This window comes from Tuberibacillus sp. Marseille-P3662 (assembly GCF_900178005.1).
In the GTDB taxonomy this organism is placed as follows: domain Bacteria; phylum Bacillota; class Bacilli; order Bacillales; family Sporolactobacillaceae; genus Marseille-P3662.
Genome location: NZ_FXBS01000004.1, coordinates 403,700 through 461,370, shown reverse-complemented (window position 1 = coordinate 461,370; position 57,671 = coordinate 403,700). Strand labels below are relative to the sequence as shown.

At 41.9% G+C, this 57,671-nt stretch carries 57 protein-coding genes (1 of these 57 cut by a window edge); 42 read left to right on the top strand and 15 right to left on the bottom strand.

All coding sequences use genetic code 11. The annotated features are described in order from the left end of the window. Positions 1 to 102 precede the first annotated feature (102 nt). The 4 genes from B9Y89_RS19315 to B9Y89_RS05805 all read left to right on the top strand — a co-directional run bounded on the left by B9Y89_RS19315 (position 103) and on the right by B9Y89_RS05805 (position 2,799). Positions 103 to 234 (top strand): hypothetical protein, encoded by a 132-nt coding sequence (locus B9Y89_RS19315; protein ID WP_254901189.1) that lies wholly within the window; start codon positions 103 to 105, stop codon positions 232 to 234. 300 nt (positions 235 to 534) lie between these two features. After that, complete coding sequence (locus tag B9Y89_RS05815) at positions 535 to 1,320, top strand: carbon-nitrogen family hydrolase (protein WP_085522284.1); 786 nt, start codon at positions 535 to 537, stop codon at positions 1,318 to 1,320. 20 nt (positions 1,321 to 1,340) lie between these two features. Next, positions 1,341 to 2,009 (top strand): hypothetical protein, encoded by a 669-nt coding sequence (locus B9Y89_RS05810; RefSeq protein WP_085522283.1) that lies wholly within the window; start codon positions 1,341 to 1,343, stop codon positions 2,007 to 2,009. Positions 2,010 to 2,265: 256 nt separating this feature from the next. After that, positions 2,266 to 2,799, top strand: a complete 534-nt coding sequence (locus tag B9Y89_RS05805; protein ID WP_176222123.1) for a GNAT family N-acetyltransferase — start codon at positions 2,266 to 2,268, stop codon at positions 2,797 to 2,799. Positions 2,800 to 2,809: 10 nt separating this feature from the next. On the opposite strand, the gene B9Y89_RS05800 is transcribed toward B9Y89_RS05805, so the two are convergent. Beyond that, positions 2,810 to 3,439, bottom strand: a complete 630-nt coding sequence (locus tag B9Y89_RS05800) for a hypothetical protein (protein ID WP_085522281.1) — start codon at positions 3,437 to 3,439, stop codon at positions 2,810 to 2,812. A 143-nt stretch (positions 3,440 to 3,582) separates the two neighbouring features. Then, positions 3,583 to 4,830, bottom strand: a complete 1,248-nt coding sequence (locus tag B9Y89_RS05795) for an MFS transporter (RefSeq protein ID WP_176222122.1) — start codon at positions 4,828 to 4,830, stop codon at positions 3,583 to 3,585. A gap of 141 nt (positions 4,831 to 4,971) precedes the next feature. Here B9Y89_RS05795 and B9Y89_RS05790 point away from each other — a divergent pair, with 141 nt between their 5' ends. From B9Y89_RS05790 to B9Y89_RS05765, 6 genes are all read left to right on the top strand, one after another. After that, a complete protein-coding gene (locus B9Y89_RS05790) occupies positions 4,972 to 5,982 on the top strand; it encodes a sugar-binding protein (RefSeq protein WP_176222121.1) in 1,011 nt (336 codons plus the stop codon). After that, the gene (locus tag B9Y89_RS05785) at positions 5,979 to 7,427 is read left to right on the top strand and encodes a sensor histidine kinase (RefSeq protein ID WP_085522278.1); all 1,449 of its coding nucleotides are present in this window, start codon (positions 5,979 to 5,981) and stop codon (positions 7,425 to 7,427) included. The genes B9Y89_RS05790 and B9Y89_RS05785 overlap by 4 nt, the downstream gene beginning before the upstream one ends. Next, the gene (locus tag B9Y89_RS05780; RefSeq protein ID WP_085522277.1) at positions 7,420 to 9,024 is read left to right on the top strand and encodes a response regulator transcription factor; all 1,605 of its coding nucleotides are present in this window, start codon (positions 7,420 to 7,422) and stop codon (positions 9,022 to 9,024) included. Before B9Y89_RS05785 ends, B9Y89_RS05780 begins: the two co-directional genes overlap by 8 nt. Before the next feature lie 104 nt (positions 9,025 to 9,128). Then, entirely contained in the window at positions 9,129 to 10,427 is a 1,299-nt protein-coding gene (locus B9Y89_RS05775) for an ABC transporter substrate-binding protein (protein ID WP_085522276.1), read from the top strand. 148 nt (positions 10,428 to 10,575) lie between these two features. Further along, on the top strand, positions 10,576 to 11,517 hold the full coding sequence (locus B9Y89_RS05770) for a carbohydrate ABC transporter permease (protein WP_254901198.1): 942 nt from the start codon (positions 10,576 to 10,578) through the stop codon (positions 11,515 to 11,517). Position 11,518: 1 nt separating this feature from the next. Then, positions 11,519 to 12,337, top strand: a complete 819-nt coding sequence (locus tag B9Y89_RS05765; RefSeq protein WP_085522274.1) for a carbohydrate ABC transporter permease — start codon at positions 11,519 to 11,521, stop codon at positions 12,335 to 12,337. A gap of 913 nt (positions 12,338 to 13,250) precedes the next feature. Here B9Y89_RS05765 and B9Y89_RS05755 read toward each other — a convergent pair. Both B9Y89_RS05755 and B9Y89_RS05750 read right to left on the bottom strand, forming a co-directional pair. Then, positions 13,251 to 14,222: an LCP family glycopolymer transferase gene (locus tag B9Y89_RS05755; RefSeq protein ID WP_139822730.1), complete on the bottom strand. Its 972-nt coding sequence runs from the start codon at positions 14,220 to 14,222 to the stop codon at positions 13,251 to 13,253. 215 nt (positions 14,223 to 14,437) lie between these two features. After that, entirely contained in the window at positions 14,438 to 15,298 is an 861-nt protein-coding gene (locus B9Y89_RS05750) for a DUF421 domain-containing protein (protein ID WP_085522272.1), read from the bottom strand. An 80-nt stretch (positions 15,299 to 15,378) separates the two neighbouring features. Between B9Y89_RS05750 and B9Y89_RS05745 the strand changes: the two genes are divergently transcribed. Further along, positions 15,379 to 15,720, top strand: a complete 342-nt coding sequence (locus B9Y89_RS05745) for a DUF4363 family protein (protein ID WP_176222120.1) — start codon at positions 15,379 to 15,381, stop codon at positions 15,718 to 15,720. A gap of 53 nt (positions 15,721 to 15,773) precedes the next feature. Here B9Y89_RS05745 and B9Y89_RS05740 read toward each other — a convergent pair whose 3' ends face one another. After that, complete coding sequence (locus B9Y89_RS05740) at positions 15,774 to 15,983, bottom strand: DUF1657 domain-containing protein (RefSeq protein WP_085522270.1); 210 nt, start codon at positions 15,981 to 15,983, stop codon at positions 15,774 to 15,776. Positions 15,984 to 16,076: 93 nt separating this feature from the next. Further along, positions 16,077 to 16,382 carry a YrhK family protein gene (locus B9Y89_RS05735; protein ID WP_139822729.1) on the bottom strand — a complete coding sequence of 102 codons (306 nt, stop codon included), beginning with the start codon at positions 16,380 to 16,382 and terminating at the stop codon, positions 16,077 to 16,079. Positions 16,383 to 16,577: 195 nt separating this feature from the next. Between B9Y89_RS05735 and B9Y89_RS05730 the strand changes: the two genes are divergently transcribed. The 5 genes from B9Y89_RS05730 (at position 16,578) to thpD (ending at position 20,994) form a co-directional block, all read left to right on the top strand. Next, positions 16,578 to 17,369 (top strand): SDR family oxidoreductase, encoded by a 792-nt coding sequence (locus B9Y89_RS05730; protein WP_085522268.1) that lies wholly within the window; start codon positions 16,578 to 16,580, stop codon positions 17,367 to 17,369. A 475-nt stretch (positions 17,370 to 17,844) separates the two neighbouring features. Continuing rightward, positions 17,845 to 18,372, top strand: coding sequence for a diaminobutyrate acetyltransferase (gene ectA, locus B9Y89_RS05725; protein WP_254901188.1), 528 nt, complete (start codon positions 17,845 to 17,847; stop codon positions 18,370 to 18,372). Between the two features lie 33 nt (positions 18,373 to 18,405). Then, positions 18,406 to 19,671: a diaminobutyrate--2-oxoglutarate transaminase gene (gene ectB, locus B9Y89_RS05720; protein WP_441351466.1), complete on the top strand. Its 1,266-nt coding sequence runs from the start codon at positions 18,406 to 18,408 to the stop codon at positions 19,669 to 19,671. A 14-nt stretch (positions 19,672 to 19,685) separates the two neighbouring features. After that, on the top strand, positions 19,686 to 20,072 hold the full coding sequence (locus B9Y89_RS05715) for an ectoine synthase (RefSeq protein ID WP_085522266.1): 387 nt from the start codon (positions 19,686 to 19,688) through the stop codon (positions 20,070 to 20,072). 37 nt (positions 20,073 to 20,109) lie between these two features. Then, positions 20,110 to 20,994: an ectoine hydroxylase gene (gene thpD, locus B9Y89_RS05710; RefSeq protein ID WP_085522342.1), complete on the top strand. Its 885-nt coding sequence runs from the start codon at positions 20,110 to 20,112 to the stop codon at positions 20,992 to 20,994. A gap of 455 nt (positions 20,995 to 21,449) precedes the next feature. On the opposite strand, the gene phnE (B9Y89_RS05705) is transcribed toward thpD, so the two are convergent. From phnE (B9Y89_RS05705) to B9Y89_RS05670, 8 genes are all read right to left on the bottom strand, one after another. Then, positions 21,450 to 22,256, bottom strand: coding sequence for a phosphonate ABC transporter, permease protein PhnE (phnE, locus tag B9Y89_RS05705; RefSeq protein WP_085522265.1), 807 nt, complete (start codon positions 22,254 to 22,256; stop codon positions 21,450 to 21,452). Next, complete coding sequence (gene phnE, locus B9Y89_RS05700; protein WP_254901187.1) at positions 22,256 to 23,086, bottom strand: phosphonate ABC transporter, permease protein PhnE; 831 nt, start codon at positions 23,084 to 23,086, stop codon at positions 22,256 to 22,258. The genes phnE (B9Y89_RS05705) and phnE (B9Y89_RS05700) overlap by 1 nt, the downstream gene beginning before the upstream one ends. Further along, positions 23,055 to 23,855 (bottom strand): phosphonate ABC transporter ATP-binding protein, encoded by an 801-nt coding sequence (gene phnC, locus B9Y89_RS05695; RefSeq protein ID WP_085522264.1) that lies wholly within the window; start codon positions 23,853 to 23,855, stop codon positions 23,055 to 23,057. Before phnC ends, phnE (B9Y89_RS05700) begins: the two co-directional genes overlap by 32 nt. Before the next feature lie 182 nt (positions 23,856 to 24,037). Continuing rightward, the gene (locus B9Y89_RS05690) at positions 24,038 to 24,982 is read right to left on the bottom strand and encodes a phosphate/phosphite/phosphonate ABC transporter substrate-binding protein (protein ID WP_085522263.1); all 945 of its coding nucleotides are present in this window, start codon (positions 24,980 to 24,982) and stop codon (positions 24,038 to 24,040) included. A 342-nt stretch (positions 24,983 to 25,324) separates the two neighbouring features. Continuing rightward, a complete protein-coding gene (pdxA, locus tag B9Y89_RS05685; RefSeq protein WP_085522262.1) occupies positions 25,325 to 26,326 on the bottom strand; it encodes a 4-hydroxythreonine-4-phosphate dehydrogenase PdxA in 1,002 nt (333 codons plus the stop codon). Beyond that, on the bottom strand, positions 26,313 to 27,635 hold the full coding sequence (locus B9Y89_RS05680; RefSeq protein ID WP_085522261.1) for a four-carbon acid sugar kinase family protein: 1,323 nt from the start codon (positions 27,633 to 27,635) through the stop codon (positions 26,313 to 26,315). Before B9Y89_RS05680 ends, pdxA begins: the two co-directional genes overlap by 14 nt. A gap of 27 nt (positions 27,636 to 27,662) precedes the next feature. After that, positions 27,663 to 28,634 carry a 2-keto-3-deoxygluconate permease gene (locus B9Y89_RS05675; protein WP_085522260.1) on the bottom strand — a complete coding sequence of 324 codons (972 nt, stop codon included), beginning with the start codon at positions 28,632 to 28,634 and terminating at the stop codon, positions 27,663 to 27,665. Positions 28,635 to 28,747: 113 nt separating this feature from the next. Beyond that, positions 28,748 to 30,523 (bottom strand): sigma-54-dependent Fis family transcriptional regulator, encoded by a 1,776-nt coding sequence (locus B9Y89_RS05670; RefSeq protein ID WP_085522259.1) that lies wholly within the window; start codon positions 30,521 to 30,523, stop codon positions 28,748 to 28,750. Positions 30,524 to 30,821: 298 nt separating this feature from the next. Between B9Y89_RS05670 and B9Y89_RS05665 the strand changes: the two genes are divergently transcribed. The 14 genes from B9Y89_RS05665 to B9Y89_RS05595 all read left to right on the top strand — a co-directional run bounded on the left by B9Y89_RS05665 (position 30,822) and on the right by B9Y89_RS05595 (position 45,117). Then, complete coding sequence (locus tag B9Y89_RS05665) at positions 30,822 to 31,544, top strand: hypothetical protein (RefSeq protein ID WP_085522258.1); 723 nt, start codon at positions 30,822 to 30,824, stop codon at positions 31,542 to 31,544. Positions 31,545 to 31,572: 28 nt separating this feature from the next. Further along, positions 31,573 to 32,340, top strand: a complete 768-nt coding sequence (locus B9Y89_RS05660; protein ID WP_085522257.1) for a DUF4367 domain-containing protein — start codon at positions 31,573 to 31,575, stop codon at positions 32,338 to 32,340. 565 nt (positions 32,341 to 32,905) lie between these two features. After that, positions 32,906 to 34,030, top strand: coding sequence for a 2-keto-3-deoxygluconate permease (locus tag B9Y89_RS05655; RefSeq protein ID WP_085522256.1), 1,125 nt, complete (start codon positions 32,906 to 32,908; stop codon positions 34,028 to 34,030). A gap of 34 nt (positions 34,031 to 34,064) precedes the next feature. Continuing rightward, on the top strand, positions 34,065 to 35,339 hold the full coding sequence (gene larA, locus B9Y89_RS05650; RefSeq protein ID WP_176222119.1) for a nickel-dependent lactate racemase: 1,275 nt from the start codon (positions 34,065 to 34,067) through the stop codon (positions 35,337 to 35,339). A gap of 15 nt (positions 35,340 to 35,354) precedes the next feature. Next, on the top strand, positions 35,355 to 36,173 hold the full coding sequence (gene larE, locus B9Y89_RS05645) for an ATP-dependent sacrificial sulfur transferase LarE (protein WP_254901186.1): 819 nt from the start codon (positions 35,355 to 35,357) through the stop codon (positions 36,171 to 36,173). A gap of 15 nt (positions 36,174 to 36,188) precedes the next feature. Next, on the top strand, positions 36,189 to 36,674 hold the full coding sequence (larC, locus tag B9Y89_RS05640; RefSeq protein ID WP_085522254.1) for a nickel pincer cofactor biosynthesis protein LarC2: 486 nt from the start codon (positions 36,189 to 36,191) through the stop codon (positions 36,672 to 36,674). A 153-nt stretch (positions 36,675 to 36,827) separates the two neighbouring features. Beyond that, positions 36,828 to 38,114 carry an IS110 family RNA-guided transposase gene (locus B9Y89_RS05635; RefSeq protein ID WP_085520704.1) on the top strand — a complete coding sequence of 429 codons (1,287 nt, stop codon included), beginning with the start codon at positions 36,828 to 36,830 and terminating at the stop codon, positions 38,112 to 38,114. A 404-nt stretch (positions 38,115 to 38,518) separates the two neighbouring features. Next, positions 38,519 to 39,136, top strand: coding sequence for a HoxN/HupN/NixA family nickel/cobalt transporter (locus B9Y89_RS05630; protein ID WP_085522253.1), 618 nt, complete (start codon positions 38,519 to 38,521; stop codon positions 39,134 to 39,136). 288 nt (positions 39,137 to 39,424) lie between these two features. Then, positions 39,425 to 40,204 carry a nickel pincer cofactor biosynthesis protein LarB gene (gene larB, locus B9Y89_RS05620; protein ID WP_085522251.1) on the top strand — a complete coding sequence of 260 codons (780 nt, stop codon included), beginning with the start codon at positions 39,425 to 39,427 and terminating at the stop codon, positions 40,202 to 40,204. Beyond that, positions 40,201 to 40,953, top strand: a complete 753-nt coding sequence (gene larC / locus B9Y89_RS05615; protein ID WP_085522250.1) for a nickel pincer cofactor biosynthesis protein LarC — start codon at positions 40,201 to 40,203, stop codon at positions 40,951 to 40,953. The genes larB and larC (B9Y89_RS05615) overlap by 4 nt, the downstream gene beginning before the upstream one ends. A gap of 205 nt (positions 40,954 to 41,158) precedes the next feature. Beyond that, complete coding sequence (locus tag B9Y89_RS05610) at positions 41,159 to 41,812, top strand: GntR family transcriptional regulator (protein ID WP_085522249.1); 654 nt, start codon at positions 41,159 to 41,161, stop codon at positions 41,810 to 41,812. Positions 41,813 to 42,069: 257 nt separating this feature from the next. After that, positions 42,070 to 43,284 carry a CaiB/BaiF CoA transferase family protein gene (locus B9Y89_RS05605; RefSeq protein ID WP_085522248.1) on the top strand — a complete coding sequence of 405 codons (1,215 nt, stop codon included), beginning with the start codon at positions 42,070 to 42,072 and terminating at the stop codon, positions 43,282 to 43,284. Positions 43,285 to 43,301: 17 nt separating this feature from the next. Beyond that, positions 43,302 to 44,087 (top strand): enoyl-CoA hydratase-related protein, encoded by a 786-nt coding sequence (locus tag B9Y89_RS05600; protein ID WP_085522247.1) that lies wholly within the window; start codon positions 43,302 to 43,304, stop codon positions 44,085 to 44,087. A gap of 19 nt (positions 44,088 to 44,106) precedes the next feature. Then, entirely contained in the window at positions 44,107 to 45,117 is a 1,011-nt protein-coding gene (locus tag B9Y89_RS05595; RefSeq protein ID WP_176222118.1) for a tripartite tricarboxylate transporter substrate binding protein, read from the top strand. A 327-nt stretch (positions 45,118 to 45,444) separates the two neighbouring features. Here B9Y89_RS05595 and B9Y89_RS05590 read toward each other — a convergent pair whose 3' ends face one another. Then, entirely contained in the window at positions 45,445 to 45,678 is a 234-nt protein-coding gene (locus B9Y89_RS05590; RefSeq protein ID WP_085522245.1) for a hypothetical protein, read from the bottom strand. Positions 45,679 to 45,717: 39 nt separating this feature from the next. Here B9Y89_RS05590 and B9Y89_RS05585 point away from each other — a divergent pair, with 39 nt between their 5' ends. From B9Y89_RS05585 to B9Y89_RS05530, 12 genes are all read left to right on the top strand, one after another. After that, entirely contained in the window at positions 45,718 to 46,230 is a 513-nt protein-coding gene (locus B9Y89_RS05585) for a tripartite tricarboxylate transporter TctB family protein (protein WP_085522244.1), read from the top strand. Between the two features lie 73 nt (positions 46,231 to 46,303). Then, positions 46,304 to 47,821, top strand: coding sequence for a tripartite tricarboxylate transporter permease (locus B9Y89_RS05580; RefSeq protein ID WP_085522243.1), 1,518 nt, complete (start codon positions 46,304 to 46,306; stop codon positions 47,819 to 47,821). Positions 47,822 to 47,846: 25 nt separating this feature from the next. Beyond that, positions 47,847 to 48,383: a gamma carbonic anhydrase family protein gene (locus tag B9Y89_RS05575; RefSeq protein ID WP_085522242.1), complete on the top strand. Its 537-nt coding sequence runs from the start codon at positions 47,847 to 47,849 to the stop codon at positions 48,381 to 48,383. A 351-nt stretch (positions 48,384 to 48,734) separates the two neighbouring features. Continuing rightward, positions 48,735 to 49,757, top strand: coding sequence for a TRAP transporter substrate-binding protein (locus B9Y89_RS05570; protein ID WP_085522241.1), 1,023 nt, complete (start codon positions 48,735 to 48,737; stop codon positions 49,755 to 49,757). A 13-nt stretch (positions 49,758 to 49,770) separates the two neighbouring features. Further along, the gene (locus tag B9Y89_RS05565; RefSeq protein ID WP_085522240.1) at positions 49,771 to 50,310 is read left to right on the top strand and encodes a TRAP transporter small permease; all 540 of its coding nucleotides are present in this window, start codon (positions 49,771 to 49,773) and stop codon (positions 50,308 to 50,310) included. A 14-nt stretch (positions 50,311 to 50,324) separates the two neighbouring features. Next, positions 50,325 to 51,605 (top strand): TRAP transporter large permease, encoded by a 1,281-nt coding sequence (locus B9Y89_RS05560; RefSeq protein ID WP_085522239.1) that lies wholly within the window; start codon positions 50,325 to 50,327, stop codon positions 51,603 to 51,605. Positions 51,606 to 51,649: 44 nt separating this feature from the next. Beyond that, positions 51,650 to 52,696, top strand: a complete 1,047-nt coding sequence (locus B9Y89_RS05555; RefSeq protein WP_085522238.1) for a C-terminal binding protein — start codon at positions 51,650 to 51,652, stop codon at positions 52,694 to 52,696. Beyond that, positions 52,693 to 53,751: a TRAP transporter substrate-binding protein gene (locus B9Y89_RS05550; RefSeq protein ID WP_085522237.1), complete on the top strand. Its 1,059-nt coding sequence runs from the start codon at positions 52,693 to 52,695 to the stop codon at positions 53,749 to 53,751. The genes B9Y89_RS05555 and B9Y89_RS05550 overlap by 4 nt, the downstream gene beginning before the upstream one ends. Before the next feature lie 13 nt (positions 53,752 to 53,764). Next, entirely contained in the window at positions 53,765 to 55,024 is a 1,260-nt protein-coding gene (locus B9Y89_RS05545; RefSeq protein WP_085522236.1) for a nickel pincer cofactor-dependent isomerase, group 22, read from the top strand. Positions 55,025 to 55,085: 61 nt separating this feature from the next. Continuing rightward, a complete protein-coding gene (locus tag B9Y89_RS05540; RefSeq protein ID WP_176222117.1) occupies positions 55,086 to 56,033 on the top strand; it encodes a U32 family peptidase in 948 nt (315 codons plus the stop codon). A gap of 87 nt (positions 56,034 to 56,120) precedes the next feature. Next, positions 56,121 to 56,891, top strand: coding sequence for an IclR family transcriptional regulator (locus B9Y89_RS05535; RefSeq protein WP_085522235.1), 771 nt, complete (start codon positions 56,121 to 56,123; stop codon positions 56,889 to 56,891). Positions 56,892 to 56,975: 84 nt separating this feature from the next. After that, positions 56,976 to 57,671: the 5' portion of a fumarylacetoacetate hydrolase family protein gene (locus tag B9Y89_RS05530; RefSeq protein ID WP_085522234.1), read on the top strand. 213 nt of this gene lie beyond the right edge of the window; the window shows 696 of its 909 coding nt (coding positions 1-696); its start codon is at positions 56,976 to 56,978; its stop codon lies beyond the right edge, outside the window.

The window sequence follows — 57,671 nt, the reverse complement described above, 5'->3', positions numbered from 1 at the left end:
ACGGTCGCTCTTGCTCCGCCAAAGGGCGGCCGTTTTTTTATCCTTTATATTTTTGCGAAATCATCTACAATAGGGATAAGGAGAGTACGGGGGGATCAGGGTATGAAAGAGCCGTTATTTGCGATCGATCATGATACATATCAAACGTTAAGTAGTTCCGAGCGATATTTATTTGATTATATTAACAAACACTTTGAAAGTATTGCCGATATGTCTATTGTTATTCGGTCATAAAAATGAGACTAGGACAAATGTATATGAGTCACAGAACCATCCGAACTTGTTTATTAATGAGTTCGGATGATTTGTTTGAAATAGCATTTCCAGTCATCGCTTCGTCAAAGGCGTTCGTGCTGTTCCCGCAGGCGTCTACCTATTTGACGACGTTTAGCACTTGCTAACATTGGCCTTTTCAAGCCTGGTCACAAGATATTTTAATAAATGAGGTATAGGGGACGCACGGGACATATGATAAAATGAGTGAAAACTGTTTCAATTGAATAGGGAGACGATCTCTAACAGGAGGGGAAATCAATGAAATACGCAATGTATCAGATGGATATTATTCCTGGTGATCCGGAGGCCAATCGTGACAAGATCAAACGTTGGGTTGAGGCTATCGTCACGCACGAAAAGCCTGACACGGTAGTGTTACCGGAAATGTGGACGACAGCTTACACACTACCGGAATTAGATCGGATCGCGGAAAGCAATGGGGCGGACACGATACCATTTTTACAGGACCTTGCTAAAAGCTATCATATCAATATCATCGGTGGCTCAATTGCCAATCAAAAAGACGGTGGGATATATAATACAGCGCTAGCGATGAATCGAGAAGGTGAACTTGTTTATCAATATGACAAAATTCATTTAGTCCCGATGTTAGATGAACCTACCTATTTGACTGGCGGCGGTGATAAGGTCCAAATTTTTGAACTCGACGGTGTAAAAATGGGTCTCATCATTTGTTATGATTTGCGTTTTCCTGAATTGGCTAGGAAACTTGCATTGGAAGGTGTACAAGTCTTGCATATTGTGGCCGAATGGCCGGCGGCGCGCAGGAATCACTGGAAGCATTTGCAAATCGCCCGTGCCATCGAGAATCAAATGTTTGTCGTGTCATGTAACCGGATTGGCCATTATAATGACGTTGACTTTGCCGGTTCATCAATGGTGGTTGACCCATGGGGAGATTCGCTCGTAACGGCGAGCGCTGACCAAGAAGAAACGATTGTTGCGTCATTATCAATGGATGACGTTCCGAAAGTCAGACAAAACGTGCCGATTTTTTCGAGCCGTGTTCCAGGTCTTTATTAATTTTTACGCGAGGAATCAATATGAAGAAACAGCTTAGTTTAACCATCATAATGATCATGCTGATTCTATCAGCGTGTTCACCGAATGAGGATCCAAAAACATCCAAAACGGCAGACGCAATGATACAACCAGCTGATCTATCAAAGTATGAAGAAACACTATTAAAAGCAGGCGGCGCTAAGAAAAACTTGGCCTTCGATTATAATGTTAAGGGCACTGACATCCAATATATCCATATTTGGATGGACGTCTACAAAAACGGTAAGAAACAAAAAAGATTCATTGATATCGAGTCGTTGATTCGTGAGACGGAAAACGGGCATCTCCTATTGACGATCCAACCCGCCCAACAACAGGTTGATGACTTTCAATACCAGAAGTGGGTGACAACTTTAGTATCCAATAACGGTTATTCGCATTCAACAACATTAAGAAAAGCAAACTCAAGTAGCGGTATGAGTGCTTCCATGGAACTTTCCAATGAAACGAAAATAGAACCGGGACAACCCATTACATTGGCCGTTAAACTTGAAAATCCCGATGCCCAGTCATTTTCGTTAAGCCGAACGCAATTTGAAACGGAGCAAGATATTGCTCAAAAAGCCAAAAAATATAAACGTGTGTCCGTCCTACGGTGTCGGTTCACGAAAAATGAACAACTAGATAAGGGGTCTCATCAGAAGTCATGAGGTTTTTTAAGAAGAACCGCTCAATTTTGAGTTGAAATCGCTCAATTTTCGGATGGACTGCTCAATTTTGAGTTGGAATCGCTCAATTTTCAGATGGAGCGCTCAATTTTCAGGCGAACCGCTCAATTTCGAGTTGAAATCGCTCATTTTAAAGAAGAAACCCGCTCGTTATTACAAAAAATCACCTATTTGAGTAGTTGACTTCAGGCATCTTCTTTTCTATACAGGAGTCCGTCAATATAGGAGGCGTATGGCCATGAAAACAGTTGAATTAAAAAACAACGTAACCGCAACCCTACGTCACGCCCATCCCAAGGATAGCGATGACATCACAGCGATCCGCCAAGCCATCGTGGCAGAAGGGTTTTATATGGTCAGTCAACCGGAAGAATATCATTCAACGATCGAAAAAGAAGCCGAACGAATCCAATCACTGACCACCCGAAAAGGAAAGGCCCTATTTGTCGCTGAGGTCGGGGGACAGGTGATGGGGCTCGCCAACATCGATAACGGGACCAAGCAGCGGCGAGCTCATGTTGGCGTGCTCGGTATTTTAGTTAAAGCGGGATGGCGGGAATCTGGTGTTGGCAAGGCCCTCATGAACACCGTTCTGGAGTGGGCGAAACACGATCCCTTAATTGAAAAGGTTGCCTTGGCCGTGTTCGCCAATAACACGAGGGCCATCCGTTTATATGAAAAATTAGGATTTATCGAAGAAGGCCGCCGAGTCGGGGAAATGAAAGTCGCAGGCGCTTACATAGATGAAATCATGATGTACCAATGGGTCTAACCGAATAGGCTTAACTAGTCTTTCCTTTTTTGGGAGTTTCCGTTTGGGAGAGAAATTTTTCTGCTAAACCACTATCCTCTACTCGTATTGCTTGAATTTTACCATCATCATTGATGTTAACATGTCCAGTGATGGCGGCTGTGTTTGTTTTACCCTCTTTGCTGTATTCCACTTCAAATTTGAACGTGTAGGCAATACCCCCGGAGTCAACTTTTTGTATTTCAATATTTGTTTTTGGTTTCAATTGATAACCAGCAAAGTAGGCAGGTTGCAGCCAACGAACTCCTCTATAAGTATTTAAGAAAGTTTGTAAGTCCTTTTCTGCGATAAGAGGCTTATATTTTTCTTCTATATATGGATTCAGTGCTGTTGGATCTTCTGTCTTCTGTTTCTTAAATAATTTTTTTAGTTTTTCACTAGGCCCTGTGAACTCATTTGTCAAATAAGTTCGGATTGTTTCCTTATTTTTTTTGTTATCTTGTGAACTGGGGTCTGCACTTTTTCCATTATCCTTGGTAGAAACTGAAGTTTTGTTTTCTCCATTTTTGCCTTTCGAAGAAGTGGCGTCCGAACTTGAACAACCTGCAACTATAATCAATACAGATACCAAAGCTGCCAATTCAGGTAAAATATTTTTCACAATTGTAAACCTTCTTTCATTTGGGATATACCTTATATACGAAGGAATTCTGTAGATGGTTGCAATTGATTTTCGCCAATATGCCGATGAAATCATGATGTACCAATGGGTCTAACTCGAAAATGCTCCCCGACTGAACCGACTCATGACGCCTCCTGCTTAACGTCCGTTTGCCTGCGACCGACAACCAACCACACACCGGCAAACGCAATCATAAACCCGCCTAATAAGATGTATAACATCGGTAATCCGAGCCAACCGCCAAGAGCGTAGGCAAGTGTCGGACCAACAGCAGCGCCGACGTCAAGGACAACCGTGTAAGTCGTCATGGTGACGACTTTTCCATACCGGGTGGCGGTGTCTGAAGCAATCGTATCGTTCAGCGTCCCCAGCGCTGTCGCAAATAGTTGAATCATCATAATGACAACAAGCCACAACCAGAGATTGGTAATACTAGCTGCTAACACGAAACCGATCCCGGCCGCTGATAAGGCAATCACAAACAAACGATGACGCCCCATTCGTCCGTCTGTTAACTTTCCGATCATAGGGGCAAGTACCGGATCCCAGCCCCATTTTAGCGCCTGAAGGCATCCGGCAAGTGATGCAGCTCCCAAGGTGACCATCCATAAATGAATATCGTTTCCATGCAACGTTTCCGTCAATCGGCTTAATGTTGAACCGTACACTCCGAAAAAGACCATAGCCACGATAAATCCAGCGGCCATCACAATGATCACCTGTGGTATGCGAAAGATATGCATCAACCGTGGACGCCCGGACTCGGCGTGTTCCTCGTGAACCACCTTTTCTGCTGGAACATGGCGAAATACCCATGGTAAACTCATGAGCGCGAGCAATGCAAAACAAGTGGTCATGGGTGTGATGCCGATTAAATCGGCGACAATACCGCCCGTTAACATGCCCCCGAGTTGGCCAAGGCCCCAAAGCCCGTTATACGTTCCAACAAGTTCGCCCCGATTCTGTTCCGTGGCGGTATCAATCACTGTGAGAAAACCACCCAACCGTAGCAGTGACCAAGCCACACCCCACAAGCAGCGCGCCAATGCTAATATCCAGAAGCCGTGTAAAAAGCCGTAAGAACTTGTTGTTAGCGCTGCCAATATCACAGCAATGATGATACCAGTCCGTTTGCTGAACTGGTGGTAAAACCAACCGATGATCGGATTAAGCGGTAAACGGACAAACCGGTTCAACGAGAGTAAGATGCCCACTTGCCAAAGGGCGGTTAAGCCAAACGTCTGCCAATAGACAGGTAAGACAATATACAGCATGGCATCTCCAAGTAAACAAACCGCTGTGATGAGTGCAATGCTGATAACGGGTTTTTTATCACTGGATGTTGGGGTGTTCACATTTTGTGAGCTCATAGGTCTCGGGCGACTCCCTTTCCATAGATTAGTGACTCTCATTTCATTTTACATGGAATAAGAAAAAGCGAAAGGGTCAAATGAAATCCCTCATTAAATTTGTTAATATAAATTAAGGCTATGTTACAAAGGGATGGGGTCATGCTTAAAATCCGTAATGTTATCTATATTATACTTGTTACCCTATTAATGGTGTCACTCGCTTTTTCCGTTTACTTTATTATGAAAACGCTTCAATACACATCGACCGTTGATACAAAAACAGCCACTGATGAGCCATCCTATCATTTTGTCCTCATTTCTGAGGAAGTGGGTAACCCCTATTGGGATGAAGTCAAAGCCGGAGCGAAAAAGGCTGGAAAGGCGTTTGGTGCGGCTGTCGAGTTCAAGGGACCAGCGCAAAGCGATAAAGAGTTACATGCGGAAGCGGTGGAAGCAGCGATTGCGGCGAAAGTCGATGGCATCATCGTTCAAGGACTGGACAAACAGCTGCTTAAGCCCGTCATTAATCAAGCGATTCAACAAGGGATTCCCGTGATCACGGTGGACGGAGATGTACCGAAAAGCCGGCGTATCGCCTACGTTGGGACCAATAACTTTCAAGCGGGATTCCAGGCTGGACAAACTTTAATCAAGGCGACAAACGGGAGTGCTCAAGTCGGCATTGTGACAGGCGGACTGGCCTCATCCAGTCAAAAGCAAAGAATCAAAGGGTTTCGCGCTGCGCTTGAAAAACAATCAGGCATGACAATCATCGCTGTTGAATCGTCACATATCTCACGGATTCAAGCAGCGGAAAGAACCTATAAAATCTTTAAAGAACATCCTGATGTGACGGCGCTGTTCGGGACAAGTGCTTTGGATGGTCAAGGGATGGCGGCCGTTGTCGGGCTTTTGGATAAAACCAATGAGGTTAGCATTCTCGCTTTCGATGCCTTGCAGGAAACACTGGATCTGATTAACAAGGGCAGCATCGATGCAACGATTGCTCAACAACCTTATCAGATGGGCTATAAAAGTGTGAACTTAATGGTTGATGTCATTAATGGTAGGCAGGTTCCCGAAATGAATTACACTAAGACGAAGGTCATTCGGGCGCAAGATTTACCGTTAAACAGGCCATCCATGCAAAAAGGACGTGAGCGCCCGTGATCCGGATTCGTACCAAATTAATGGTGTTTTTTATGGCGCTTGTCCTCTTATTAAATGGTGTTGCATATTTCCTCTATCACAATGGACAACGTTCCTTTGAACAATATAATCACATTCTGCAACGCTTGTTTTTGCTCAATGAAGTGACGCAGAAGACGGATGCGGTCTATGAATCTTTGAATGTCTATATTGCTGAGCAAACGCCGGAACATTATCACGAACATCTGCAAAAAAGGAAAGCGCTAAAACAAGAACAGCAGCAACTTGCGCAATTGATTGATACTGACAAGAATCACTTATTGGTGGACAACTATCGACATATGATTACCAGTTTCTTAGAAGAGTGCGGTATTGTTCTGGATGCTTTTCAGAAACAAAAAATCAGCGTCTATCCTGTCCATCTAACAGATGCCGGAGATATATCACGGTTTATTCATGAAACAACGCTGGATTTGGTTAACCAAGAGCTAGCAAGATATGATGATCATTACCATCATATTAATCAGAAAAGCAATTACTCGGAGTGGATGGGCATATCGATCTTTATTTCGGCCGTCTTGCTTTGTACCCTGTTCGTTCTCTGGTTCTCAAGAGGGATTACCAAGCCGATCAAACGTTTATCGGCAGCGGCGCAAGATATTTCTAAGGGAAGATTTGATGGCCCTCCAGTTGAGGTGAACACTAGGGATGAAATGCGGTTTTTGTCCAACACTTTCAATGACATGCGCTCGAATATTCGGACATTGGTGAAGGAGATGGAAGAAAAGTCGGAACTGGACCAATTGTTGCGCGATATGGAATTAAAAAATCTGCAAAGTCAGATTAACCCACACTTTTTATTTAATGTGTTGAATACCATTTCTAAAACCGCCTACTTGGAGGATGCTGACCGAACCAGTGACTTAATGGATTCAACGGCGGCCTTATTGCGCTATAATCTCGCCAATCTTGACCAACCGACAACTTTGTCACGAGAAGTGGATATTATTCATCATTATTTTTTTCTACAAGAAGCTCGATTCGGTGAAAGGGTGCAGTTTGAAACTGACATTGATGAGACCTATTTATCTCTCGCCATACCGCATATGACGTTGCAGCCAATTGTTGAAAATGCCTTTATTCATGGGATTGAATCTTATGAAGCAGGAGCGAAAATTCAACTCAGAATCAAAGGTGATGACACCTGTGTCACAGTGGAAGTGATTGATAATGGCGTTGGCATGGGAGAGGAAACACGGCAGAAACTTTTACAAATGGAAGAGAGAACCGATGCAGTCCATCATAGGGGGCATTCCACTGGTCTTGGTGTTAAAAATGTTATGAAACGTCTAGAATTATTCTATCAACAATCCGATATATTTGATATCAAATCTGAATTGAATCAGGGCACAAAGGTGACGATGAGGCTGCCTCTAATAGAGATTGAGGAGGAAGATCATGATTAATATATTGATCGCTGATGATGAAGCGGTTGAACGGAAGGCAATGGAAAAAATGATCACCAAAGGCGTCGAGAATGTCACCATCGCCGGTGAAGCAGAGAACGGACGTAAGGCGATTGAGTTAGTACGGACGCTGCAACCGGATATCGTCATGATGGATATCAAAATGCCGGGCATTGACGGCATCGAAGCCGTTCAGACGATCCATCGTGATGCTCCGGATACAAAATTTATTATGGTGACGGCATATGATACATTCGAATATGCCCGCAAGGTGATGAAAGAGGGGGTCAAAGAGTATTTATTGAAGCCAAGTCACAAACAAGACATTATTGCGACGGTGAAACGGGTGGTGGAGGAGATTGAGACGGAACGGCAAACGTTGCATGAACAACAAGCGTTAAAGGAACAATTGGATCGGCTTAAGTCGTTTGCTGAGTCGGAATGGGTCGTCTCACTTCTGCTGGATCACGTTCATGATACCGAAGTGAATGAATGGCAGTCGTTTCTGGATTATGATATCCAAGCGGCGTATGCCATTGTGTGCCGGGTGATCTATCAAGAAGGTGCATGGTCCAAGCAAGTACAGGCTGATGTCTATCAATGGATTAAAGCGATTTTGGAACAAAAATTCAATTGTCTTGTTGGACCGATGTCAGGGAACCAAATACCGGTTCTTGTTTCTATTCATCAGGAGCAGCGTATGGGTAACATCACGGTTCAGTCGGAAGCCATTCAACAAGTAAAGGCGTTTACCCAAACCTTCAATTCGAACTTTCCCAAGCATAAGGTGAAAGCCGGTATCGGCACACCGGTCGTCACGCCGGACCAATTTATGCATTCGTATAATGAAGCATTAATCGCACTTGATCAAGTTAATGAACACGCGAACTATTTATATTATCATTCATCTTTAAATGACAAAACGAGTGGGGATCATTTATTTAGGCGGGAGAAAGCATTGTTAGATGCGGTTAAGTCAGGTGATCGAGCGCAGACGTCAACAGCGTTTGAGCTTTATTTTCGTGAATTGACGGATGAAGCTGGTGATGACCTAGCGACAATTGAAACCCGTCTGCAGGAATTATGGGTATTAATGGTTAGGCTGACTGAGGATATGGGAAGCCCCATTCACTTATCTCTGAATCAACCCAAGACTTCATCGGTTGGTCAATTAAAAGCATTTGTAGAGGAGCGCCTCATGCAAACGGTTGAACGCTTTGAAGAATGGAAACAGCATAATATTCGAGGCCTGATACATCAAGCCAAAGCCTACATTCAAACGCATTTTACTGAATCGATATCTCTTGAAGATGTTGCTATGGAAGTTGAGCTGAGCCCTTACTATTTCAGTAAAATTTTTAAAGAACATGAAGGCATGACCTTTGTGGAATATCTCACGGACTCGCGAATATCCGCTGCGAAACAATTATTGACAGAACAACGTTTGTCGCAGAAAGAAATTTGCTATGACATTGGCTACCGGGACCCAAATTACTTCAGCCGTGTTTTTAAGAAAAAAACGGGCGTATCACCCAGTGAATTTCGCTCGGGACATCGCTTAGGTCATCCACCGAATCCCCTTAGCACAAAAAAGTGAAGACAATCGCAAAAAAATCCAGCTAATTTAATCCCTATAGATTCGTCATTCATAATACAATAATTGTTGTTAGCGCTTACATTAATCAAACAGGGGGTAGAAACATGAAACGTATGTCCAGTGTGTTGTTAGCTATGGTCATGATGCTTGCCATGGTTTTAACGGCTTGTAATTCTAGTTCAGAAACGAAGGGATCTGGCGATTCATCCGAGGGAGGGTCATCGGGCTCCAAAAGTGGTGATTTAGAAATATTCAGTTGGTGGACGGCCGGCGGTGAAGCTGACGGTCTAAAAGCATTAATGAATCAATTCAATAACAAATATCCAGATATCGAAGTGACTAATGCAGCCGTGGCTGGTGGCGCAGGTTCCAATGCCAAAGCGGTGCTTGCCACTCGCATGCAAGGCGGGGATCCACCATCGACTTTCCAAGTCCACGGTGGCGCGGAATTAATGACATGGGTAGATTCCAGTAAAATGGCCAATTTGAATGACATGTATGAGGAAAATGGTTGGAATGATATATTCCCTAAAGAATTAATCGATCTGCTCAGTAAAGACGGTGACATTTATGGGGTACCCGTGGATATTCACCGCGGCAACGTTTTCTTCTACAATAAAAAAATCTTTGAAGACAATAACATCAAAGAACCTAAAACGTATGAAGACTTTTTTAAAGCAGCCGAAAAGCTAAAATCCAAAGGAATTACACCGTTGGCGCTTGGAGATAAAAACGTGTGGCCGGCAACGATGTTGTTCGAAAATGCGCTGCTCGCTAATCTTGGTCCCGATCAATATCGCCAACTATGGAATGGTGATGTACCGTTTGATGATCCTGCTGTTAAGAAATCAGCGGAAACCGTTAAGAAAATGCTTGGCTATGTTAATAAAGGTCATAGTTCACTCGCCTGGCAGGATGCCGCACAAATGGTTGTTGACGGCAAAGCTGCGATGACGGTTATGGGTGACTGGGCCAAAGGTTTCTTTACAAGTAAAGACTTAGAACCGAAAAAAGATTTCGGATGGTTTACCTCTCCAGGAACGGATGACATGTTCATGGTTATTAACGATTCCTTCGGGCTGCCTAAAGGCGTTGAAAATCCTGACAACGTGAAAAAATTCTTGAAGGTGCTGGCATCAAAGGAAAGTCAGGTGAAGTTTAATCAATTAAAAGGTTCGATCCCAGCCAGAACGGATATCGATCACTCCAAATTTGACGTCTATGCCCAAGAAACGATGGACGATTTTTCATCGGCTAGTTTGACGCCAAGTTTGGCTCACGGTTCAGCTGCACCTGAGGGCTTTGCTACTAAAGCGAATCAGGCGGTCAATATTTTCGTTACGCAAAAGAATGTCGATCAACTGATTCAATCTTTACAACAAGCCAGTTCACAGCTCAAGTAAACATTCTGGGAAAAAGAGGAACTGAAGCTTCCTCTTTTTCTTTTCACGCAAAATGATATAAACGTCCATGGAGGTCTGGATGATTCCTTATACTGGAGGAGGGAAATCGTTGGCATCCGTTAATACAGAGAAAAAAACAGGTAATGCTTTGATCAATCCGAAGACAGCGACGCGGAAAAAGAGTCCGCTTTCGACCGATAAATGGCTCGCGCTGCTTTTCTTGTTACCATCATTGATTTTGCTCGCTATATTTGTGTATGGTTTTATTGGATGGACCGGTTACGTGTCTTTAAGTAATTGGAATTCATTTGTTTCTGACTTTTCGTTCGCTGGTTTTGACAATTTCTCATACATTTTTCATAGTTTTCGATTTCAAGCTGATTTGCGCAACATGTTGTTCTTCACCGTCTTTTTTATCGCGGCTGTGGTCCTATTAGGACAACTGTTAGCCGTGCTTATTGACCAAAATATTAAAGGCGAATCGTTTTTTAGAAATATATTTTTATTTCCGATGGCGCTCTCTTTCGTTGTTACCGGTGTTGTATGGCGTTGGGTCTTGAATCCTCAAACCGGTGTCAACTTATTATTAGAAAAATTCGGTGTGCACCTTGAATGGTATACCGACACGACAGTATTTCCAACGATTCATATTGGACAAATCGAATTTGGGTTACCATTGGCATTAATTGCGGTCATAATTGCCGCTGTGTGGCAAATGACTGGATTTTCACTGGCAATGTACCTAGCGGGGTTGCGCGGGGTTCCTGATGAGTTACGTGAAGCGGCCAGAATGGATGGAGCAAGTGAGTTTCAAATCTATCGAAAAGTCATTTTGCCGCAATTACGTCCAATTACATTCGGTGTCATTGTGATGATGGCGCATATTTCATTAAAGATCTTCGATTTGATTTATACCATGACAGGACCTGGGGCGAATTTCGTAACTGACATGCCAGCGGTCTATATGTTTGAAACGACTTTCCAAGGCAATTTCTATGCCCAAGGCGCCGCGATCGCAATTATATTGCTTATCTTAGTCGCCATCTTTATTGTGCCTTATTTAATTTCCAGCAGGAAGGGGGAAAGTTAAAATGCCGAGAATTGTATCCAGAAGTTTGACCTATGTTCTGTTAGCGCTCTTTAGTTTAGCGTTTCTTGTTCCCGTCTATGTCATGCTGGTTACCAGTCTAAAACCGTTCGACGAGGTATCATTTGCTAGGATGTGGGAGCTTCCGAGTTCCTTGAATTTTGCTAGTTACGGGCAGGCCTTTTCAAAACTAGCTCCTAATTTGATGAATTCCATTTATCTCGTTGTGCCCGCAACATTACTGTCGGCTTTGCTAGGATCCTTAAATGGTTATGTCCTATCCAAGTGGAAGTTTAAAGGATCAGATTGGGTGTTTACCGCGATTTTGTTCGGGATGTTCATTCCGTATCAAAGTATTTTGATACCCATGATCCAATTTATTCAGAGTATTGGCCTCTATAATACGATTCCGGGTCTTGTACTTGTTCATGTGGTCTACGGGCTTCCGATTACGACCTTGATGTTCCGCAATTTTTACGCCAACATTCCAAAGGCTATGATTGAGTCGGCACAGATTGATGGAGCCGGTTTTTTGCGAGTCTATCGGCACATTATCTTTCCGCTTTCCATTACTGGATTTGTTGTCGTCGCGATTTGGCAATTCACCAACATTTGGAATGAGTTTTTGTTCGCCGTGACGATTACGTCGCCAGACCAACAACCGGTGATGGTCGCCCTGCAAAATCTAGCTGGAAGTCAAGTTGTCGAGTGGAACGTGCAAATGGCCGGAGCACTGCTTGCAGCGATGCCGACATTGCTCGTATATATTTTCCTAGGGAAATTCTTTATCCGCGGAATGCTTGCCGGCTCTGTCAAAGGGTAGTCGATTTGGTCGTCAATGAAATGTGATATTAATACAATTTCTATGGGTGAGGGTGTCTGATTAATGAGGGCATCCTCTTTTTAGTGATAAGAAAGTTCATCCAGTGCGCAAAATTTTAATGATATTAAAAAAATACTTAAAAACACTTGGAGAATTATGTATAATAAAAGGAAATATTGTGAGGTGATTTTTATTGGAGTTATACGATCATCGGGAAACCATAGGTGCTAATATGCTTTGGTATATGCAGCTCCGTGGTTACTCAAAATTAACATTTTCTCATCTAACCGGTATCTCCAGGCCGACCATGAATAAGATATTTACCGGTACAAGCCCCAACCCAAAGATCTATTATCAGCAAATCCAATTGATTACTGAAATACTGGGTTTACCCGTCGATTACTTTCTACATCCCCCACAGTCCAAAATCCACAACAAGAAGCGACAGCGACTCTTTTCCGATAAGGGTGCTTATTAAAATTAGAGAAAAATCATTGGAATAACATGTAGCAATGGAACACAAAAGTGAGACTGGGACAGAAGTATATAGGGCATAGACTCATCCGAACTTGTTTATTATCCGTACGGATGATTTGTTTAGAACCGTCATTCCTGTCATCGCTTCGTCAAAATCCATCGCTTGTCGCGGGCACGATCTCAGCCCCCCTTGACCAAGTGGACTGAGGCTCGTGCTTCTGCATCTTCAAGCCCATTCAGAGAAGCATATTCTAAGGCGTACGTGCTCCTGCATCTTCAAGCCTTTTCAGAGAAGTATATTCTAAGGCGTTCGTGCTGTTCCCACAGGCGTCTACGAATTTTGACGACGCTTAGACCTTGCTTTCATATCTTATTGGTTCGGCTTCCTGAGTATCCTGTTTTAAATTTGTCCCAGTCTCGTTAAAATAGGCAGATGTTAATCTTTTGCTGCAGAGGCGTTCATGTTTTTCTTTGCATCCGTCTGGTTCATAGAACCAATCATTTGGTGAACCTTTTGTCGCTCTTTCTGAGGCACTTGAAGATAGTAGATACCGTTGATTTTTGTGCCATTACCCTGAACTTCGTATTGTTTAACATTCTGGCGGGCATTACGATAATTCAGGAACAAATTTTTCATGTTATCGAAAGCCATGTTGGTTTTGACATTGTCACCTAGAGTTGAAAGGATATCTTGAACACGAGTCACTGAAGAAAAGCTGGCTCCTTTGTCAATAATCGCTTCTATGACTTTCCGTTGTCGTTTATTTCTTCCAAAGTCGCCATTAGGGTCCTTGTGACGCATCCGGACAAAACCAATCGTTTGTTCACCATTAAGGTGGATATCACCTTTCTTGTAATGATAGCCTTTCTTATAGTAGCCTTCGTCATGCCAATCCAAGGTATTATGAACCGTAATGCCACCGACAGCATCTACGACATCGGGCAGACCTTGCATGTTGATTTTTACATAATAATCCATTTCTGCATCAGTAAAATTTTCTACGGTTCCGACGGTCATATTCGTTCCACCAAAAGCGTAGGAGTGGTTGATTTTATCCTTATAACCTTTTCCGACAATGGTTGTTCGTGTATCCCGCGGGATACTAACCATTTGCATCGCATCTTTCTGTGGATTGAGCGTTAATACTATTAGGGCATCTGAGCGGCCGGGATCATCAGGCCGTTCATCAACACCCATGAGCAAAACATTGATAGGCTCAGGTTTCTTCTCTGTATCTGGAGCCTTTGTCTCATCAATGTTTTTCACGCTTTCATGCATATCATCATTAACCGTTGTTTTAGCAGAATCATAAGTGTAATAAGCGTAAGCACCTGTTCCTAGTAGAACAAGAAATACGACAAGGAAAAACAGGAGAAAGGATTTAAATACCACCCGTCTCTTTTTCAAATGAATGTCCCCCAAATCATACAACTATATTTATGCATCATCAATTATTTTAACACTACATGTACCGGTTGAATATAAAAAATCGACAGAATCCTGTTTTATTTCCCGGGAAACAACAAAATGTGTTCTTAATAATAATGATTCGTCAAATTAGACGATATGGGGGGTGGTTAGGTTTCAGGCTCATTGAGGATATTTAGAAATTAATCTAGTTATCACTTTAAATAGGGTTTGAGTGTTTCCGTTGTTTGTTTAAGTTGCTGTGCTTGGTCGCTGTACATTTGCTTAGCGCCTTCATTATTTGTTTGCTGGGCAAATGTTTCAAGATCAGCCTGAACTTTTTTTAATTGGGCAGAAACTAATGCCCGTTGTTGAACTTTCGGGATTTTGAGCCTATCATGATACAAGTCCGCATAAACACGACCCTTTGAGTCGATTTGCGCAAGGAAGACATTAGAGAAATCATTTGCGCCTTGCTTTTGTAATTCCCCAAGCAACCATTCCTTAGTGTAACCTAATTGATGCAAATTCTCTTGTAAAAGGTGGCCATCAACAACGAGAATCTTTGGTTCATGGCTGTCCTCAACTGTTTGATCCATATCTTTTGGAGTAAGCGGTTGTTGATTGGCCTTTTTCATCACACTGACCTTCCCATTTGTTTCAAGCACAGCGAGCTCCACATCAGATAAATTGAAGGCATTCTTTTCTCTTAACATTGTCGTAAGATCATCAACACTCATTTTTGCTTGATGTAAATTGCGTTCAAGGACTTGACCATTTTCAATCAACTTCGTTGGCGATCCTTCTACAAGTTTGCGGAAAATGTTCGATCTAATGGATAGCCAACCGAAAAGGATTGGGAGTATGCCCCATACAAATAAACCAATCAGTCCATATATGATTCTAATATTTTGGTTAATCGCGAGTGTCGCGGTAATACTGCCAATGGTGATGCCAACGATATAGTCAAAAAATGTTAATTGGGAGATCTGCTTCTTTCCCATTAGACGGGCAAATGTTAATACGACAATAAAAGCAATGAGTGAACGTACGAGAATTACATATGGCTCAGGCATGTGATCACTCCTCTGATAAATCATTCTTTTTATCATTGTTGGGCAAAATGAAGAAAAGCATACAGAAGAGAGGTGTTAGGATGAAAAAATGGCTTTTATGTCTTTCTATATCAGTATTCACGTTGACGATGGCAGGTTGTTCTGCGGAAAATAGCGTCATCTTAAAAAAAACAGACATCATTAGTCATCTTGTCGATCAAAAAAAGTGGAAACAAGCGACCTCTAAAGTTAACGACCTTAAAGATGCCTATCAAGATCAAAAGTTAAAATTGCAATTTTTGGGTGATGAACAGGAATATGAAAGTATCAGTCGTGAAATGAACAAGCTCATCCCTGCATTAGAAGAGAAGGATGTTTTAGAAGTGAAAAAAGGACTTGCGACAATAAATGGGTATGTGGAGTCCATTTACATGGATAATTAATTTATTAAATGAAAATGGAATGTGACTTGTTAAAGCCGCATCCCATTTTTCATTTATTGAAAACTTTTGTACTGGGGCTCCTCTTGTTCGATCTCTTGAAGGCGCGATTCGACATTGGTTACCAAAGTTTGTGCCTGAGTAGCAGCGTCAGAATATGTTTGTTTAGCAACCGGATCTTGGGTTTGTAATGCAAAGGTTTCTAAATTAGCCTGCGCGCTTTTTAGACTTGCTACTGCCTGCTTAACTTGGCTGGCAACGGTCATTAACGGGTCCCTCCTTAAAGTTTTCATCTTTACGATGCCTCGACAAACGAATATCTATTCAGTTAATAACACCAATTGGCAAAAGAGGGAGGCCTAGTTCGTTTTTGATGATGTGTCTGAACTCGAGGGATTGACCTGTTTTAAATGGATCTTTCGGATAATCCGAATAAACGGGCGAATAAGCAGTTGAGCACTGCCCAAAACAAACAACCATATGCCAGGATCCTTAGTGGCCGACCAGAAAAAGAAAATACTTCCAACAAGGAACCAAACCGCAATCATTATGTCATTGAGATTATAAAAAAATTCGTACCGTTTTTTTATGACAATCTCATGATGTCCAAAGTAAATGTCAATTTCCGAATCAGTATTTTGTGTTAACTCATCCTTAGTTGTCACTTTTCCATCACCCCATTCACTCATTTCCCGATTTTTATGATTTATAACGTATGTTTGAATCCTTGTCTCAGTGATGACGCTTAATGTTATATTTTTGTCCCCGCGACTTGCAGGAATTCGTTAAGGTAAAGGCCAATTCATATTATAGAGATGTTTTTTTTTAAAACCCTTATAGGAATGAAAGGCGTGACCAGGATGGATTTACACTTAAATAACAAATCCGTGATTGTGACAGCGGCAAGTGATGGTCTAGGATTAGCGACAGCGAAAGGATTTGCACAAGAGGGGGCCAACGTGATGATTGCTAGTCGTGATGAAGACAAACTTCAGGCGGCACAGGCTGATATCAGAGCTGAGGTCGAAGGGGCTAATGTAAACTATCAAGTGTGTGATATGACAAAAGCTGATGATATTAAGGGTCTTATTGCGACGACGGTCGAGCAGTATGGCGGTGTCGATGTACTCATCAATAACAGTGGTGGTCCGCCGGCTGGGCGATTTGAGGAGTTTTCTGATGAGGACTGGGAGTATGCGTTTCAATTGAATTTGTTGAGCTTCGTCCGGACGACGCGTCAAGCTTTGCCGCATATGAAAAAGAGTGGCGCCGCACGCATCATTAATATTGCTTCATCTTCATTCAAACAACCCATTGATCACTTAATTCTATCCAATGTCTTTCGAACGGGCATGATTGGATTGTCCAAGAGTTTGTCTCAGGAACTAGGTGAGGACAATATTTTAGTTAATACCATAGGTCCGGGACGTATTGGTACCGATCGCGTTAAAAAATTGGATCATCTCCGGGCTAGTGAACTCGATGTTTCTGATGATGATATTCGCAGTCAACAAGAACAAGCGATACCCCTTGGACGTTACGGAACACCAGAAGAATTTGCCCGCGTGATCACGTTTCTCGGTTCAGGCGCCAACACCTATGTGACCGGCCAAGCGTTCGTTGTTGATGGTGGACAAGTGAAAGCTTTGTAATCCATATACGATTACCCAGGACGAGGTGTCCCTAAGCCCTTACAGACTTCGGGATGCCTCATATTTTTAGGCTCTGTTAACGTGACTGTTGATTTCCGCTCCAGGCGCTCGCTTTCCGCGGGCAACGCTTCAGTCTCCTCGGAAGAAAACCACTTCCTGCGGGGGCTTCAGCTGTTGCTTTTTCCGCAGGAGTCTCACGCCTTCCGCTCCAATCAAAAAATAACAATCTTTTAGAGAAGAGCGTTTAAAAAAGGACTTAAGCCACACGGATGTCTAAAAATTCAAAGCCATTGGTCGTCTGTGAAAGAGAATTAGCATCTAAGGTCTGTAAGCTTACTTAACTAAGGGACATTATTCCAGATCGCTTGTCATCGTATTCAGAACGATTTGGGTTTTCATAAAATATCCCTTAACCTATATAAATAAGAAAGATAAGTCATATATTCAGGGAGGTGAAACGATTAGTAGCGAATCCATGACAGCCCATGTTACCGTATCCCCTATGCATGAGGAAAGAGAAGACGGCACCGTGCTTCGTCCATCAAATGACGGTGATGGGGCAGCTATTTGGAAGTTGATTAAAAATGCCGGTGTATTGGATCTCAATTCATCCTATCAATATTTGATGTGGTGTAAGTATTTCTCAAGCACCACAGTTATTGCGGAGCAGGACGAAACAATCGTCGGTTTTATTTCCGCGTACATCCTACCGGAATCCCCGGATGTGGTGTTTGTCTGGCAAGTTGCGGTTGATGAATCACAAAGAGGCCGCGGCTTAGGGACGGCCATGTTACATCATCTATTAGGTCGGAAGGTTTGCCGATCAGTGAGATTTCTTGAGGCAACCGTATCCCCATCAAATGTTCCATCCCAGTCACTATTTAAAAAATTGGCAAACACCTTACATACTGAATGTGAGGTTGACATATGCTTTGCCAGTGAACAATTTCCCGAGGATCAGCATGAAGATGAAATGACATATCGAATCGGCCCGATGACTTAATAAAATTTTTCTGGAGGTCAATACATGGCGACAATGACAAAAGATCATAAAATGGAAGTTTTTGAGAATTACGAATCTTCGGTTAGAAGCTATAGCAGGAGTTTCCCGACTGTATTTCAAAAAGCCAAAGATTATAAGATTTGGGATACTGAGGGGAGCGAATATATCGATTTCTTTGCTGGTGCTGGTGCCCTGAATTACGGTCACAACAATGAGCAAATGAAAGAAAAGCTAATTGACTATATCAGTGAAGATGGTATCTCCCATAGTCTAGATATGGGCTCCACTGCCCGTGCTGACTTTCTTAACCAGTTCAATGACGTCATCTTAAAACCACGGGGAATGGATTATAGGGTCATGTTCCCAGGACCAACAGGAACAAACACTGTCGAAAGCGCGTTAAAAGTTGCACGTAAAGTGACAGGGCGCGACCAGATCATCGGCTTTACCAACGGTTTTCATGGTATGACGATTGGTTCTTTAGCAGTCACTGGTAATGCCATGAAACGAAAGGGAGCCGGTATCCCCTTAAGCCATGCGGTATCAATGCCATATGACCAATATCTTGAGGCCGCCGATTCGATAAACTACATTGATCAATTTTTGCAAGACTCTGGCAGCGGTGTTGATTTGCCAGCAGCTGTGATCCTCGAAACCGTTCAAGGTGAAGGCGGGATTAACCCAGCCAGCGCCAAATGGTTAAAAGGCATTGAGAAATTGTGTCGCAAATACGGTATGTTGCTAATTGTTGATGACGTTCAAGCGGGTTGCGGACGAACGGGAACATTTTTCAGCTTTGAACAGGCAGGCATTGAACCGGATGTCATTTGTTTGTCAAAATCCATTAGTGGCTATGGCTTACCAATGGCGTTGACATTGATCAAACCACAATATGACCAATGGACGCCTGGAGAGCATAACGGCACATTCCGCGGAAATAATATGGCGTTTATTACCGCAATGGAAGCTTTGAATTTCTGGAAAGATGATGCATTAAGCCAAGATATTCAAGAAAAGGCTGATATTATAGAAAGCCATCTGACCCGGTTTGCGAAGTCATATCCAGCATTAGAAGCCCAGCAACGCGGCAGAGGTTTTATGCAAGGACTCGCTTGCGGTGTTCCGGAATATGCGAGCAAGATATGTGAAGCTGCTTTTGAAAATGGCTTAATTATGGAGACGTCGGGACCTAAGGATGAAGTTGCCAAATTGCTACCGCCGCTCATCATCGATGAAGAAGGTTTGCTCGAAGGTTTAAAAATCATGGAAACAAGCATCCAACAAGTGCTTAATAAATAAAAGGAGCGATAACAATGAATGTCGTCAGTTTAGATGAAATTAAGGGAACAGAAAACGAAACAAAAGGTGAGACATGGGCCAGTCGTCGATTCTTGCTCAAAAAAGATAACATGGGATTCGCGTTAAATGACACGATCATCTACGCAGGTACAGAATCGTATTTTTGGTATAAAAACCATCTTGAAGCCGTTTATTGTATTGAAGGCGAAGGGGAAGTTGAAACATTAAAAGATGGCAAAGTCTATCCGATCAAAGCGGGTACAATGTATGCCCTTGATGATCATGACAAACATTATCTTCGTGCTAAGACGGATATGCGGATGGTTTGTGTATTCAATCCGCCGTTAACAGGTCAAGAAACACATGACGAAAACGGTGTTTACCCGCTTGTAACCGAATAAAATGCATCAAACTTAATCTAGGAGGCAACTTGTTTTGATGGAAGATTTATATCCTTCAAGAAAAAAGTTAGAAACTGAGATGACGCTTCGCAAAGACCCGGTGATTCATAGCCAAGGGGCAGGCGAAGGCCCTTTATCTGAGGAGCAACTTGGATTCTATGAAAAGAATGGCTTCTTGTTGCTTGAAAACTATTTTTCTGATGAATCCGTCAAAGAGATGCAAAAAGAAATTTTTGCTCTTCGCGATGCTGAGCATGACAAACAAGCTTCCGAGATTATTCGCGAGCCTGAGAGTGATGAGATCCGGTCCATTTTTGCTGTGCACCGTGACCATAGTTATTTTGAGGCTATAGCTAAAAGTGACCCTCTCACGGATATTGTGCAACAGTTGCTTGGTAGTGACGTGTACATACACCAGTCACGGATTAATTACAAGCCGGGATTCAAGGGTAAGGAATTTGATTGGCACTCTGATTTTGAAACATGGCATGTGGAAGACGGTATGCCGCGGATGCGGGCCGTGAGTGTATCCATAACCTTGTCTGACAATTACGTCTTTAATGGACCATTGATGTTGGTTCCGGGCTCACAGAATTACTTTATTTCCTGCCTCGGAAAAACACCGAATGCCAATTATAAAACGTCATTGAAAAAACAGAAATTGGGTGTCCCGGATCAGGCGAGTTTGGAGTGGTTAGTTGAACGAGGTGGTATTTCGGTCCCAACCGGTAAGGCCGGGTCAGTCATTTTGTTTGAAAGCAATACCATGCACGGGTCCAGCGGTAACATGACACCGTTTGACCGTAACAATTTATTTATGGTTTACAATAGCGTTTATAACCACCTCGTTGAACCTTTTGCCGGCACTGAACCGCGCCCTGACTTCATCGCGACGCGTGAAAGAATTCCGGTGACATCTTAAAAAAATTACGCTCTTTTCTAAAAGATTGTTGTTTTATTAATAGGATTATGCAAGCTAAAGTGTCAAAAAGTTGATTGGAGCGAAAGGTGCGAGACTCCAGCGGGATGAGCGGGACAGGTGAGCATCCTGGAGTGGCCATCAACCCTTCTTCTCAAAATAGCAACACAGTTTACGAAAACAGCCAAAAATTAAAATGAACTGATAAAAGCGGGCTTATAGACAGCCCGCTTTTATTACTAAGATACAAAAAGAAGCTGGGACAAATCTAAAACAGGATATTCAGGAAGCCGAACCATAAGATATGAAAGCCAGGCGCCCGCGGCAAACGAAGTATTTTGACGAAGCGACAGGAATGACGATTTTCAACAAATCATCCGAACAGATTAATAAACCCGTTCGGATGATTTGTGACGAATATACTTTTGTCCCAGTCTCCCATGATACGTCGAATGAGTTTAAACTAAGCGTCTTCTGATTTTACTTGAGATGTAGTCTATAATCATGACGACAACAATAATTGCAATAATGATAAAGCCGAGCTGTGGCCAATTACGATTGGCTGCGGTAATGACAATCAATGTACCAATACCGCCCGCGCCCACAAGACCAAGGATGGTTGATGCCCGGATGTCGATTTCGAAGCGGTAGAGGGCAAAGGATATAAATTGCGGCAACACTTGCGGCATAATGCCATAAAATAGGGTTTGAATTTTATTGGCCCCGTTAGCCTCCATCGCTTCAACGACGTTCATATCAATACTTTCAATCACTTCAGCGTAAAGCTTGCCAAGCATGCCAAAGGCGGTTAACCCAATCGTCAAAACACCAGCAAATGCCCCCGGTCCAACTGAAATAACGAAGATAATGGCCAGAATCAGCTCAGGAAATGTCCGATCCAAAATCAAAAACCATTTACCAAGCGTGTTCCAGATGGGTGACTTGACCATGTTTTTCGCGGCCCAGAAACCGAATGGAATCGCGAGTATCGAAGCGATAAACGTGCCGGCATAAGCGATAAATACCGTTTCGAAGATTTTACCAATGATCTTCTCCCACTCTGAAAAATTAGGAGAGAAGAGATCGGGAATGACGCGCTTAAAGTTATCGTCGACTTCCTTAAACATCGCCCAGTCCACTTTGTTAAAAACGCCGGTGATCGCCCAAATCAAGACACCTGCAAGAACGATTAAGATGACGATGTTACGAGCGCGTTTTTTCATATAGTTATTCGGTTTAGGTGGGAGAGCCTGTTCAGTCTTCATCAGACAACCCTCCTTCTCAAGGCGTTACTAATTGTTTCTATCACAATCACAGCTACTAATAATACGACAAGGATCGCCATAACATTCTGATAGCGTAAGAAGTTCAATTGCGTATCGATAATCGCACCGATGCCACCGGCGCCGACAAAACCAAGCACCATGGAAGCACGCACGTTAAGCTCGAACACATACAAGCCATAAGAAATGAATTGAGGAAGCACCTGTGGAACGATGCCGTACCATATGACCTGGATGATGTTACCTCCCGTTGAACGGACAGCCTCAAGTTGCTTTGGATCAATGGTTTCAATCGTTTCACTTAATAATTTGCCAAGCAGACCGAGTGAAAACACGACTAAGGCAAAGATACCGGGAATAATACCAACGCCGAAGAGACTAACGAACAAGGTTGCGAGTAAAATATCGGGCATTGTTCGAATAATATTCATAATGGTACGGAAAAATTGATACACATATTGATTCGTCACCACGGTATTAGCCGATAATAAGCTCAATGGTATACAAATAATGACAGCTATAAGGGTTGCGATCACGGCGATTTGGATGGTTTCGATCAACGGATCAATAGCTGCGGAAATATAAGCCCAATTAGGCGGGAACATGCTAATCATTTTATTAAAAACGACATCAATATTTAAGATTAATTCGCCAAAGTTCGCCTTGGTCCGGATCAAACTAACTGCATAGAAAAGAAGTACAAGAATAAAAATGATTGAGATTTGTAGTTTTAATTTCTTAGGATAAATGGCATAGCCTTTAGTATTGATAGATTGTTGATTATTTTGATTCATCTTTTGAGGCTGACTCATCCGTCCCACTTCCTCTCAAATCATCATCATGAATCGGCCGGTCATAGATCCTTTCAAAGGTTTGTTCATCTACTTCGCTGACGGGCCCATCAAAAACCACTTCGCCATCACGCATGCCGATAATCCGATCAGCATATTCCATCGCCATATCAATGAAGTGAAGGTTGACAATTGTCGTGATGTTATCTTCTTGATTAACTTTACGTAAATAAGTCATGACTTGGTGTGACGTTGGCGGGTCGAGGCTGGCGACAGGTTCGTCAGCAAGGATCACATTGGGTTCTTGAGTGAGCACACGGGCGATACTGACGCGTTGCTGCTGCCCACCGCTCAACTGATCAGCACGGTTGTATATGCGGTCGTCAATGTTAACGCGCTTTAAATTGTCGTAAGCCATCGCCCGGTCATCTTTAGAGTAAAGGTTTAAAATACTTCGTAATGTTCCGGTATGTCCCAGACGGCCACTGATTGTATTTTTCATCACGCTAGACCGGTTGACAAGGTTATAATTCTGGAAAATCATACCTATTTTTGTGCGTAAATGCCGTAAATTTTTGCCTTTGTAGTTGAGGATGTTTTCGTCATCAACAAGAAGTTCACCGCTCGTTGGGGTTACCATGCGGTTAATGCTGCGGATAAAAGTTGATTTACCAGCACCCGATAATCCGACGATGACAATAAATTCCCCTTCATTAATGGTGGTATTAATATTCTTTAATCCCTTTGTACCGTTGGGGTAAACGAGGGAGACATCTTTAAAAGTGATCATTACGAGCTCTCCTTTTCACATTCAAAAAATAGGGGCACACGCTTCGCTGAACACTACATAACATTTTAGCGAAGACACTTATTAGAGGTTGTTAAACAATGATATAGGGAGAAGTGCATGCTTCTCCCTATGATTTTTCATATCAAATTGAATCTATCTCGGGTAGGTAAAATCGTTCTACATTAATTAAGCGAGATGTTGCCCCCAAGTTTGTTGTAAGTTTCGCGAACAACGTCGTAGTCACTGTCTTTTGCCTCAACAATGGCTTCCCAATTGTAAACTTCATTCATAATTTTAATCATTTTTTCATTATTGTTAAAGGAAAGAAATGCCTTTTTGATTTTTTGAGTCAGTTCATCATCTAGAGATGCAGGTACCGTTACAGTATCATTTGGAATTTTAGCCGTATGACCAATGATCTTTGTTTTGTCCTTAATTTTTGGATTGTCTTTAACCATGGTATCGCGGACATCGTCAAAGGTCGTTCCGATATCTGCTTGACCGTTCATGACGGCAATGGCTGTGTTATCATGACCGCCTGTTTTTTGCACGCCTTTAAAGAAATCGTTTTGCAGTGCTGTTGTATTATCAATATCAAATGTCTTCATTAACTGAGCAGCAGGGTACAAGTAACCGGATGTTGAAGAAGCGTCACTGTAAGCCCAAGTCATATCTTTGGCGTGTGTTTTCAAGTCATCCAGACTATCAACAGGTGAATCAGCACGAACAATATATTGAGCTGTATAAGTCGTGCCGCCATTACGTTTTGACTTTAAAATAACATCCATGTCGTATTTGCTGCTTGCCAATACATAGCCGAAAGCCGGTAAAAATCCGATTTGGACTGTATTGTTGCCAAGGGCTTCAACAAGGGAACTATAACTGGTCATCGTCTTGGCCTCGACGTCTTTGCCAATTGTTTCACCCAATTTTTTGGCCAATGGTTCAGCTGTACTAGCAATTTTTCCGGAATCCTGTGATGGAACGAATCCCATGACAAGTTTTTCAGGTGTTTCCCCTCCACCTTCACTGTTACCACTACCGCCGCTGTTATCCTCACTATTACCGCAGGCAGCAAGCATAGATACTATCATGATAGCAGCTAAGAATACACTTAACCTTTTCATCAATCAATTTCCCCCTTATTTTGATCGTCTATTTGGATTATGACGCAACGCCCGCTTAATTTCCATATGTCAGCCAAATTCTTAACAAAACCATTACAAAATTAAAAATTCTACAAAAAGCGAGACGTTTCATCCTCTCCATAAATTAAGATACCAGTGTTTGTCTAAATTTGAAAGGGTCTTGATAAATTTCGTTCAATGAAATTTGTCGCCATTTTTGAAAAACAGTATCGATGAATGGAGGCATTAATACATGGTTATGAAAGCGGTTTCAATTCATGACTATATAGTCTCCACGATTTAAAAAATCGTGGAGTATTGACCCAAAGTAGTTCATGTTATTTAGGATTGGGAAGGTGATAATTCAATAGCTTGACGGATAGCCTCTTCAAGACTGCGTTCATCAGCTAAGCCCTTTCCAGCGATATCAAAAGCGGTTCCGTGATCAACACTGGTACGGATGATCGGTAGACCCACTGTAATATTTACTCCTGCCTCAAGACCTAATACTTTGATCGGTCCATGACCTTGATCATGATACATCGCAACAACGATATCAAAGTCCCCTCGGGATGCCCGGAAAAAGAGGGTGTCCGCGGGCAATGGGCCTTCAACATTCACTCCCTCATCTTGAGCTTTTGTAACCGCCGGGATAATTTTTTCCTCTTCTTCGCCATAACCAAATAGACCATTTTCACCGGCATGCGGATTAATCCCGCAGACAGCAATTTTGGGTTGTTCATAACCGGCATCTTTAAGTGTCCGATCCGCGAGATTAATCACGGTGTAGACCCGTTCATGGTTGATCTTCTGAACGGCGTCAATCAACCCAATATGTGTTGTAACATGGATGACTTTAAGTTTTGGCGAAGATAACATCATCGAATAATTCTCGGTTCCCGTTAATTCAGCCAAAATTTCTGTATGGCCGGGATAATTATGTCCGGCTAAGTGGAGCGCTTCTTTATTCAAAGGTGCTGTACAAATAGCATCAATGTTCCCGTTACCGGCGAGCTCGATGGCTTTTTTCAAAAATTGGAATGCCGCGTCCCCTGATGTTTCACTCACTTCCCCAAATGGATGATTTTCAGGTAGTAAATCTATATCGATACAATTTATATAATAAGGTTTCACTTCTGTTTCTCGCGGCTCTTGTATCACATTGATTTCTGTATCAATAGCTAATATTTGAACGGCGCGTCTAAGCATCTTAGCATCGCCGATAACGAGCGGAATACATTGATCATGGAGTTCTTGTTTTTGCAGAGCTTTGACAATAATTTCGGGTCCTACACCTGAGGGATCACCCATCGTAATCCCAATCACGGGTTTATTTTGCTGCATGATGATCGTCTCCTTTAAGCGTATTAACGGCATGAACCAAGGAATACCTATGGCCGAAACTCCCGGATTTCGTAATTAAAAAACAGCTTTCACTGGAAAGAAGGCGTGAAAGTGGAATTCCGGGTTCGATCTCACTTAAGAGTGCCATACCTGAGACACCCAGTGCCTGGCAAACGTCCAATGCGGTATCACCGCCGGTTAATATAAGATGGGTTTGCTGACTTTGGTCAATGATTGCCTTAGATATTTCGCCGATATAGCACGATAAAATCTGACTGATTTGGGCGTTCGTATAGCCAAGGTCTTTGCCTTTTGCGATTGTTTGATCATAGGTTGCCCGGCTATAGTCCAAATACAAGGCAACATCGTAATTCCGATTCAGGAAGTCGACGGCATCCTTGATCACTGCTTGTTTAACATTGTATTCCTGATCAAGCACATCTAGAGGGTTGAGTTTGATGCCCTTGGTTGATGGTAATGCCAAGAGTTCCTCAATTTGTTCGGCTGTTACCGGCGAAAGACTTCCGGAAACGGTCAGTGTCTGTGATCCCGGTTGAAAGGGGATGCCAGTCAATTGATCTTGTTTTTGTTCCGTAAAGTGTTCTGCCAATCCGGCGGAACCAACCCATAAATAATCATTGCCTTCTTTATTAAGCGATTGAACGATGGTGTGCAAATCCGCATCGGTCTCTGCATCAAAAATAAGGCTATTGACACCGTTTTGTTTCTTTTGCTCCAGTAAGGCTCCCCAGATTGTTTGGGGATCTCTTACGACAGATAATGGGATGACTTCGGCACGAAGATCGCTTGTGTTCTGGTTTAATAGATTTAAAATAGATGCGTCGGTAACTGGTGTTTTGGGATCATGAGCTAAATTTGTCTCTGAAACCTTGATACCATCAAGGTAGTGAATCCCGTTTAATGTTGTTCGACCGTTACTCGGAAACGCCGGAGCAACAATCACAAAATCAGGCTGGGTTTCTTTAGCTATTGCCTCTATTTCAACACCGATGTTTCCTCTTAATGTTGAGTCAATCTTTTTGTAATAAGATTGACAGCCTAATTGTCTTAACGCTTGTGCCGCTTTTTGGCATGCTTGATAAGCGTCATCTGGTGCTTGAGCTCTTGTATCGGTATTAAGAACGACCGCGCCATGTTCATCAGCCTTAACTTGATGGCCTTCGAAATAAACGGTGGTTGGATAACCTTTTTTAGTGAATTGGACACCACTATCATTGGCTCCTGTTAAGTCATCGGCAATGACACCAATCATGTTGTATGGATCAACCGTTGTATCTTTTGCGGTCATAATATCCTCTCCGTTAAGCAATCTTGTCTATGCAGAGATGGTCGTCTGCGCTTTTTTCTGTCGTCTTTTGGCTAAGAAGCCAATGTATATCGGTAACAAAATGGCCGTTGTCACGGTTGATGCGGCGACTTGGACAGTGGCAATGTCTGCCAAACCAGCAAAATTGGCGCTCGCAGTAGCAATGGCGGCTGGCGTTGCAACGGCATTTCCGGCCGTTGACCCTTCAGAAGCACCTACGATCGGATTCCAACCCAAAGCTTTGAATATAAAGTAACCGACAGTTCCTGTAATGAATACTGTCATAAGACCAAGAGCAATACCAGCTAGTCCACCATCAATAATGGCTTGAAAATCAATGCCCATACCTAGAGCAAAGGCAAAGAAAGGAATAAGCATGTCACTCCCTTTGCCAAGAAAATCGCGAAAGTTTTCATCTGAATTACCAAGCACCATCCCAACAATGATTGGCAATAACACTGCGATGAAGGATGAAATCGTGAAGAAACTATCGACAAAGCCCATCGCTCCGAACAATGATAATGCAACCATAGTCAAAAATGGTCCGTCATTTAAAGCAAGTAATGAGTAAGCGGCCTTGTCATCTTCCTTGCCGTATTCCCCGACCAAAGCGACATATAAACCGCCGTTACTATTCGTCATAGCTGCAATGACAGCGAGAGGTGCCAAACCTAACCATAGACCATTGTCACCGGCCAGTGAGATAGCAAGGAGTCCTGCGGCACCACCGACAATCCACTTCGTAAGGAGCAATGTGCCACCCTTTGCTAGACTGACGCCAAAGTTTTTAAGATTAATTTGTGCTCCTGTACATAAAAGAAACAGGGCGATGAGCGTGCTCGCGCCGTCAACAAACAACGCTTGTGTAAAGTTTCCGATCCGGAGTAGATCAGGAAAGAAGGTGTTAATCACCGCGCCCATCAATAAAGGTATAACCATCATACCGCCAGGAACCTTTTCCATCCCTTTCTTAAGTTGCATGTTAACACTCCTTTGATGTGTTGTAAAAATAAACAATTGATAAGCGCTTACATAAATATACTAAATGAATGCGTTTCAAAATGCAATATGTTTTTTAATAAAAAAAGCGCAAGCTATTTAAGCTTGCGCCAGAGTGTTGTTCGGTTAATGCCTAAGCGTTCGGCTGCTTTTGATTGATTCATGTTTTCTTCTTCCAGAACTTGCTTGATAATCTGCTGTTCAATTTCCTGTAAGGTTCCTGATACATTTTGGTGATGGCCTTGATTAGGCTTTGTTTTTAATTCTTGCAATATATGGAGGACCTCTGTTGGTTGAATGTAAGCCCCTGTTGTATGGATGATGAATTTTTCAACAGTCTGTCGTAACTGTTGAATATTATTCTGCCAATCATGGGCTTTTAGTTCAGCGAGAAGATCCGGAGCAACTCCAACCACCTGCTTACCGTATCGAGTATTATATTCAGCGATAAAGAGTTTAACTAAGTCTTCAATATCTTCTTTTCTGTGGCGAAGCGGTGGTATTTCAACCATCCCTTTGCTTAATGACGAAACTAAGGTTGCATGAGCCGGACTTATATTGCTGATGTCTGCCGGTGACTCTGAACTGACGACAATGATTTTATTTAGCAGATCCTGCTGTTGAAGTAAATAACGGTTAAAATCATCGGCTTCGCTGTTGGATAAGGATTCTAGCCCTTTTATACAAAGACCGCTTACTTGGATGCCAGTCAACATGCCTGGGTTCTGCTCGTCTCCGAATAAGATGTAAGTTCGTTTATCAGACGGCATTTCCGTGATATTGACAACAATGAGATGATGGTAACTTCGCGACGTTTGAATGGCTTCAGCAAACAGCGACTTACCAGTACCGGCTTCTCCATAAATCCAAATCGGAATCGGCATATTGCCGAGTTGCCGGGCAAGCTGAGTTGTCTTAGTGATGGCTTCGCTGGAACCATTGATGCGCAGAAAAGCATTATCAGGATTTTGTGAGAGTTCTTTAATGCTCATCCCTTGGTGCTTGCAGTCTTTATTGATCAATGAATCAATATATAAGATATAGTAACTATCATCGTTATGGTTAAAGACTTTGCCTGAAAGGTTGAAAAGCGCCTGATTAACCTGGATGGGTATATTGTCAATCGTCGTTGGATCATCGTTGTTTTTAAATATCATGTGTAATTGCGTGTTGTCCATCAAATGTTCATGAATATGCCATTGTTTAGCCGGCTGATTTTGATAGATAACATGCCAATGCTGATTTAATATGACGACACCGCGATGGGAGTTATTTAAGGCTTCTTTATAAACGGTTGTTTGGTTTTGCAACGTCCTAAATGAATGTGTGATTTCTTTTGCCTCGGTAAACGCTTCTCTAATCGATTCTTCTCCGGACGTTAGAAGGATTTCTTGCATGCCAAATCTTTGCGCCGTTTCCACAGTAATCACATCACCGATCACAAGATGGACGTCTTGGTCTTTAATGTCTTTGATTTTGGGTTCAACTTCATTCTCATGTCGTACTGTAAATATATCAATATCAATATTTAATATATCACAGATAGCTGAAGCCCCTTGAGTAACGTTAGAGAACCCAAGAATCGCAGCTTTACCGTTATAACCGTCCACGAGGGTTAGGACACGAAGTAAGTCGTAGCCGGATACTTTAACATCAATCACAGGGATTTCTACGTGTTCTCGAATCAGCGCTGCCGTACCGCCACGGCTGACGATGACGTCATATTGCTGTATATCGGTTTCCTTAACAAGATGGAGTCCGTCCTGCAGATTTTTGAAATAAACGTCAATATGAATGGTCGGATCTTCTTTAGCCATCGAGCGCATGATCTCCATCATGCCTGGATATGGCGCAATGCCTAATATGTTCATAGCAGACTTCCCTTATATTCAATGACTTGTTTTCTATTGTATCAAATATCACTAGAGTTGCATAAATAGGATTGGAAAATTTAAGTTAAATAGTTTTTACCCTTCAGAGCAAAAAAGGAAAAATTCCTAAGGAACGACAAACGCGACAACTATTATCCGTATTTTGATACTTTTGAATTAGATCGGCAACAATTCATTTACCATAAAAAACACTATGTTACAAATATAAATACAATTTTAAAAATTGGTGGCCACCATTTTAAGATTTAATAATTAAAAAGGAATGGTGATTATAAAAATGAAAAAGGGAAAGGTGTTTAAGGTTCTAAGTACAGCCGCACTATCAGCTTCATTCCTTCTTGGAGGAGGTTTATCTGTTTCAGCCGCTGAAGATGATTCAGAAAAAATCCAAGCCATTACATATTTTGTAGATGGAGAAGCTAAACAGCTACCACAGGATAAATGGGAAGACTTTTTGAATAGAGACAAACCTGTTAATGTTGGTAAGCAGGATGCTACAAATTTACGCCCTTTAGGTAAATCATCAACTCTTCAATTATCCAAGACCGCTGAATCGCCTTCTAAGGATTATGCCTGTTATGCAGGATATGAATACGCTGGTACAAAGCAAGACGATTATTTTGAATCAGAAGGCAATGACGCTAAAGGATCGGTCGTGATTAACCAAACGTCTGACCCCTTAACAGAAACATCACAACTTTCCACGACTGCTACAGTCTCTGGTAAAGTGAATGCTTCTGGTAGTTATAATATGGGCGTCATTGAGGCGCAAGTTGGTTTTGAAATTGGCGCAACTAAAAGTTGGTATGTTTCTCAATCAACTACTATAACCGTTCAACCTGGGGATAAGGGGTGGATTGAATATGGAACCATGTCTGAAGATTGGGCAGGATACTATTACTACTTAACAAGTAATTGTGACCAGCCCCAAAAACAATGGATTAGTGCTGATGGACCCAAATATAAGGCTAAATTAGCTAAAACAGCAAACTATTATTAAGCAAGAGATATTGGGAAGGTGGGGAATCATGAAAAAGTCAATCTTACTATTTTTTGCATTTACATTGCTTTCTTTAGCTCTGACTGCTTGTAAGCAGGATGACCCAAAAACAGAAGAAAAGAATCAAGTGGAAGCAAACACGACAAACAACGATGAAGAATATCAAAAAAAGGAAGTAAAAGGTGTAAAAATCCATGATCCCTCAGAAGATGCCGATTCCCCATCAACTGCTATATTGCAGCAATTTGAAGTGCTTTTTAAAAATGGTGAAAGCGAATATCCCAAAGAGTCGGATGTAATTAGTGAAACGTTCCTCGGTGATAAAAGTATTCTTACCATTCATTCTCCTGAAGGGAAAAATAACTTCGGTGTTTTCCTTTACGAAAAGGAAGGTAAGTGGAAGATAAGAGGAATCATTCGCATAGACGCTAATAAAGGGGAAAGCTTTACCGATAAAGATGGATTATCATTACCTATGGATCATTATAGAGCCACAAACTTAGATTTAGAAAAAAATAGTAAAACTTGGACGTTTGTAAAAAAGGATAAGATTGTAACAATATCTAAATTTAAAAGGTTTTCATTTGATGGTGGTCCAGACACGGAAGAAGTCAATTTGAAGGACGGGATTAAAGGATATATTTCAAAAGATAAGTTTGGAAATTCATCTCTTTATTATTTTGACAGAGGTAATCTCATCGTTCTATCTGGAAACCTTAACAAAACAGAAGCCACTAAATTAGCTAAATCTTTACCAGCTTCTACAAACCTGAACTTCCCAAAAAGCGTCAAATAATCCCCACCTATATCCAGATGGGGATTTAATTTCACGAAACTATGCGAAAAAGTTTCCAATTATGGCTGGTTGCGTTCTAAGGATCCGAAGAAGTACTTAGGTCATACTAATAACCAAAAAGTAGAATAAGCTACTAATCAAGGGAGGTCTTAATTTTGAGATCTCCCTTTTTGATTTCTTTTTTGTTTTTAAACCTAGAAACGCCCAAATTAGTACATTAACGCTAATTACCTCACGATTCACAGGACGACGGTAATCTTGAAGACAGGATATGGAGTCCTTGCTAATCGACGATTAATATATTCATTTTCTAAATTATTCAACATTCATATTGTTTTGTCATCATCAGAAATAATTAATGCAACACTATTGATCAAATATATCAAAATGATTTTGCTGATGTTATATCAGAGCTTTAACACGGTTCAAGGACAAAGTATACAAAAAAATGACGTTCATTATTCGAAATTTCGTTCAATTAGCCTATGTTTGTATTGACGATTTAAATTTACAATAAGATGAAATCGTATACATAAAACAGTATACAAAAAAGGGGTGTTAAGCTATGCGAATCATGAAAACAATCCAGAAAGTGCCTGGCGGATTAATGGTTGTTCCTTTAATGCTTGGTGCATTACTCAATACAATTGATCAAGCGCATTTACCATTTATAGAATCCATTCTTAAGGCACTTGGAGCGTCACCAACTGAAAATGGGTATTATGAATTTTTTAAAATCGGAGGATTCACAGAAGCTTTATTTAAGACGGGTTCATTAACTTTAATTGCTATGTTCCTTTTTTGCGCAGGAAGTCAAATGGATCTAAAAGTAGGGGGGAAGTCTCTTAAAAAAGGGGTATTAGTCACTCTATCAAAATATTTAACAGGACTCACTGTGGGTTATACATTCAGTCTGTTTTTTGATCCGATGAATGGTCTTCTGGGTCTATCTTCATTAGCGATTATAGCAGCCATGACAAACAGTAATGGCGGTATGTTTGCGGCATTAACCGGTCAGTATGGCAACCGTTCCGATGTGGGTGCTGTGGCCATTTTATCTTTGAACGATGGGCCGTTTTTTACCTTATTAGCGTTAGGGATGATGGGATCACAATTCCCATTTATAGCCTTTATTTCTGTACTATTACCTATTCTTATTGGTATGTTATTAGGCAATCTTGACCAAGAATTACGAGACTTTTTAAAACCTGGAGAAACCTTGACAATCCCATTTTTTTCATTTGCCCTTGGTGCAGGTATGAATTTCATTAACTTTTTCAATCCAAAGGTCGTTGGTGCGGGCGTTACATTAGGCATTATGACGACATTATTAACGGGTCTGATTGGGATCGGTGTGCTAAAACTGTTTCGAGAAAAAAGTCAGATTGCAGGTATTGCGGAAGCATCCACAGCAGGAAATGCTGCGGCGACACCGACAGCTATTGCAACGGCGGCTGCAGCTGCTGCCAATTCAGGGTTAATGTCGACGCAAAGGGCTCAAGAATTCCAAAATATCGCTGATCTAGCTACGATTCAGATATCACTTTCAACATTGACCACAGCTATCTTATGTCCATTAGCCGTTATTCTATGGGATCGACATCAGCGCAAGAAAGGAATTGATGGCACCCGTGAAGAATTTAAACAACAGAAGCATGTATCTAAAGATTCACAATCGGCATCGCAGTAGCCGACGATGAGATTTATATAAGGGGGAGACATTGATGGAGGTAAACCTTTCATATGGAAAAGACGGACTTAATGTTGAGGTCCCTGATGACGCCGTATTAATTACGCCCAAACATATTCCAGGTTTGGATGATGAGAAGGGGAAAGCCATTGAATCCTTAAGGCATCCAATTGGTACACCCTCTCTGAGGGAAATGGTTCAGCCTACGGATACGGTATCTATTGTTATTAGTGATATCACTAGGCCGACGCCTAATCATAAAATGGTTCCTTGGTTATTAGAAGAGTTATCGCATGTCCCTAGGGAAAATTTTATTATCATCAATGGTACTGGGAGTCATCGAGACAATACGCGTGAAGAACTAATTCAAATGCTTGGACAAGACGTTGTCGATTCCGTAAGAGTGATTAACAATAATGCGTTTGACAAGGATACACAGGTTTACCTTGGCAGAAGTTCATATGGTGCCGAAGTTTACTTAAACAAAGCCTACGTTCAAAGTGATTTTAAGATTGTAACCGGATTCATCGAACCGCACTTTTTTGCGGGTTTTAGCGGCGGCCCCAAAGGCATCATGCCGGGGATTGCAGGGATTGATACGATCATGCATTTCCACAATGCCAAAATGATCGGTCACCCGAATAGTACGTGGGGTCTGATTGAAGGCAATTTAGTTCAAGGTGAAGCAACAGAGATCACACAGATGTGTAAGCCTGACTTTATGTTCAATGTCACGCTGAATGGTGAAAAAGAGATTACTGAATATTTTTCCGGTGACGTTATACAAGCTCACCGACAAGGCTCTGAGTACGTTCGTGAGCATGCAATGGCAGGTTGTGATGATAGGTTTGATATTGTCTTAACAACTAATAGTGGTTATCCATTGGATCAAAATCTATACCAAGCGGTCAAAGGCATGAGTGCTGCCCATAAAATTGTGAAAGAGGATGGTGCCATTCTTTGTGCGGTTGAATGCAGTGACGGTATTCCCGATCACGGTAATTATGGTGAAATACTGCAGTTGTGTCAGACACCTCAAGAACTCCTTGATAAAATCAATGATCCGGCGTTCTCGAAATTTGACCAATGGCAGGCGCAAAAGCAAGCGATGGTCCAAGTCTGGGCAGATGTGTATGTCTATTCATCCCTAACAGATGATGATGTTAAGCGAGCTATGCTGGAGCCCATTCATAACATTGAAGAGACGATTGCCAGGCTTAAGCAAAAGTATGGACCAGATGCATCTATTGCTGTTATGCCGCTTGGTCCATTAACCATTCCTTATGTTAACGAAACCATTCATAAGTAGTAGGGGGGTTAGACAGTGACGGTTGAGGACAAGTATCAAAGATTAAAAGAGATATTGGGGAATATGGAAAATATCGCAATTGCCTATTCTGGCGGTGTGGATAGCACATTTTTATTAAAGGTTGCGATCGATGTCTTAGGTAAGAATCATGTTGTCGCTGTAACCGCTGATTCAGAAACATACCCTTCAAGTGAACTGATCGAAGCAAAAACATATGCCAATAACATAGGAGCGACTCATTATGTTGTGCAAACATCTGAATTAGCGATTCCGGGTTATCAGGATAATGATAAAAACCGTTGTTACTTTTGTAAATCTGGGTTATTTGACGAATTAATTCCCTTGATTTCGGAAAAGGGATTTGAAAACCTTACGCTTGGTGTTATCGCCGATGACATGAGTGACTATCGTCCCGGTATCCAAGCTGCCAAGGATTATGGTGTCAGAGGGCCACTAGCAGAAGCGGACCTTTATAAGGATGAAATTAGACAATTATCTAAACAACTGGATCTGCCTACATGGGATAAGCCATCCTTCGCTTGTCTATCATCACGCATTGCCTATGGCGAGAAGATAACGAAGTCTAAACTCACAAAGGTTGAAAAGTCAGAGGCTTATATTAAGCAATATGGAATTAGGCAAGTTCGTGTCCGTACGCATGAAACGATTGCAAGAATTGAAGTTGAACCACAGGATATGGCGATCGTTTTGAGTCATCATGAAGAGATTACGAGAAAGTTAAAATCATTTGGATATACGTATGTCACGCTGGATTTAAAAGGTTATAAAAGTGGCAGTATGAATCAAGCGATTGCTGAAAACGTCAATTCATAAGAGAGGAACTAATTCATAGTGAGTCATCGCTTTAATCACCGATCGGAACATATTGATCAAGACATGGTTCAAATGGAAGTTAACCTTGATGATGCTAATGGTGAATGGCTGGGTTACGTTATGGATCTATTATTTGCGGCTGGCGCCAATGATGTCTTTTATGCGCCCATTTTCATGAAAAAAAATCGTCCAGGCGTTCGTATGCAACTGTTATGCCATTGTTCAAAGTTAGAGACTTTAAAGGAAATTATTTTTAAAGAAACGACGACTCTGGGGATTCGATATTATCCCATTCATGTTCACCGGTTAGAACGACAATTCAAAAAGGTTGCCACAAAATGGGGCGATATTGTTGTGAAGGAAGCATGTTTTCAAGGTGAGGTTGTTCAAGTGACCCCTGAATATGAAGATTGTCGCGCGATTGCTGAAAAATATGGCATCCCTCTTAAAAATATTTACCACGAAGCAATACTTCAGATGAATCAAGATGAGTATGAATAGATATTGATTTTGTTAACTAAGGGAGCATTCCTGTAAGGAAGAAAATTTGAAGGGAACTCAACGAAAATGAAAAGTGCATAAAAAAAGTCCCCTTGGTACGATAGAGAGTGTCATGCATGACCTCGAATTGAGTACCGAAGGAGGACTTCTACAATGGATTTTACACAAAATAATCGATTAGCGCAAATCAACGAACAAACATTAATTATCGGGGTTGATGTGGCGAAACGCAAACACGTGGCCCGTGCGATAGATGATCGTGGTCGAGATCTTGTCAAACGGCTGGTATTCACCAATTCGCTGCAGGGATTCTCAAATCTTATCGAATGGGCTGAGAACTTGTCCGAAAAATACGCGCGCTCCAACATCATCGTTGGGATGGAACCAACGGGCCATTACTGGCTGAATTTAGCCTATCACTTGAAAGGCCAGGCGTTTCAAGTGGTTGTCGTCAATCCGATGAAGGTCAAGCGATCCAAGGAATTGGATGATGACTCACCAACGAAAAACGATACAAAAGATGCCAAAGTCATCGCCCAGGTCGTGCGTGATGGCCGTTATCATGAACCTACATTACCGGAGGATGTGTACGCTGAATTACGGGAAGGCATGAAACTCTATGATATCATCCAGGAAGATATGTCCTCGATCAAAGCCCAAATGCATAATGCGCTTGATCGATACTTTCCAGAGTTTCTTGATGTCTTTAAGGACTGGTCCGGGAAGGCTGCCCTTCATCTATTGGAAAGAGGCTATATGCCAGAAGATATCCGTAAAACTTCGGAAGAAGATTTGCTTCTGGAAGTCAAAGAGGCTGCCAAACGCGGTGTGGGTATCAAACGCATACAGGCCCTAAAACAGGCAGCTGATGACAGTGTTGGCCTCACAGTGGGATTACGCATGGCACGTCAGGAAATTCGTTATTTGATTGACCAGTATAAGGCTCTTGAAGAACGTCTAATCGCTCTTGAAGCACAACTCGAAGAAATCATTCTTCACGTTCCGGGGTCCGATCAAATGATGGCGATTAAAGGCGTAAGTGCCATGACCGTGGCTGGCTTTTTCGCTGAAGTTGGTGATTTATCGAACTATCGGGATCCACGCCAAGTTATCAAATTAGCGGGACTCAATCTAAAGATGAATCAATCAGGATTATTCAAAGGTCAAACGACCATCACCAAACGGGGCCGGAGAAGACTGCGAAGTTTATTGTATCAAGTGGCACGCCCATTATCGTTACACAATGAAGGTTTCAAGCAGCTTCATTATTACTATCGACATCGGCCCAATAATCCGCTAACAGGCAAACAATCGTTTATTGCGCTAAGCAGAAAACTCATCAAAATCTTTTATGTATTAGGTACACGAAAGTGTACGTTCAGTGAAGAACGCATGCTTCGTGATATCCCAATGATTTCGACATTACAGGAAGTCGCTTAACAAGACGTACAGACATCGTTTTGAAACATCTTTTGACAATTGAAGCACGGAGAAGCCGGTCGTTATTTCATCCATTAGGGCATAGACCCGCCAAGGGAGCATTTCCGGCATCCACCATGGTTAGGTCGAACGAAGGAATTTGCGCGCATAGACGCCGAGAGACATGGGAGGGTCCACCGCCATGTAAAAAGTGGAGATCCAAGGTGCGATCATAAATCTAGATTATCCATTTAATGGTATTTTGCCATTAAGGTTTATTCAGTCTCATGCCTGAGTTCCATATATATCATTAGTAGGAAATAATAGGACTAAAAACAACCGTGGACTTTGATTGATCAAAAAGAAATATGGAGAAAAACGGCGAAATTCTAAGAAAACCTTAATTTAAAGAGGGAGTGATTTAATTGGATATAGGTTTTATTACTGTCTTAGCATTTGGATTTTTCTTAGGTCTTAAGCATGCTATCGAACCTGATCATGTGATTGCTGTAACAACGATCGCTAGTAGAAGCAAGAACATCTTTAACGCTTCTCTAGCGGGTTTATTTTGGGGGATCGGCCATACGGCCACGATTTTTGTTGTTTCCATTCTTTTTATTTTATTAAAGACAACCATCCCTGAAGCTGTTGCTCAGTGGTTAGAGTTTTTAGTGGGTGTGATGATTGTATTTTTAGGAGTTTCTGTAATTGCAAAGAAAGGGAAGCCTTCAAATCATCATGAAGCAACGGTGAATGCTTCTTCTAAATTCAAGTCCCTGATTATTGGTATTATTCATGGTCTAGCGGGAAGTGGCGCCATGATCTTATTGACAGCATCAACGGTGGATAGCTTGCCCATGGCTGTCGTATATCTATTGATTTTTGGGTTGGGAACCGCGACAGGAATGGTGCTATTCACGATGATCATAAGCTTACCCTTTGTTTTATCAAAGTATAGGACGCTGAACCGGAGACTCGTTCAACTGACCGGTGTTTTAGGGGTTAGTTTCGGGGTGTTCTACATGACATCATCTTTTATTTAATGGCACTTTTTATAAACTTTGTGGTTATTTGAGAGGAGGGGTTGATTTCCGCTCCAGGATGCTCGCTTTCCGCGGGGCGGGCGGTGAGCCTCTGCGGCGCTCTGCGCCTGTGGGGTCTCACCTGTCCCGCTGTTCCCGCAGGAGTCTCGCACCTTCCGCTCCAATCAGCGATTTTTGGTGCTATAGCTTTCATAAATCAAACAACAATCTTTCAGAAAAGGTCTTTTATACATCGTACTTAAGCGACAAGTGACTTGCTTTTTAATCTACTAAAATTTAGGTGATTGCATGGATAACATGATTGATAACATTTTGAATGATGTTAAGGAAGGAACAATGACTCCAGATCAAGCTAAAAAGGAATTGAAAACTTATGAGGATCTCGGCTTTGCGAAATTAGATATTCATCGAAGCAAACGTCAGGGTTTTCCTGAGGTTGTGTTTGGTGAGGGAAAAACGGCTGAACAAATCACCCAAATTATTCAATCCCTTGGAGAGATGGGTGAGCCCATTTTGGTGACACGTGTTAGCGATGATAAAGCGAAATCTGTTTTAGACCATTACCCAGAGCTCGAACATCATTCGACAGCCCGGACACTTGTTCAGCACAAATCTAATGCTAGTTTGGACAAAGATCGACAAGGAAGCATTTCTATTCTTTGTGCCGGGACTTCTGATCTTCCTGTGGCCGAGGAGGCTGCGGTAACAGCCGAAGCGATGGGGGTCAATGTCAAACGGTTTTATGATGTCGGGGTATCAGGTCTTCACCGGTTAATTGATCAAATTGATACGATCCGTCAAGGACATGCGACCGTGGTTGTTGCGGGGATGGAAGGTGCCCTCCCGAGTGTCGTCGGCGGTCTGGTCTCACATCCCGTTTTTGCTGTTCCGACTAGTGTCGGATATGGCGCTCATTTTAATGGGGTATCGTCCTTGCTTTCGATGCTTAATGCATGTGCCCCTGGCATTAGTGTGTTGAATATCGATAATGGTTTTGGTGGCGGCTATAATGCTGCTTTAGTTAATCGTATGTTATCCGAAACACAGAGGGAGGGACGATCCATATGAAGACGCTCTACTTTGATTGTTTTTCTGGCATCAGTGGAGACATGACGATTGGTGCTTTGATTGATGCTGGGGCCGATCCATATAAGATGGCAGATGAATTGAAGAAACTCGCGATCCAGGATGAATATGAGTTATCCTGGCAAACGGTGAATAAGAATGGCATCACGAGTACGACATTCGATGTCATATTGAGTGAATCCCATGACTCCCACCATCATGGTCACCATCATCATAGGCACCATCATAGACATTATAGCGATATTGTTGACATGATCCATCACGCTGATTTTGATGAGACGAGTCAACAATTGGCTCTCGCTATGTTCAAAGTTATTGGTGAAGCCGAAGGTAAAATACATGGTATACCGCTTGAAAATGTTCATTTCCACGAAGTTGGCAGCATTGATTCTATCATCGATATTGTTGGAACGGCCCTGTTAATCAGTCAAATTCAACCGGATTATATCATGTCGTCATCTATACCACCGGGGTATGGCAGCGTCCATATTGACCATGGTATATACCCGGTACCGGCCCCGGCTACGTTGGAAATTTTGAAGGGAATTCCCCTTCAATCGAAAGACGTCTGTGCTGAGTTAACAACGCCAACGGGAGCTGCGATGATTTCTGTTCTTGTTGATCAATATGGTCCGTTTCCGTCAATAACGACAGATCACATTGGTTATGGAGCTGGAACGAAAACGTTTGATACGCATCCCAACGTTTTAAGGATCGTCATCGGTCATTAAGGTCGGTCAACTCATTTTTAATACCTTAGGACATCCCTTTGATCAAGTCCGTCGTGGCGGGCATCAAGGGGATGTTGTTTTTGAATAATAAAAAAATTCATCATTTAATTGCAATGATACTGTTGACTGAAGTCAGAAAATAAATTATTATTTAAATTGCATCCTGGATCCAGGATGCAGCATGCAATTGAAAGGAGGGTAGAAGATGAGCGAACTGTCTGTGTCACAGCCATTATATCAACAAGCGTATGAAAAAATTAAACAAACCATTCTTACTGGTGAAATCAGTCCGGGATCTAAGGTTGTTGTAACGAAATTGGCTGAGGCGTATCAAATCAGTCGCACACCTCTCAGAGAGGCGCTCCGTCAACTTCAAAACGAGGGGCTGCTTATACAAGATCAATCGGGGACATCGGTTGTTCAATTGGATCGAAAAGATTATGAAGAGTTATGTCACTGTCGGCTAATTTTGGAAAGACAGATTATTCAATTAGTTGTCAATGAGATTGAAGAGGAGAAGGTCGCTGAGGCCGAGGAAGTCGTCAATAAGGCTGAACAGTTAGTTGATTCAGGGAAACATCTGGATATATTAAAGTATAACACTCGGTTCCATGAAATTTTGATTCACTCATGTTCTAACAGAAGGCTCATTCAATTGTTAGAGCAAGTCCGTTCCCTACTGTTAATATATCGGGCTAATATTCTTAAGTATAGAGAACACAATTTAAATATTAATCAAGAACATAGAGAAATATTTGAAGCTGTTAAAGAAAGAGATGTGAGCAGAGCAGTAGAAGCGATTGAATGTCATTTAAAGAATGACCAAAATCGTGGAAGCGGCGTGTTCGAAAAAAGTTGACAGCTCGGATCGGTGCCAAGCGTGATTTGAAATGTAAGAAAAGTAGAAGGCCTGAGGAAAAGACCTTCTAACATCAGAAAAAATGGGTTGTAAACTGTGAGTTTGCGGGAACTCAGTGAACACCCTTTGTAAAAGAATAACACAATCTGTCTTTTAATCCTAATATTTTGCTGTATTAAGACTTTATCGATCCTATCATAGAACCTTAAAATGCTTATTTTGAAAACGTTTACAAATATATCCGGAGGTGCATAGCTATGTTAGCTTTAGAAGGTATTCGTGTTCTTGACGCCTCACAGATCATGGCAGGTCCGTATTGTACCATGGTGCTTTCTGATATGGGAGCCGATGTGACAAAAATAGAAAAAATCAATGGTGGCGATGATTCTCGTCAAATGGGTCCCTATGTTAATGGAGAATCAACGTGCTTCTTTCAAATTAATCGCAATAAAAAGAGTGTCGGCCTTAATTTAAAAGATGATCAAGGGAAGGCCATCTTTTATCAACTCATTAAAGAGTCAGATGTCTTTGTTGAAAACTATCGTCCGGGTGTGACGAAGTCGTTAGGTATTGATTATGACACCGTCAAAGAAATCAATCCTGGCATTATCTATTGTTCCATTTCGGGTTATGGGCAAACGGGTCCTTATTCGCACAAGGGAGGCTTCGACCTTGTCGCACAAGGGATGAGCGGCATCATGAGTATGACAGGGGAACCAGGCAAACGGCCGCAGAAATCAGGGATCGCTGTTTATGATATTGGTGCAGGTATAACGGCTGTTTATTCAATTCTAGCAGCCTATATCCATAAGACAAAGACAGGAAAGGGTCAACTCGTGGATGTTTCACTCGCCGAATCAGGATTACCATGGTTCACATGGGAAGCGGCCGCTTATTTCGCTAATGGTACCATTCCTGAACCCACTGGGTGGCGGCATAGAGTTTCAGCTCCATATCAGGCACTTAAAACAAACGATGGTTATATCATGCTAGGTTGTGCTAACCAGAGAACTTGGGAGAAGTTTTGCCATCACGTCATTGAGCAACCTCAGTGGATTGAAGATGATCGCTTTTTAACCAATACCGATCGACATCATAATGTTGAAGCGTTAGAAGCACTCATAGAACAGATCTTAGTGAACCAAGATTCAATTTATTGGTTAGATAAATGCGAAGATGCAGGTGTTCCCGCGGGGCCAATTAATAATTTTGCGGAAGCTGTCCAAGATCCGCATTATAATGAACGGGATATGATTCAGGAGCTAGATCATCCTGTGATGGGTAAAATGAAGACCATTGGTATACCATCCAAGTTTTCCGAAACACCAGGTAAAATCAGTACTCCTGCACCGACACTTGGTCAACATACCGAAGAAGTGTTAGCTTCTTTAGGTATTGAAAAGGAACAATTTGAACAATTACGGGAGCAAAAAGTGGTCACTGACAGTACTTTCGACAACACTTTAAATTAAGAGCGGAGGGAAAGGATATGGACAATCAGATTGTCTTTTTAGATAAAAGTAATGAAGTCGCTACCATATATATTAATCGGTCAGAAAAAAGGAATGCGTTAAGCTATGAAATGTGGCTTAAAATTTCTGAATTGGTCGAACAATGTCGAGTTGATCCTGATATCAAAGTCGTCATTTTTCGGGGCGTTGATCGTACCGCCTTTTCTGCAGGCGCCGATATCAGTGAATTTAAGACATTGCGTTATAGTGCAGAAGGAGCTGACAAATATAACAGGGCAACCCTGGAAGCAGAAAAAGCCATTAAGCAATTAACTAAGCCGACGATCGCGATGGTTCAGGGTTATTGCGTCGGGGGCGGATGCGAAATTTCCATTGCCTGTGATTTCCGCTTCTCAGATACTAACGGTCGGTTCGGTATCACACCGGCAAAATTGGGTTTAGTCTATAATCTTCCCGGCACGAAAAATTTAATGGACTTAGTGGGTCCGGCAAAAACAAAGGATATTCTGTATACTGGCCGTCTTCTGGAAGCTGATGAGGCCTTGAGTATTGGGCTCATTGACCGTGTTTATGGCCCGGATGACATCGAGGATAAAACCTATGAATATGCTTATATGATCTGCCGTAATGCCCAGTTTGCTGTGAGAGGCTCCAAGGTTGTTATCAATAAAGCACTAGAGGGTGAAGTGGAAGATACTGATGAGATTGCGGATCTCGTTCTTGATTCGTTTGAAACCGATGATTACAAGGAAGGCGTTAAATCATTTTTGGAGAAACGGAAGCCAAATTTCCAATATTCATAAGCTAAAGGAGGAAAGAAACATGAAAAAAGCCAGTCTTTTCATCCTAACATTGGTATTAGTATTCGGGTTAGTCTTGCAAGGATGTAGTAGTACAACGAATGAGGGTAACAATTCGGGTAATGACAACGGTCAATCAAGTGGTGATTATCCTGAAAGGGATATCACAATTGTTCTGGGTTGGGGTGCTGGAGGTGGAACGGATAGCTTTAGTCGCGCCATTGCGAAGCCTCTCAGTGACAATCTAGGCGTTAACGTTAATGTTGTTAATAAACCAGGAGCATCTGGATCTATTGCAGCCGATTACGTCAGCAAGCAACCGGCTGATGGCTATACATTTTGGGCGATGACAACCCAATATCCGATTAATTTGGCCTATGGAAAAGCCTCACATAAGTTATCAGAATTTAAGCCGATCGCACGTGTTCAAAATGATGTTATGACCCTTCAAGTTAAAGGGGGCAGCAAGTATCAGGATATTGACAAGTTAGTTCAGGCAGCTAAAGACAATCCGGGAGACATTTCAATTGGCGGAAGCGGATCAACAGGATTGTACGCATCGAATGTTAAATTTTTAGAAGATGCTATAGGGGCTGATATTAACTACGTTCCCTATTCAGATGCGGGTGAAATGCACGCGGCCTTGTTAGGCGGACATATTGATGCACAAGTAGAAGAGATTGGACCGAACATTTCACAGATCAAAAAAGGAAAAATTGATGTGAGTCTCGTTTTTGCTAAAGAAAGATTGGAAGATTACCCAGATGTTCCTACAACAGTGGAAGAAGGATGGGACTTAACGGCAGGTATGGGCAGAGGATTGATGGTGAAAAAAGGGACACCTGATAAAGTCGTCAAAGCCATACAGAAGGCTGTAAAGGAAGCGCAGGAAGATGAAGGCTACCTTGAGTATGAAAAGAATAACCTTCTGGACTTAAGGGAAGGTTGGCTGGATTCGGAAGGATTTGGCAAGTTACTCAATGATATGCTTGGTACTTATAAGGATCTCGCAAAAGAAGAATCATCTCATTAATCATTAAGAATAGCTTGGGAGATTGGGAACCAAGTAAAAATATAGCCCTTATCGTGTGATTGTTGCTATTTGAGAGAAGGGGTTGATTTCCGTTCCGGGCAGTCGCTTTCCGCGGGCAACGCTTCAGCCTCCTCGGAAGAAAACCACTTCCTGCGGGGTCTTCAGCTGTTGCTTTTCCCGCCGGAGTCGACGGCCCTTCACTCCAATCAACGCTTGTATTTAATTAGGCAAAATCACTTTTATAAAGTGGTTAAGCACAATACCAGCGGAGGAAATACACGGAGACTCCTGCGGGACAAGTGGCCAAAGTGAGACCCCGCAATGCAATCAAGGATGATCAGCTAAATGCGTCACGTCCTGTGACAACGCTGATCCTACCCACATCAATCCACCCCAAAAAGCAAAAATCGCTTTTCGGGGACCCCGGGTGTGGGCATGAGGCTCAAGCCATGCCCGCGGAAAGCGTCCGCCTAGAGTGGAAATCAACAGGCCAAGCACACTGACAAATGTTTTTATCTTAACTTGTTCCCATCTCCCATGATTCTTTTTTTGAGGTACCAAGTATAAGTCATCTTTCAATGAGAAAGTAGGGTTGAAGTTATGTCAAATTTGATGATCGCAGTGGTGACGATTTTGTTTTCTGGTTTTTATCTTAGGCAAACATTCACAACTGCAGGGCCTGGAAGTCAGGATAAGTTCATTGATTCGATGTTTTGGCCACAACTTTTGCTATGTCTCATGTTGCTGTTGGGGTTTGTTCTTTTACTGAAAGCTGTAAGAGAGATAAAGCAGGAAAAGGGATATGTGGGCGGAGAAACAGAGGCATCCGGCGATGAGAGCAGTGAAACGGCTTTATTTAAACATAGATTTTGGCTTGTGTTTATAATCATCCTTCTTTATGTACCAGCGATTCAAATATTGGGGTTTGTTATAGCCACGCCTATTGTTATTTTATTAACCGCCGGAATCATGGGAATGGTAAAATGGCGCAACCGTATCGTTACGGCTGTTATAGCTAGTGCCTGTCTAATCATGATATTCCCTATTGCTCTGAATGTCCCAATGCCAAGAGGAGCTGGTCTATTTAGAGGCTTAAGTCTGTTTTTCTATTAATTGCTCTGTTAATACACTCTGATAACTGAATATTAAAAGGATTGTGGCATTCTAGACGATAAGGAGGGCCATTATGATTGAAGGTTTGCTCGGCGGACTAGGCAGTGTCTTTCAACCTATCCATTTAGTCATGTTGTTTTTAGGAATTTTTCTTGGATTTTTAGGGGGGGCTATCCCGGGGATTAGTGGCACCATGTTAGTGATTATTCTGTTACCACTATCTTACGGATTGGATCCGGGTTCTGCATTTTTGTTGTTAACAGCTATTTATGCAACTTCTGTTTTTTCAGGTTCAATCAGTGCCATATTATTTAGAACACCGGGGGCACCCGAAGCTGTGGCTACAGTGTTTGATGGATATACGATGGCCAAAAAGGGGCAACCAGGAAAGGCCCTAGGGACTTCTATATTCAGTTCGGCCATTGGCGGGATTATAGGAACGATCATTTTGATATTCTTAACGCCCCTGTTAGCCTCAATAGCTCTTGAATTTGCTTCACCGGAATATTTCGCCTTAGCATTGCTAGCTTTAACCGTTGTTGCATCATTAAGTGGTGGCAACATTGTTAAGGGGGCAATCGGTGTTTTATTTGGGTTATTTATTGCTACGATTGGTATTGATCCGATTTCAGGTGCAAGTCGTTTTACCTTTGGATCAAATAGTTTAATGGCGGGGCTGGATTTTATTCCTATATTAATTGGACTATTTGCTATATCTGAAGTCTTAAGGAAGGCACAAGAAAATCATTCGTTAGGCAAACTTATGAAAAAGATATCAACTCGTTTACCTGATAAAAAAGTTGTGAAAAAAATTCGAGGCATTATTGGTCGATCATCTATCTTGGGTGTTTTTATCGGTATTTTGCCGGGCGTTGGTGCAACAACAGCCTCCATGCTGAGTTATAGTGCTAATGTTCGCTGGTCAAAGAAGCCTAAACAATACGGTACAGGCATTCCAGAGGGCATTGCAGCACCGGAATCGGCAAATAATTCTGCAGCCATGGGGGCGATGGTACCTTTACTGGCTCTTGGTATACCTGGGAGTGCGACGACGGCTGTTCTTCTAGGTGCCTTTATATTACATGGGATTCAACCAGGCCCGCTCTTATTTTCGAACGAGACAACACTCGTCTATACCATTTTTGTCGGGCTGTTATTGGCTAATATTGCTATTATTTTATTGGCGAAGCCATTTATCAAGGGCTTTTCGCAAATTGCTAAAGTGCCTTACTATATCATTGGTCCGCTCATCATTATTTTTTGTATGATTGGATCATATGCTGTTCGTAACTCGATGCTTGATGTTTGGGTGATGGTCGGTTTCGGTATCTTAGGGTATTTGTTAGAGAAAGCTGATTTTCCGCTTGCTCCTATTGTGTTAGGCGTTGTTTTAGGGCCTTTGACAGAAGAACAATTTCGACGTTCTTTGCGCATGTCCAATGGGGATTTCAGTATTTTCTTCACACAACCCATTAGTGCAGTTTTATTAGTACTGTGCCTAATAAGTGTTCTCTTCCCTATCATCAATAACTTTCGAAAAAAGAGACAAGCGACTTCTTCTATTGATTCGGATGAGACTATAAGTCAATAACATTAATTAAAGAGGTGTTGCCGTCATGATTTATTCTTATAATGAGAAAGAACCACACATCCATTCATCGGCTTATATTGCTCCTGGCGCCCATATTATTGGTGATGTCGTTATGGAAGACAATACGACGGTTTGGTTTAATGCTGTTTTACGAGGAGATCATGAAAGAATTACCATAGGAAAAGGCTCTAATGTGCAAGATGGCACCGTCGTCCATGTGGATGAAGGGTATCCGCTAACCATTGGAAGACAAGCTACGATTGGACATAATGTGACATTGCATGGATGTGAAGTCAAGGATGGTGCTTTAATTGGCATGGGGGCTACCGTCCTTAACGGAGCCGTTATAGGTGAAGGTGCTTTGGTTGCCGCTGGTGCATTGGTACCTGAAGGAAAAGTGATCGAGCCCGGAATGTTAGCTGCCGGAGTACCTGCTAGAGCTGTGCGCAGGCTTTCTGATGAAAATATAGAGCGTATAGCCAAAGGGGCGCAAATCTATATCGATAGCGGTCAGCACTATAAGCAAGAAGGTATCATCGATCCATCACTTCAGGATGACTGAATGAGGTGCTGTTTGGTGATGGCGCAAGGTTACTGTCAAGTTTAATGACTGATCTACTATATGTATCCCTTAAAGAAGGTCCCTATCCAAATGTATCTGCGTTATATTTGGATAGAGGATCTTCTTTTTCGTTAGTATGACAAGAGTGAATTCTGTTAATTTTTAAAAATAATTGACATATCAGAATTGATCTCTTAGTATAAATGTAGAAATAAAATAAAACTGAGTTTTATAATATAAAACAATGAATACGTTTACATAAATCACTGAACGAAAACAAAGTCGTTAGTTATTTTTTTATCCATATTACAAAACTGGGTTTTATATTGTAAAACAAAGGGAGGAGAATCAATGAAAAAACTGGCTTTTTTTCTTGTACTAACGATGATGGTATTTATTATTCTTGCAGGTTGTGGAGATGAGCATGCGGGGTCTGGGGCATCTCAAGGCAAAACGATCACCTTAAAGGTGGCCAATTACTTTGCGGCTAGTCATCCACAAAACGTCGCCTTGAAGGAAAAATTCAAGCCTTTAGTTGAAGAGCAATCGAATGGAAAAATCAAGGTGGAAATATATCCTAATAATGAATTAGGGGCTGAGCAGGAATTTTATGATGGTGTTCGTAACGGAACAATTGAAATGGGTATTCCTGGTATGATTATGCAGAATACGTTACCCAAAATGGGGGTTCCCGAATGGCCATTTTTATTTGAAGACTTTGAACATGCCAAAAAAGTATTAACTGGAGACCTTGGAGATGAACTTTTAACCAATTTAGAGGACAAACACGGTGTTCATCCTTTGGCCTGGAGTGCAAATGGGTTTAGGATGTTTTCAAGCCGTGATCCAGTTAAAAGCATGGAAGACTTTGATGAGCTTCGTTTAAGAATGCCGAAAATTGATTCGTATATTGACGTGGGAAAATCTCTAGGGGCAAATGTAACGCCCATGCCTATTTCTGAAGTCTTCTCAGCATTAGAACAAGGTGTTATTGATGGGCAGGATAATCCGATTGCAACGGTTCGGGCATCAAAGTGGTATGAAGTTCAAGGGTATGAATTAGAATCGCGTCATATGTTTAGCCCAAACTTGTACATTATTAATAGTCAGTTTTGGAATGGACTGTCAGACAAACAACAAAGGATCATTCAAAAGGCAGCGACAAAATCAGCCAATTATGAGTGGCAACTTTTATCTAAAAGTTATCAAGAAGATAAAGCATTCTTGAAAAAACATGGGATGAAGTTTGTTACACCGAGCAAAGCGTTCAAGCAAAAAATGAAGGAAGCGGTCCAGCCGCTTTATGAAGAACACTATCAAGAGTACCCATGGGCAAAGGATTTAGTTAATAGAATCAAAAAGGCTGCGGATTAATGGGGGGATACAGATGTTAAATAAGACGGGAAAAGTGTTGTACCATACGTTAGGTATTACCATATTTATTTGTATAACCGTTATGTTTGTGCTTGTATTTGCAAATGTCATTTTACGTTATGTGTTCAACTCTGGAATCACTTGGTCTTCTGAACTATCACGTTACTTATTTGTCTGGTTGGTCTTTTTAGGTGCTATTGCAGCTTTAAAAGATAACATGCATTTGAGTATGGATATTGTCACTGATCTTTTACCTCCAAAGGTCAAAAAAGGATGCTTTGTTGTTAGTAATCTCGTTGTCTTATATGTATTATGGCTTTTCTTTAAAGGAAGTTGGTCAATGACATTTTTGACAATATCACGCCTCTCACCGGCGACGAAAATACCGCTTGGCCTGATATATGGAATTGGTATTGTATCAAGCATTGCTATGGGTGGGATTGTTTTAGGCAGGCTCTTTCAAACAATTTTCAAAGGTAAATATAATTTCAAAGAAAGTTCTGAGCAGACGAAGCCATTAGATCAACCCCATTCTAAAGTAGGGAACTATTAAGGAGGTGAAAACCAATGGCATTAAGTTTATTCTTAGGATCGCTTTTTGGCGCATTAGCCATCGGTGTACCTATAGCTTTTGCGTTAATTGTCAGCGCAATCGCATTAATGTACTTACTGGGAATGTTCGATAGTCAAATTATTGCACAGAATTTAATTAATGGAGCCAACAGTTTTTCATTAATGGCCATTCCTTTTTTTATTCTAGCTGGAGAACTGATGAATGCTGGAGGGATTTCTAGAAGAGTTGTTAATTTTGCAATGGCGTTAGTCGGACATATTAGAGGCGGACTCGGATTTGTGGCTATTATTGCGAGTATTCTGTTTGCTGGACTATCAGGGTCCGCTGTTGCGGATACAGCAGCATTAGGGGCTATTCTTATCCCAATGATGACCGCACGAAGTTATAACAGGTCAAGATCTACAGGTTTGGTCGCGGCAGCGGGGATTATAGCCGTTGTTATCCCGCCGAGTATACCTATGATATTATTCGGTGTCACTGGCAATGTGTCGATTTCACAATTATTTATGGGCGGGATTGTTCCGGGAATCATGTTAGCTCTAGGTTTAGGTATTGTATGGTATTTCATTTCTAAAAAAAGTGATGAAAGCGATTTACCTGAGCGAAAAAGTCTTAAGGAAGTTTGGGAAGCCACGAGACCGACGCTTTGGGCTTTAACATTGCCGATTATAATTATAGGCGGGATTCGCGGAGGTATTTTTACACCGACAGAGGCGTCTGTGGTTGCTGTTTTTTTTGCATTAGTCATAGGTGTATTTGTCTATCGAGAACTAAAAATAAGTGACTTATACGACGTTTTTTTATCTGCTGCCAAGACTACGAGTGTTGTTATGTTAGTCGCAGCAGCAGCTATAGTGGCTGCTTGGCTAATTACAGTAGCCCATGTCCCACAAGATATGGCGCATTTATTAGAACCGTTCATGGATAGCAGGATTCAATTAATGCTTGTCATTTCCATTCTCATTCTAGCGGTGGGTTGTGTCATGGACCTCACCCCAGCTATTTTAATATTTACACCCGTACTTCTCCCGATCGCTGAAATGGCCCATATTGATCCTGTCTATTTTGGGATTGTGATCATCATAAACCTCAGCGTTGGGTTAATCACGCCACCCGTGGGAACCGTTCTATATGTAGCCTGCGGTATTAGTAAAATAAGTATAGTGGAATTGACGAAGGGGATTTGGCCCTTCTTGTTGGTCCATATCGTTGTTCTCTTTTTACTTGTTATGTTTCCACAAATTGTGACCGTTCCGTTAGGCTGGTTTACTTAATCTAAGAGATTCTATTATTAAAGTAATGAAAGGACGTATTCACATTGAAAAAATGGAAAGTCGTTGTATCAGATTGGGAGTTTGAAAGTTTGAATTATGAAAGCGATATATTGAATCATGAACAGGTTGAATTCGTCCCTGCACAATGTAAGACAGAACAAGAGGTCATCGAAAATTGTTGGGACGCTGATGCCATTATTAATCAATATGCTCCTATGAGTAAAACCGTTATTGATGCATTGGACCATTGCAAAGTCATTGCCCGTTATGGTGTCGGCGTCAATACGATTGATTTGCCGGCGGCAACAGAAAAGGGCATTTGTGTAACGAATGTTCCTGATTATTGCATGGATGAAGTATCGGATCATGCCCTTGCTCTCATATTAAGCTGGGTTAGAAAGGTCACTTTTACTAATAACAGAACAAAGGCATATGACTGGGATTTCAAGGTATCTCGACCGATTTATCGCCTGAACGGGCGAATGCTAGGGCTTGTCGGACTTGGGAAAATTCCGCAAAGATTGTCCGAAAAGGCTCAAGCATTGGGGTTAAATGTGGTTGCCTATGATCCTTACATGTCAGAGGAGTTCGCTAGCCAACTCAATGTTCAACTCGTTTCATTAAGCGAATTATGTAAGAAGGCTGATATCATCTCGGTTCATACGCCATTAACGAATGAGACCCAGGGACTTATAAGTCAACCACAATTTGAAGACATGAAAAAAGAAGCTTTCATTGTCAATACATCAAGAGGTCCTGTGATTGATGAAGATGCTTTGGTGGAAGCATTGAGGACTCACTTGATCGCAGGTGCCGCACTAGATGTTGTAGAGGAAGAACCCATCAGTCAGGAACACCCACTTTTGCAAATGGAAAATGTCATACTAACGCCACATATGGCCTGGTATTCAGAACAGGCCGAGATGGAAATGCGTTCAAAAGTGGCAATGGGAATTGTCGACGTTCTTTTATATGAACAATATCCCAAATATTTAGTCAACAACCAAGTGATAGACAAACGGTTTCTTCAAATGCATGAGGGTGAAAAGCGATATGAAATGATAGCCAATAAAATGGAGGGTGTTAAATGAAAAAGGGAATAAAACCATTAATAGCGAGTTTGATGCTTCCAAGTTTGCTTATGCTTGGTGCATGTGGCAATAACACCGACCAAACAGGCGGAGAGGGAAAGAGTGATTCCGGCATTCAGAAACGTACGCTTCGCGCTGGAATTGGATTGCCAAAAGAGCATCCTGAGGGGCAAGGATTAGTTAAATTTAAAGAACTTGTCGAGGAAAAAACCGACGGAAAAATAACGATTGAACCTTATTTTAATGCGCAATTAGGTGATGATCAAAAAATGGTCGGAGGTCTACAGGCAGGCACCCTAGATATTACAATTCCATCGACTTCACCCCTAGTGGGTACAGTCAAACAATTTGGCATTTTTGATTTTCCGTTTCTTTTTAATAACGGAGAAGAAGCTGATGCCATTCTTGATGGACCCGTCGGAAAAAAGGTACTAGATAAGTTGCCCCAACACGATTTAGTGGGTTTAGCGTATTGGGAAAATGGGTTTAGAAATTTGACCAATAGTGTCCATCCCGTTAGTAGTATAGAAGATTTTGATGGGTTGAAAGTCCGGACGATGCAGAATGAAGTACATTTAGATGTGTTTAAAAAGCTCGGTGCCAATCCAACACCTATGCCTTTCTCGGAAGTGTTTACGGCTTTGGAAGGTCAAACCATTGATGGGCAAGAGAATCCTTTAGCGACTATACTATCCAACAAGTTTCATGAGGTTCAGGATTATCTGAGTTTAACGAAGCACGTCTATACGCCCTTTGTATTCTTAATGAGTCAAATGACGTGGGAGCAACTATCGGAGAAAGAGCAGACCATCATAAAGAATGCGGCGGTAGAAGCTGGTCAATATCAAAGAAAAGCGAATCGAAAGGCGAATAAGGAAGCCCTTAACAAACTAAAAGAAAAGGGGATGAAAGTTAACGAATTGCCACAAGAAGAGAAAAAAGAGATAAAGACATTGATTCAACCTATCATAGATAAGTATTCAAAAAAATATGGTGAGGCGTTATATCAGCAGATGAGTGAGCAGCTTGAGACAATCCGTAACAAATCTGAGTGAGGAGCATTCCTGTATGGATACTGTAAAACAACTGATCCAAGATGTACCGATCCCAAGAATGTCTAAGGTAAGGCAAATATTTGATGATACGGGCATTCCCAATGTGGAAAGTGAAGTACGAAAGCAGTTTCAGGAATCCGAGGTTTTGGAGTCAATTTCAAAGGGGGATAAAGTGGCAATTGCTGTTGGCAGCCGTGGCGTAGCAGATATTCCCACTCTAACGAGAGAAGTCGTCAATGCGATTAAGTCAGTAGGCGGGGATCCGTTCATTGTACCAGCCATGGGGAGTCATGGAGGTGCCACTGCTGAAGGTCAATTAGGTGTTCTCAAACAATTAGGCGTCACTGAAGCATCTGTCCATGCGCCCATCCGTTCAAGTATGGAAGTCGTAGAGGTCGGTAGACTATCAAATGGACTGCCCATCTATATCGATAAGAACGCTTATACCGCAGATAAGATTGTTGTTATCAATAGAGTTAAACCGCATACGGCTTTTCGAGGAAAAGCTGAAAGCGGACTTTTGAAAATGATAACCATCGGCCTTGGAAAACAAAAAGGCGCTGAAGCTGCTCATTCTTACGGCTTTAAATATATGGCAGAACATGTTCCAGAAATGGCAAAGATTGTTTTACAAGAAACACCGATTATATTTGGGTTGGCTACCGTGGAAAATGCTTATGATCGACCGGCTAAAATCCGAATGATTCCTGCTCATAAAATGGTCGAGTTAGAACCAGATTTGTTACTTGAAGCTAAGACATTGATGCCAAGTATTCTATTTGATCCGATTGATGTATTAATTGTTGATGAGTTAGGTAAGGACATTTCCGGAGACGGGATGGATCCAAATATAACGGGTAGGTACCCGACACCATATGCGAGTGGCGGTCCAAGTGCAAAAAGAATTGCAGTACTTGGGCTGACGGAGAAAACCCATGGCAATGCCAATGGCATTGGCCTAGCCGATATGACGACGAAAAAAGTCTTTGAAACGATTGATCTTGAACAAGGCTACGCTAATGCTTTAACAAGTACTGTGGTGGGTACTGTAAAAGTTCCGATGGTTCTTGATACTGAGGAGCTAGCTGTAAAAGCCGCTATTAAAACAAGCAATGCTTTCGATCTTCATAAGATTAGAATGGTTCGGATCAAAAATACACTTGATATTAAAGAAATAGAGATATCTGAGAGTCTTGTGCCAGAGGCAAGGACAAAATCAAATATTGAATTACTTACGGAACCGAATACAGCAAAATTTCTCAGCTCATCATAGCCAATCAAGGTCATGATCCATTCCCGTGGCCATAAGATTTAAAAAGGAAGGAATGATTGATGTGGATCAAACAAGACAAAAGATCGCAGCGTTGGGGTTCCCTAGCTCTGACTGCAACGATCTTCCAAGTTCAACTAAAGTGTTCCCAGACGGTGCCCAATACCGAATTGAAATACCTAGTGTAGAGGGAACAAAATCGTTGGAAGCGGTTCTTGAAGCTTCTCAAAATTATGATGTTCCGATTCACCGGGTTTCACAGGGGAGCGGCATCATGCTGTTAACTGATGACGAACTTAATGATATGGTCAGTCTGTCTAAAAGGGAAAGCCTGGAGGTGAGTTTGTTTGTCGGTCCACGCGGTACATGGGACATTACAGCCATGCCATGGTCGAGCGGCGGTAAGATATTGGGCCAACGTGTGGAAGGCATCGATCAACTCGTCTATGCTATTGAAGATATTAAACGGGGGTGTGAAGCAGGACTCCGCAGTATTCTTGTTGCTGATGAAGGGCTTTTATGGTTGGTTCATGAATTTAAAAAGCTGGGTGAACTCCCAAGTGACTTGATCGTCAAAGTCTCTGTCCAAATGGGCCAATCCAATCCTGTGTCCATACGAATGATTGAGAATATAGGGGCTGGAACGTTTAACGTCCCCACTGATTTGACGCTTTCCCGGCTTGCGGCGATACGCCAGGCGGTGGATATTCCATTAGATATTTATGTTGAAGTTCCCGATGATATGGGCGGTTTCATTCGTCATTATGATATTCCGGAGATCATCAGGGTAGCAGCACCTGTGTATATTAAATTTGGCTTGCGGAATGCACCCAATATTTATCCATCAGGTACACATCTTGAAGAGACTTCAATGACTTTATCAAAAGAACGTGTGCGCCGGGCCCGGATTGGATTTGAAATGATACAAAGATATGCACCCTATTTAAAAACGTCAAAACGGGGCGCTGAAGGACTGGCTGTTCCTGCTGAAGGCAGCTTGGCATCGTCATAGTAGTACCAAATTCCTGTGTCCGGATATAAAAAATCAGTCAAGGATGTGATAATATAACCATAGACCTATTTTATAAGGATGATTCAAATGCCATTAATCCAATCTGTAGAACGAGCACTTACTATATTAGATTTATTTGATGAATATGCACCGGAGCTTAAAATCACTGAAATTAGTGAGCGGATGCACCTTAACAAAAGCACGGTCCATTCATTACTGAAGACGCTAGAGAAACATGGTTATATTGAAAAAGAGGCTGATAATGGTAAATACAGACTAGGTATGAAGTTGTTTGAAAGAGGCAACTTTGTCGTTTACAACCTAGATATTCGATCCGTAGCCAAAAAATATTTATTAGATCTTTCGATGAAAACAGGTCACACCATCCACCTTGTGATTTTAGAAGAAAAAGAAGGCGTCTATATTGATAAAGTTGAGGGGACATCAGGCAATGTTCAGTATTCACGTATTGGCCGGCGGGCCCCAATTCATAGCACAGGAGTCGGTAAGATACTGGTTGCTTTCAAGAAAGAGGATGAGATTGCCAATATATTAGACGGTTATATATTTGAAAAACGAACTGCCAATACTTTGACGAATCAACAAGACTTTCTTAACGAATTGGACAAAATTAGAAACCAGGGTTATGCAATCGATCATGAAGAAAATGAACCAGGGATATGCTGCATTGCTTTTCCGATTCATAATCATACAGGTGAAGTGATCGCTGCTTTCAGTCTCTCAATGCCGACGCCGCAACTCAATACGGATCAATTAAACGCAATGACCTCAATGATGCAAGATACTGCAAAGCAAATTTCTAGACAGATGGGCTACAAGCCGGAGCTGAACCTATAAAGATCATCATTTTAATACAAATGGGTTCTTTATGTTCATATATTAAAATTGAGTTCTATATTATAGAACTGTTAGGGGGATAAGATGAGAATCGTTCGATTTCTTACTGACCATCGTACGGCACAATTAGCTGTTGTTTCTGATCAAGATCTTGTCTATCAATTACCGTTTACCGATTTTCTAGACTTCATCAAGCATAGTCGGCAAAAACAGGAGACACCCAAGGCTTTGGTACAAAACATTATCCAAGATTCCCTTCCATTGGAGACGAAGCTGAGTGAATTAGACTTACTTGCGCCGATTGAGGCAAAGGAAGTTTGGGCCGCTGGTGTCACTTATGAACAAAGTAAGCAAGGTCGAAACTATGAGGCCACTGGTGGAAAAGGGGGGGCACCAACTTTTTACGACAAAGTCTATGATGCCGAAAGACCTGAAATTTTCTTTAAGTCAACTAAGGAAAGAACCATTGGCCCTGAAGACAGCGTTTATTTACGAAGCGATTCGAATTGGCAAATTCCTGAACCCGAACTGGGGCTGGTTCTAGATGATGAAGGGGAAATTCTCGGATTTACGGTCGGCAATGATATGAGCTGTCGTGATATCGAGGGAGAAAATCCACTATATCTGCCGCAGGCCAAAGTTTGGCGGCACTCTTGCTCAATTGGCCCGGCCATTCGATTGGCAGAAACGGTAGAGGATCCTTATGGATTCCAAATTATCTGCCGCATTTATCGGGATCAAGTGAAGGTTTTCGAGGATACGGCTGATACCAGCCGATTG

Excerpts from the sequence above, each read along its gene's own strand:
- ectA (WP_254901188.1), top strand. The coding sequence starts at position 17,845 with ATGACAGCCCATGTTACCGTATCCCCTATGCATGAGGAAAGAGAAGAC.
- B9Y89_RS05575 (WP_085522242.1), top strand. The coding sequence starts at position 47,847 with ATGATTTATTCTTATAATGAGAAAGAACCACACATCCATTCATCGGCT.
- B9Y89_RS05780 (WP_085522277.1), top strand. The coding sequence starts at position 7,420 with ATGATTAATATATTGATCGCTGATGATGAAGCGGTTGAACGGAAGGCA.
- B9Y89_RS05805 (WP_176222123.1), top strand. The coding sequence starts at position 2,266 with ATGAAAACAGTTGAATTAAAAAACAACGTAACCGCAACCCTACGTCAC.
- B9Y89_RS05655 (WP_085522256.1), top strand. The coding sequence starts at position 32,906 with ATGCGAATCATGAAAACAATCCAGAAAGTGCCTGGCGGATTAATGGTT.
- larC (WP_085522250.1), top strand. The coding sequence starts at position 40,201 with ATGAAGACGCTCTACTTTGATTGTTTTTCTGGCATCAGTGGAGACATG.
- B9Y89_RS05595 (WP_176222118.1), top strand. The coding sequence starts at position 44,107 with ATGAAAAAAGCCAGTCTTTTCATCCTAACATTGGTATTAGTATTCGGG.
- B9Y89_RS05680 (WP_085522261.1), bottom strand. The coding sequence starts at position 27,635 with ATGACCGCAAAAGATACAACGGTTGATCCATACAACATGATTGGTGTC.
- phnE (WP_085522265.1), bottom strand. The coding sequence starts at position 22,256 with ATGAAGACTGAACAGGCTCTCCCACCTAAACCGAATAACTATATGAAA.
- B9Y89_RS05665 (WP_085522258.1), top strand. The coding sequence starts at position 30,822 with ATGAAAAAGGGAAAGGTGTTTAAGGTTCTAAGTACAGCCGCACTATCA.
- phnC (WP_085522264.1), bottom strand. The coding sequence starts at position 23,855 with ATGATCACTTTTAAAGATGTCTCCCTCGTTTACCCCAACGGTACAAAG.
- B9Y89_RS05750 (WP_085522272.1), bottom strand. The coding sequence starts at position 15,298 with ATGCCTGAGCCATATGTAATTCTCGTACGTTCACTCATTGCTTTTATT.
- B9Y89_RS05660 (WP_085522257.1), top strand. The coding sequence starts at position 31,573 with ATGAAAAAGTCAATCTTACTATTTTTTGCATTTACATTGCTTTCTTTA.
- B9Y89_RS05570 (WP_085522241.1), top strand. The coding sequence starts at position 48,735 with ATGAAAAAACTGGCTTTTTTTCTTGTACTAACGATGATGGTATTTATT.
- phnE (WP_254901187.1), bottom strand. The coding sequence starts at position 23,086 with ATGAGTCAGCCTCAAAAGATGAATCAAAATAATCAACAATCTATCAAT.
- B9Y89_RS05790 (WP_176222121.1), top strand. The coding sequence starts at position 4,972 with ATGCTTAAAATCCGTAATGTTATCTATATTATACTTGTTACCCTATTA.
- thpD (WP_085522342.1), top strand. The coding sequence starts at position 20,110 with ATGGAAGATTTATATCCTTCAAGAAAAAAGTTAGAAACTGAGATGACG.
- B9Y89_RS05565 (WP_085522240.1), top strand. The coding sequence starts at position 49,771 with ATGTTAAATAAGACGGGAAAAGTGTTGTACCATACGTTAGGTATTACC.
- B9Y89_RS05670 (WP_085522259.1), bottom strand. The coding sequence starts at position 30,523 with ATGAACATATTAGGCATTGCGCCATATCCAGGCATGATGGAGATCATG.
- B9Y89_RS05715 (WP_085522266.1), top strand. The coding sequence starts at position 19,686 with ATGAATGTCGTCAGTTTAGATGAAATTAAGGGAACAGAAAACGAAACA.
- B9Y89_RS05545 (WP_085522236.1), top strand. The coding sequence starts at position 53,765 with ATGGATACTGTAAAACAACTGATCCAAGATGTACCGATCCCAAGAATG.
- pdxA (WP_085522262.1), bottom strand. The coding sequence starts at position 26,326 with ATGCAGCAAAATAAACCCGTGATTGGGATTACGATGGGTGATCCCTCA.
- B9Y89_RS05675 (WP_085522260.1), bottom strand. The coding sequence starts at position 28,634 with ATGCAACTTAAGAAAGGGATGGAAAAGGTTCCTGGCGGTATGATGGTT.
- larB (WP_085522251.1), top strand. The coding sequence starts at position 39,425 with ATGGATAACATGATTGATAACATTTTGAATGATGTTAAGGAAGGAACA.
- B9Y89_RS05610 (WP_085522249.1), top strand. The coding sequence starts at position 41,159 with ATGAGCGAACTGTCTGTGTCACAGCCATTATATCAACAAGCGTATGAA.
- B9Y89_RS05535 (WP_085522235.1), top strand. The coding sequence starts at position 56,121 with ATGCCATTAATCCAATCTGTAGAACGAGCACTTACTATATTAGATTTA.
- B9Y89_RS05730 (WP_085522268.1), top strand. The coding sequence starts at position 16,578 with ATGGATTTACACTTAAATAACAAATCCGTGATTGTGACAGCGGCAAGT.
- B9Y89_RS05810 (WP_085522283.1), top strand. The coding sequence starts at position 1,341 with ATGAAGAAACAGCTTAGTTTAACCATCATAATGATCATGCTGATTCTA.
- B9Y89_RS05775 (WP_085522276.1), top strand. The coding sequence starts at position 9,129 with ATGAAACGTATGTCCAGTGTGTTGTTAGCTATGGTCATGATGCTTGCC.
- B9Y89_RS05765 (WP_085522274.1), top strand. The coding sequence starts at position 11,519 with ATGCCGAGAATTGTATCCAGAAGTTTGACCTATGTTCTGTTAGCGCTC.
- B9Y89_RS05745 (WP_176222120.1), top strand. The coding sequence starts at position 15,379 with ATGAAAAAATGGCTTTTATGTCTTTCTATATCAGTATTCACGTTGACG.
- B9Y89_RS05635 (WP_085520704.1), top strand. The coding sequence starts at position 36,828 with ATGGATTTTACACAAAATAATCGATTAGCGCAAATCAACGAACAAACA.
- B9Y89_RS05600 (WP_085522247.1), top strand. The coding sequence starts at position 43,302 with ATGGACAATCAGATTGTCTTTTTAGATAAAAGTAATGAAGTCGCTACC.
- B9Y89_RS05580 (WP_085522243.1), top strand. The coding sequence starts at position 46,304 with ATGATTGAAGGTTTGCTCGGCGGACTAGGCAGTGTCTTTCAACCTATC.
- B9Y89_RS05815 (WP_085522284.1), top strand. The coding sequence starts at position 535 with ATGAAATACGCAATGTATCAGATGGATATTATTCCTGGTGATCCGGAG.
- B9Y89_RS05795 (WP_176222122.1), bottom strand. The coding sequence starts at position 4,830 with ATGAGCTCACAAAATGTGAACACCCCAACATCCAGTGATAAAAAACCC.
- larA (WP_176222119.1), top strand. The coding sequence starts at position 34,065 with ATGGAGGTAAACCTTTCATATGGAAAAGACGGACTTAATGTTGAGGTC.
- B9Y89_RS19315 (WP_254901189.1), top strand. The coding sequence starts at position 103 with ATGAAAGAGCCGTTATTTGCGATCGATCATGATACATATCAAACGTTA.
- B9Y89_RS05560 (WP_085522239.1), top strand. The coding sequence starts at position 50,325 with ATGGCATTAAGTTTATTCTTAGGATCGCTTTTTGGCGCATTAGCCATC.
- B9Y89_RS05740 (WP_085522270.1), bottom strand. The coding sequence starts at position 15,983 with ATGACCGTTGCCAGCCAAGTTAAGCAGGCAGTAGCAAGTCTAAAAAGC.
- B9Y89_RS05605 (WP_085522248.1), top strand. The coding sequence starts at position 42,070 with ATGTTAGCTTTAGAAGGTATTCGTGTTCTTGACGCCTCACAGATCATG.
- B9Y89_RS05585 (WP_085522244.1), top strand. The coding sequence starts at position 45,718 with ATGTCAAATTTGATGATCGCAGTGGTGACGATTTTGTTTTCTGGTTTT.
- B9Y89_RS05690 (WP_085522263.1), bottom strand. The coding sequence starts at position 24,982 with ATGAAAAGGTTAAGTGTATTCTTAGCTGCTATCATGATAGTATCTATG.
- ectB (WP_441351466.1), top strand. The coding sequence starts at position 18,406 with ATGACAAAAGATCATAAAATGGAAGTTTTTGAGAATTACGAATCTTCG.
- B9Y89_RS05550 (WP_085522237.1), top strand. The coding sequence starts at position 52,693 with ATGAAAAAGGGAATAAAACCATTAATAGCGAGTTTGATGCTTCCAAGT.